This is a genomic window from Candidatus Sysuiplasma acidicola (genome assembly GCA_019721035.1).
Classification (GTDB): Archaea; Thermoplasmatota; Thermoplasmata; order Sysuiplasmatales; family Sysuiplasmataceae; genus Sysuiplasma; species Sysuiplasma acidicola.
This window is the reverse complement of sequence record JAHEAA010000001.1, coordinates 57290-114960: the sequence shown is the minus strand read 5'-3', so window position 1 is coordinate 114960 and position 57671 is coordinate 57290. Positions and strand designations below refer to the sequence as shown.

Below are 57671 nucleotides of genomic sequence, written 5' to 3'. Positions count from 1 at the left end.
CGGTGAAGAACAGGGATACCATCCCTGTGCCGGATTTCACGGTCAGGCCCGATTCCGAAAGGCGCGAAGCGGCAAGTTCAGTCAGGCGGCGTAGCTTGCCGTAATCCTTCTTCCTGAGGATTTCCAGTGTTGTCAGACCGGCTGCAACACAGGCAGGATGTGCCGAGTACGTGCCTGCCTGTGAAAAACTTCCCGAGGGCTTTATCCGACTCATCAATTCGGCGCGTCCGCCGAAAGCGGCGAGAGGCATGCCTCCTCCTATGATCTTGCCGAAGGTATAGAAGTCAGGAACAACACCCTCATCTTCACAGTACGGGCCGAATCGCGTCCTGAAACCCGTTATCACCTCATCGCATATCATCAGTGTTCCGGTCGAATCTGCATAATCCCTGACGCCGGCAAGATAGCCGGGGGAGGGCGGAATCAGGCCTGCATTGCCCATCATCGGCTCCACTATGACGGCCGCATACTCCTTTGTAATGAGCTTCTTCCTGACCTCCTCGGCGGAGTTGAAAGGTACCTCGTCAACGGTTTCGCCCGCGAAATTCATCATGTGCGTACCGTGATAACCGCCAAGTATCTTGAGTATTTTTTTCCTGCCGGTGCAGAACGTGCTCAGGCGAAGAGCGTGCATCGTAGCCTCTGTCCCGGTAGAAACGAAGCGCATCATCTCCATTCCACGGCATGCTCCCTTGATCAGAATCGCGAGTTTCAACTCATTTTCTGCGGGAGCGGCGAACATCATTCCGCCCTCCACGGCAGATGTAACTGAACGGACGACAGCAGCATCGGAGTGTCCGAGTATCAGTGGTCCGAATCCCAGCACGTAGTCAGTATACTCCCTTCCGTCGACGTCACGTATGTGTGAACCTTTACCGTCCTTCATGAATCTTGGAAAAGGAGGATAGAAACGAACTGGACTGTTCACTCCGCCCGGAAACAACCGTGCGGCCCTGAGGTAAAGTTTATTGCTTTTCAAATTGCCATCCCCGGAGACAAACTGAATTCTACATGCATGGTTTAAATCATTGCCTTAAAGACGCCCGGAACGCTTCAAAAACAGCCAATTGAGCGAATCAAGTACTGAGAAGAGAAACATCAGCTAAAAATAGCATTTGTGTTTCTTAATGACCGTTCCGTCACGTATATGCACTTAATGATGCACTGACCGCGACGATAGGCAGAAATGCCGTCAACTGAACACAAAACAAAAGGCGGAGATATGACCGACAATAATGCGCCGAGAAACACGAGGAAGGAATGCTACAACTGCTGGAGGCTCATCCCGGATGATGCCAGATTCTGTCCGTTCTGCGGTTTCAACCAGATAGAGAGACATGGATTCCAGCTCATATCCGGACAAAAGGACAACCCTTCCGCTCAGCAGAGCGCTGAGCCGTCTGCACGTTCAAGTGTCAGTTTTCAGACGACACACAGCGGCACGCCGTTCAATGCTCTTCCATACACGCAGTACAGGACGGCCAGACCACATGCAGTCAACGGAACAGCCACTGCAAGGAAGAGGACAACATGGGTAGACATTGCAAAAACACTTGGCATCGTTGGTGCAGTTATCTATTTTGTTGCAATGATCATGGAGCTGGGAGCGGCATATATCTACACTGAATACACACCCTCCATGGCCTCTTCCCCCTACGCGTTTCCCTTTTACTTCATAATACCGCCTTTTCCACCGCTGTACATCAACGGCGTCTACTCCACCGGCTATCTGATTGCCTATCCGGCAGTGGTGCTCATCGCCACTGCAAGCTTTGTCGTCATGATGCGGAGGTCGCGCAACTTCAGAAAGGAGATGATGCCCGGCTACACGAAAAAGACGACAAGCGATCTGATGCTCATTGCCGGCCTCTTCATGGCCTATCTGTTCGTGAGCATAGCCTCGGTTTTCTTTGTTGCGGATGTTCTGGGACAGCCTGTTCCGACACCTAACTTCAACGCTATTCCGATAAACATGCTCATATTCGAACTGACCTTCGCGCCAGTATGGGAAGAAACAGTCTACAGGCTCATGCTCATAGGCATACCGCTCACACTATTCTATTTGTTCACCAGAAAAGGTGACGGAAGGAAAACGTGGAAATATCTTCTCGGAGGAAACATGAAGATTACTCCCCCTGTCCTCATACTGATTATTATATCATCCATCATATTCGGCGTGGCGCACTGGTCCTCCGGCTCCGGATGGGGGACATGGAAAATAATTCCAGCAGGCATTGCCGGACTCATGCTGGCATACTTGTACGTCAAGAAGGGACTGTATGCAGACATACTGTTCCATTTCAGCGTGGACGCCACCGGCATCATAAGTTCGCCCGTGGCCTCCGGCGCGGTTTTGAACGATGCACTTGCTCTCATGTTTTATTTCTGGGCAGCAATTGGCATAATCTTCTTTGTCTACTGGGTCATGGTAATATACGGATTCTTCACAGGAAAAAACATACTGCCTGCAAAAGTGATGATGCGCTACGCCCTGGCGACAGGCAGCGAGGGCGCAGGCTCGTTGATCTCCGAAGGAACCGCAAAGGAAGCAACGGGAGAGATGATGCAGCATGATATGCCACCCCCTCCCGGACCAGTCGGACAGTATGGCGGTCCCGGAGGAGCTGCGGTCACAGGCAGAGGCAAGCAAGCATATCGTGGAAATATTCCACCGATTCCAGGCGATCTTGTTTTCGGTTATTCGTGCAGCAACTGCGGCGGTCTCGAAGCGAAGTACCAGGACGGCAAATTCGTTTGTGTTTTCTGCGGACATGAAAACAAAAAGTGACGATCTCAGTGGAGCGACTCAACAAATGCCGCGCCGGATATCGCCTCTTCGATACTTCTTGCCTCAATCACGATCGGGACTTCAGATTTCATAATCGGTGAAAGCACTTCTATGCCAGCAGCTTTGCCAGTCCCGAGCTGCAAGTGAGAATCCTTATGACCGTCGTTGTCGCTGAGATGTATCATGCCTGTCCTGCTGCTCATGGAGAAAAAGGCCGCAAGCTCTCCGTCGAGAGAGGCATGCGCCACGTCGAGGCACATGTTTACTGGCAGGCCGGTCAGCAGCGCATTCATGGCCCCGGCGGAGGGTGCGACTGAGCCGGAGACCGAAGGTGTGTTTTCCACAAGCAATTGGGTGCCCAAGGATTTTGAGAGTGCAGCGAGCGCTCTTATACCCTCCCTCGCAAGCAGGAAAGCTCTTTCGCTGTCTTGCGATGAAAGAATTGAGTGTGTGCCCGGATGAACAACGAAAGTATGTATGCCCATGTCCGCCCCGAGCCGCATGGTTTCTGCACTCTCCGATATTGAGAGGCTCCTGATACTCCTGTTCAGGCTTGCTATATTTATGTCGCTGACAGGTAGATGGGCGCTGTACTTCAGGTTGTATGAACCGGCGATGTCCTTGAATTCATCCGACAGAACATGCATTTCGTGCTTCCCCTCTGCCACGATCTGCCAGCCGTCGAAATAATCTATCAGTGTGTCAAGAAGTTTTGAGAGAGGAGGAAGCGAAAGAGAGGAACAGGAAAAGTGGCAGCGCAAAGGAATCACCCGTCTGCAGACTGCGTGAGTCTGCTTTCATCGTTTTCCCATCTTGAACTCACATATCCGAGAATATCCAGAAGCTTTTCAAAATAAAGCACAGGATTTTCCGTCTCTCCGCTTAATTCTATGCTGCCGAGCGGTTTCGGCTCATCCGCAATGTTCACTCTTCCGGCAAGAGCGGCCTGTTTATTCAGGTTTATGCGGAACCTGTTACCTTCGGTGTTCCTGTTTATCTGCTCGATAAATGCATACCTTATCTTCTGCTCAGTTATCAGTGCAACGAGCTGATCGATGTTCTCTGGCACACAGGCAAGGAACGAGCCTCCATCAGTGATCACGGACTCCGGGAAGAGGTTCATAAGCGCCTTTCTGACAGCGTTCGGATCCTCAGTCGGATAAAGTTCCACACGAGCGGAAAATCGTATCATGAAAGAGAGCAACCCGGTACTTCAATCCGTTGAAACGGTCATATAGTTTTTTGAGTGAAATGAACAGGTGCAGGAGGAAATGTAAACAGAAGCAGCCCGCAAAGTGCGCTTCGAGAATAACGCTATATAGTTTGCAGACTGATAAACCGGCGATTGGCCACGGACATATCATTCACACTTGGGATATGCTCAACAGACGAGACCTGCAATCTTGAAAAACTGATTTCAGTAACAGACAGCGAAATGATGCCGCAGGGAATCAGTATAACGGACGTTGTGATCGCGGTCAGCGGCGGTTCCTCAGACACTGCTGCAATAGCGATGAATTCTGCCATGCGTTTTCAGCGTACGGTCATAATTGAAGAGAACAGGAGCGGGAAGGCAAACGCAATAAACAGCATCATTAGCAACATGAGGGGAAACAATCTGCTCCTGATTAACGGTGACGCTCTTCCTGAAGCAGGATCCATCGCCTCACTCATGGAGGATCTAGTGATATCTGGCAGCGCGATGATGTGTGCTCAGCCCGTGCCGGCTGCAAGCGACTGCAACCCTGTCGCAGGCAGTCTTGTGAAATTTCTGTGGGCACTGCACAACTCCACGATGGAAACACTGGAAAAGTGCGGGGAGAGGATGCATCTGACAGATGAGATGATGGCAATCAGCAGGAAACACATTATGCGATTGCCAGACGGCACCGTGAATGACGGCGCCCTCATGTCCACAAGGACGCAGGTGAACGGCGGAGCCGTTTCATTTTCACGCAGATCGTTCGTCAGAGTTTCTGTGCCTGTGCGAATGCGCGATATCATAAGCCAGAGGAGGAGGATAATGTTTGGTCACCTGCAGGTGAAGGAGCTTATTGGTGTCCTTCCCGGAACAGCGGAGTTCACTGCATGGAAACGCCCGCTTGCCGGACTCAGGATATTGCTGGATTTCAGCAGGAAGCATCCTCTTGAATCGCTCATCCTTCCGGTAGCGGCAATTGTTGAAATGTTTTCGCTCCTGGGCGCGTTGCTGGACAGAAAGAAGAGATCGGATGCTCATGCAGTTTGGAAAAGGGTCAGCAGCGCTGCCTGGAGGTGAGTGCCATGTCAGGTGTCGACGATTCGGTGGATGCGGGAAGCATGCTGGACGGCATCGAGGACGAAGTGCTTGATATTGTCAGAAGCTCAAGCAGATGCGGCTTGACGTCCACTGTTGATGAGGTGCAGGAAAGACTCGCCGCGGGGAACAGGCATCTGGCGATTAGGTGCGCGGCGGCAATCGAAGCACTTGAAAGGAGCGGCAGAATAGTGATCGAGGGAGGAGAGATAGCACTCCACGGACATGGCGATGTTTCCGGCAGCGCTCTCGAACGTAGAAAAAGGGCAGGAGACTACCTGTCCTTCGGCCGCGCATTCCTTGAAAGCGTCATTCCTTCCGTTCCCGATGTGATAATGGCCGGCATATGCGGATCAGTTTCATACGGCAGCGCTGGTCCCGCCGATGATGTAGACATCATTCTGATTTGCAGGAATGGTGCACTGTGGAGTGTCATGAAAAAAGTTCTTCTCCGCGCACGTGCATTGAGAAAGAAGGAGCCGTGGAGGCCGGTCATTTGCCTGAGCTACTGCGCCGACGACGCGGCATTCAGGGAGGAAGCGGCGAACCACAGGACCGGACTCTTTGCAAGCGACTGCCTGAATATCAGGGTGGTGAAGGGGGAAGACTACTACCTGAACGTGCTTTCATCCAACCCATGGATGCGTTCCCGTTATCCCTCGACCTATGATGCAAGGGTGGGTGACGGGGAGAAGAGCGCAACATACGTCGAAGGACAAAACACTTTCAGGAACAGGCTGGATTACATGCTCGTGGGCAACTATCTGAGGGCCATGGCACGGGGAAGAAACATGATGTTCCGGTTAAGAGGCAATGAGCATGCACTCTTCACCGCAAGGATCGAAAAGGACAGGTGCGTCTATGCTTCCGAAAGGTGGAAAAGGCTCGAAGAAGGATGATTTCCTTCAGCACGAAGACAAACGACCCTTGATAACCCTCTAATTGGATGCAATTGATACTATTACATTGACTTTTATGACATAATGACAACTAAAAGTCATGCAAACATTAAATAATCATTTAAAATTGTGAAACAGCATAGTCGGAGGTTGTTAATTGTCTGGAAATAGATTTTCGGCGGAATCTGTCTTGCAGGCTGTAAGCAAGGAAGGAATAAAATGGATTGATCTGCAGTTCACCGACCTGATCGGCGGACTGCAGCATATAACAATACCCGCATCCACGTTAAATGAAAAAAGCTTTGCGCAGGGCGTTAACAAGCTTGACGGTTCATCGATTAAGGGATTCAAGGAAATACACGAATCGGACATGGTCATGATGCCCGACCCGTCAACCTTTGCAATACTGCCGTTTTTCACCGAAGAGCACAAGACTGGAAGACTTTTCGTCGACATTTATGAAGGCGGTTCACATGAAAGATTCACCAGGGATCCGAGGTACGTGGCGCAGAAAGCGGTCGATTATGCTCGGAGCAGCGGATTCGATACAACTTACTGGGGACCCGAACCAGAGTTTTTTGTCTTTGACGGCATCAAGGTGACGCCAACACCGCTGAGCGCGAGAGACGGATGGGGCGGTTCCGGTTATGAAATCGTATCAAAGGAGGCTCCGTGGTACACAGACGGGGGAAAGCAATTCCCGATAAGGTTCAAAGAAGGATATTATCCCGCACCCCCGCAGGACACACTCGTCGATTTCAGGAATGAGACGTCGAGCATACTGATGAATTCGTTCGGTCTCGAAGTGGATGCTCATCACCACGAAGTGGCAACTGCGGGACAGTGCGAACTCAATCTGCACTTCGACGAACTTGTCAGAACGGCGGACAGCGTGGTGACGATGAAGTATGTGCTGAAGAACGTCGCCAAGAGAATGAACATGATTTGCACTTGGATGCCCAAACCTGTTTTTGGAGATAATGCATCGGGCATGCATGTTCACCAGAGCCTCTGGAATTCAGGAAAGAACAGCTTCTACGACCCCGAGGACGACTATGCGGAGTTGAGCCAGACAGGAAGATATTACATCGGCGGGCTCATGGAACATGCGCGCGCACTCTGCGCCATTACCAATCCCACCACAAACTCATACCGGAGACTTGTTCCGGGGTACGAGGCGCCGGTATTCATAGCATGGAGCAAGAGAAACAGATCTGCAAACATACGGATACCGATGTATGAAAGGGGAGAGGAAAAGAGCAAGAGGCTCGAATACAGAACGCCAGACCCAAGCGCCAACATCTATCTTGCTGAGGCGGCGATGCTGGCTGCCGGAATAGACGGCATAAAGAAGAAGATCGACCCGGGCAATCCCGTAGACAAGGACATTTACAAACTTACGGAACTGGACAGGAGGGAACTTGGCATAAGAGAGCTGCCCGGAAGCCTGAAGGAGAGCCTTGAGGAACTGCAGACAGATCATGACTTCCTGCTGCCAGTCTTCTCCAAAGACCTGATTGAGAGGCACGTCGAGTTAAAAATGGACGAATTCCTGAATGTTTCACTGAGGACTACCCCTTACGAGGTATTCAGATACATGGACGTCTGAGCAGACGCGCACAGGGACATAAAAGCTCACTGTCTCGGTTCCCGGCAATCGGTCGCATAACGTTAAATACTGATGGACAGAGTTAAATGCGTGACACCGGACGACATACCGTTAGCTGTGGATTCGCTCACAATCAGATACGGTGACAGGATTGCGGTTGACAATCTATCCTTCGCCATACAGCCCGGACAGATATTCGGGCTTCTGGGACCGAACGGTGCAGGCAAGACTTCGACACTGAAGGCAATCCTCGGCCTGGTGGAAAAGAAGGGAGGAAGAACACTCGTCTACGGAAAGGATGTTGCTGAAGACCCTGCATACGTGAAATCGCACATCGGAGCCGTGCTTGAAAGCCCAGTACTGTTTGACTCTCTAACACCAAATGAATTTATCGAATTCGTCGCTTCGGTGCGCAGGATAACTAACACAGACAGGATCGCGAATCTTGTCGGCGCCTTTGCTCTCGAAGAATATATGGATACGCCGATTGCCAGCCTTTCAATGGGAAACAGGCAGAAGACAACGATCGTTGCGGCGCTGATGTCAGAACCACGTTTACTGCTGCTGGATGAACCGTTCAACAGCCTGGACATAAGATCGGTTAAGATATTCAGGGAACTCATACTGAACCATGTCAGGAGGGGAAATTCAGTGCTTTTTTCCACGCACATACTTGATGTCGTGGAGAAGATGTGCGAGCACATAGGCATCATCGACCGTGGCAGAATGGTAGAGCAGGGAACGGTTGCTGAACTCAGAGAGAGACTGAAAGGTTCGACGCTGGAAGAGATATTCCTCAGGGCAACAAACATGGAACAGGAGATAGAGAGCCTGCTCAAAGGACTGGAGTAGGTTGATGTTGCCATGGAGCGCGAGAAGCTGAACGGCAGACTGAAGAGAAAAATTGTTTCTTCAGTCTATCTCGAAATTCTGTTCCACGGATACTCGGGCACGGGTCTGACCGGTTTGCCCGTGCGCAATGTAAGGAAGACGATAGCGAGCGCGTCGGCTTACAAGTATGTGCTCACGGCATTCGTCGCGGTGGCCATGTCCCTCCTGGTCATGTACGCCGCGTTTCAGGGCACATACAACAGGGACGTGTTTCCGGTAACCGTGTTCATCTGGATGATGCTCATCTCGCTCATCACCTCGATGCAGCTTTCATACGGGGCGTCGGGAAGCGGCAACATCAGGAATCTGCTGCACATCATGCCGTTCACGGATCGTGAGATAGCAGGCATTGCTGCATCGGCAATGCTCAAAACCATCGACCTTCCGATTGCATCCTCACTCGCAATCATGATCATGTCCTATGCGGTTCTGGGCTTCTACGGTATGCTATCCGGTCTGCTTGCCCTCTTCACCGGCTTCTCGATGTTCCTGATCGCGACGTCGGTGACAACGAGGGCGTTCAGAAATTTCTCAGTGAGCAACAGGATCGGCATGATCATCCGTCTTCTCTCGACGCTGCCAATCATATTCTTTCTCGCAATACCGTCGCTGCTGTTCAGGCTGAACATAAATCTGAACCGCGTGGAAATGACGTACGTGCCAGTGCTGAATCTGTCCGGTGTCATGTCCGGTTACGGCATTTCCATCATTGCGGCATCCCTGTTCGCATCAGTGGTGTTTATCATAGGCGTCCGGCTCTTCAGGGATTCTGCTGTCTGGCTGATATCGCCGTCGGAGATGCAGGGAAGGACGAATGGACACCTGAAACTGAAAATCAGGCCGCCACTCTCCTCCCTGATACTTACGGATCTACGGCAGGTATTCAGATCACCGAGGCTCGCAAGCCTGCTGCTGCTCCCTTTCGTTCTGGTCGTCGTGGTTGTCTTCTACTTCTACTCGGCCGGAAGCAGCGCCCTGAAAATACCCTTCACGGTATTCTATTCGGAAGACATACTTCCGATTGCGTTTGTCAGCTCATACATTGCTTATCTGCTGTATATGACAGAGTTGCGCGGCCTGGCTTATTTCAGGCTGCTTTCCGTCTCAAAATATCTCAATGCGCTCGCGAAAACCATTGTTGCGTTCATTTTCTATGCTCTTTCCTCTATCGTGCTTACGGCAATACTGGTGCTTGCAGGAAGACCCGTAGAATATATTGTAGCAGTCTATACGCTCTTCTTCCCGCTACTGGCCTCCGTCATATTCACGGCTGCATATTTCCAGAATTCGGTGAGAGAATCAAGATTCGGTTTGTCCAACCCCTCCTCCTACATCGTGTACACGCTGGCCAATCTTGTCGTTTTCATAATACCCGCAGGAGCGTTTCTCCTGGGCTACCTACTGTTCAGAAGCGCACAGGTTGCGGCATTATCCATCGCTGGCGTCTCAGCTGTCGAGATAGCCTTCATGGCACTCATATTGCTTCGCTCGCCGGTTTAGCGCATAAAGTGTTTTAAGGGGCGTTCAAATTAATCACCCGTGTACAGGAAGGAGAGCCTCGAAGCAAGGAGAATAGCGAGGGAGCGCATTGAAAAGCTCTTCGCAATGGCAAAACAGCTTGCGAGGGAAGGGACGAAGGAGCGCAGCAGGCAGTATGTCGGTCTCGCAAGGCGGATAGGCATGAAGCTTGACATACCAGTGGGACACAGAAGAGAATACTGCAGGAACTGCAATTCCATCCTCATACCAGGAGTGACGAGCAGGACAAGGATCGTGAGAGGGAGGGCAGTGATAACATGTTTTAACTGTGGAAAAGCTTCCCGTTATCCCTACCGGAAGGCAAAGCAAACGGCTGACGGGGAGAGCGTCAGAGAAGAAAAAGAGATGATTGCACGATAGACAGGGAGCTGAAAAGGAAGGCACAGGAGCTGAAGGCGACCGTGCAGGTGGGAAAGAAGGGTGTGACTGAGGAGACCATAAAGGAGGCTGCGGAACAAATCGAGAAACGCGGTCTGGTGAAGGTCAGGTTCAACAACGACGGTACCGGTATAGATGCGTTGACAGGCAGATTGTCGGAAAAGGCGGAACTGATCATGAAGACGGGAAAGACACTGGTCTTCAGCAAGAGGAGATGAGCATCGTGCTGGATACAAAATTCCTTCGTGATAATCCAGAACTCGTGAAACAGGCACTGATGAGCAGAAACAGGGATCCGTCATTGCTCGACAGATTCCAGGCAATGGATTCGAAGTGGAAAACACTAGTTGAGAAGAGAAACACCCTCAACAGGCTGAGGAACGAGATATCCCTCAAAGTGTCCAAATCGAGTGGCGAAGAGAAGGAGAAAGGAGTTGAGGAAGGTAAAAGGGTCGCAACGGAGCTCAAGAGTGTTGAGAGCAGCATAACGGAAGTCGAGAAGGAGAGGGATGAACTCATCATGTACTTCCCCAACATGCCCAGCGGCAGGACGCCGCTAGGAAAGAGCGAGGAGGACAATGTCGTCATCAGCGTGCCCTCTAAACCGGCGGATCTGGGTTTCAGACCACTCCCCCACTACGAGATATGCTCACGCATGGGCATACTGGATTTGAAGAGGGGAGCGAAAATAACAGGTAGCGGCTTCTATGTACTGAAGGGAGACGGGGCGAGGCTCGAGAGAGCGCTGATAAACTGCATGCTGGACATACACAGGAAGCAGGGATACATCGAGGTCCAGGTGCCTGTAGTCGTAAAATCCCTCTGCGCAGAGGGTACAGGCACGCTTCCGGAAAAGAGGAACGACATGTACTGGATTGCAGGCGAGGATCTGCTGCTTAACCCGACGGCGGAAGTTCCTGTGACGAACTTGCTGAACGGTGAAATACTGTCGGTCGATGATCTTCCTATTTACTATACGGCTTACCTGCGATCCTTCAGAAAGGAAGCGGGGAGACACGTGGATTTGAAGGGCATCGGCAGGGTGCATGAATTCAACAAAGTGGAAATGGTAAAAATCGTTGAACCGGAGTACAGGGAGAAAGAGCTGCAAGGGCTGCTGAAGGATGCCGAGGAAGTAGTGCGGCAGCTGCACCTTCCATACCGGCTGAAACACCTCTGTACAGGGGATCTGGGTTTTTCGAACGAGGAAACATACGACATCGAGGTTTATGCGCCTGGTGTTGACAGATGGCTCGAAGTGTCTTCGTGCAGTTCATTCTCCGATTTTCAGGCCAGGAGGGCGCATATAAAGTACAGGAAGGCGCCGCATCTCAAAAGCGAGTTTGTGGCCACGCTCAACGGCTCCGGACTGGCGCTGCCAAGGACATTCATAGGCGTTGTGGAGAACTACCAGCAGGAGGACGGGACGATAAAGGTGCCCGACGTGCTGAGACCATACATGGGCGGAGATGAGGAAATTACCGCAGTGAAACATCCGGAGTGATAATTATAAGAACCCAAACACAGCATTCATGTTGCGTAAAGTCCGCTGTTGCGTTCAGGATGTGATCATAAATGGAGGATGTAATTGAGGTAGTTGCCTGTCCCGTTTGCGGGAAGGAGGTCTCCATGGCCGACCCTTCGTGCCCCCACTGCGGCGCAGAATTTGAGCCGGGGACCGCCGAGGAGCCTGTAGTACAGGGTCATGGCGGCAGGACGGCGGCTCACGAATCGGCATTGACATCACATAACGGAATGTTCGATTTCAACTCCACGATGGTGCAGATGTCCCTGCTGGGCATAACATACATATTCGGCTACGGATCGATCCTCGCGGGAAATTACATATCAAACGGCGGCCTGCTGAACGCGAGTTCTGAAATGATACTTGTGGTTGCCGGCATTATCACGATTGCAGTGTCCATATTTACTGCGCTGCTGCTCGGGCGCACGGGCGGAGCGAAGACCGAAAGGCTAAGCTTCTCCATGATCGCTCTCTTCCTCCTGCTCATTCCGCCTCTGTTTCTGGCTTTCCACTGGTAAGTGTGTCACTCTTCCTGCGTATATGATGTGCCGCCTGCCTGATTCGTTCCGTAATCAGGAACGGCAGTGAGCCTCTTCTTCTTCCTGGCGATCCTGACAAACTGGAAGACCATGCCGAGCAGGATAACGGCGAGTGACACAATTGTTGCCACGCTTCCGATATGCAGCACAGCGAGGCCGTAATCGACCAGGAATCCTCCTCCGACCGCCGTGAAGATGGCTATGAGATCTTTGAAGTAGATGATGCACACAATGAAGACTATCACCGCGACGATAAGCGCCACGATGAATGGCAAGGCTGAGGCGCGTGTTCCCTGACTCAATAAGCCTCCATTGACGCCGAACAGTGTCAGCACGCCGAGAAGCGAGAAGTATGCCACCATCAGGGATATTCCTGCCTCGGCAATGTAATAGAACAGCAGGCCGCCGATAATCGCGCCTATCAGACCGACGAGGAGGGCGCCGATGAAACCCGCTATGGCTACACCGAAGGCAAGACCTATCACTGCTCCGATTATACTCCCTATAATCGTCGTCGCTATCCTCCATATCGCCTCGCCAAAAAAGGCGAGCAATAGTCCTATTGCCACTGCAACAATGCCCACATATGGATAAACCGTCTGGGGAATCGCTGGAACGAACCCGTAGAGGTGCGTTGCGACCATAACCGATTAAGCTGATGCTGTGGTATAATTACTTTATTAATCATTTATCGAAAGTTATCTCTACGGTATTTAAAAAAATGAAAAAAGGAAATAATGATTTGATGGATCATTGGACCCATCTTATGCTGTAAAAAACTGGAACAGTTTACTTTCCGATCCTGAAAACCTTCGTACCGCAGCTCGGACACGAGCCCTTGGTCGCAGGCTTGCCGTTCTTCAGCTTTGTCTTGACCGGATTCTTTACTTCTACAGATTTCTTGCATTTCACACAATATGCTTTGACTTTGTCAGGCGTGTAATCCACCCTGCCCTTCAATTCACATCCCATTATATAAAAAATACTTAGATTTAGCCTCAATTGAAGGGCGATCAGGGCAATGTTCGGTCCTGACAGGTGCAAAAACAGGTCTGATCGGCGGTTCAGAGCGGCCTGAAGAGCAACTTTTCAGGACGATTTCAGTCGGGAGGTGTCGTTCACTGAGCGCTCGAGCTGGCGATTTGGAGCAGCATTTCCTCGATTCTCTTTGCAACCACACCTATATCAAAAGGTTCGGCAGACCTCCTGCACCTCTCGGAAAGTTCGGCATACCGGTCGTCTGCATACATGCCGTAGAGTTCTGCAGTTTTCTGCGCCATTTCTGTAGCACTGGAGGCCAAAAAACCATTGACTCCCGGCACAAGATATTCACCTGTGCCCATAATATTAGACGAAACGACGGGAGTTCCGGAGGAGAGTGCTTCGAGCGCTGTAATCGGGAACATCTCATATCTCGAAGGCATCAGAAGAAGATGTGAGCGGGAAAGCAGCTCTCTCTTTCTCTTTTCATCAACGAAACCTGGCATGCTGACCCTGTCGTCATGGAGTTGCTTTCTCAGCACATTTTGATATTCGCCTGATCCAGCAATGACGAAGTCGAAATCATCGACAGCGGTGCTTATTTCGCGGTAAAAGTCAGGGAGGATATCTGCACCCTTCTGTTCTACAAGGCGCCCTAGAAACAGGATGGTAAATTTATCGAACTTTTTGGATGGAGAAAAAGAGGAGCTGTCGACACCGTTTGGTATCCTGCGGACGTTCCTGTATCCGCGGAACAGCAGGTCTTTCTCTGTCTCTCTGTTGAGGACGTGGTGAGCTGGCATGCGCCTGGCAATCCTGTCGCCTCTGAATCCGAATATCCTGTAATATGATTCCCTTGAGCTGGGCATGCTTCCGCCGAAAAAACGGCGGTTCATTATGAGATGATGGCCCGCGACCATAGGAAACGAGATGATCTTCTGCAGCGCAAACATGGCAATTTCAAGGCCGCCCGTCGCATAATTAAAATAGACCACATCGGAAGAGGAGAGCACACCTGCCATGCGGTGCAATGAGCGTGGTGACGGAAACGATGTTCCGTCCACATAACCGATCTCGTTGATTTCAATGCCGAGTGATCGCAGCTCATCGCCGATTGCCGTACGCCCTGTTTCCGAAGGGGGTGCTATGATGCTGATTGAGTGTCGGGAAGAGAGGCGGGACGTTACATCACGTAACCATGTTTCTCCTCCGCCGCCATGGTCCACCGAGTTGTAACCAACGAATGTCATTTTCAATTGTCTTCACCGAACACCTGGTATGTGCGGGCGGCGCATCCTGCACTCTGAACTGCTACGGCATGACAGTACGCCGGAAGCGCAATCAGAAGGTGAGTTTATGTTAATTGTCACAAGTTGTCGACGCGTGATCGCGATTGAAGGCAAAGGTGACGGGAGACACGCATAAGCACTTCGCGTGCTGCACACTTCTGCCGCATATTGCATTTTAATACAGCAGGCGCATTTCAGCACAGATTCAACCGAACGGGGAAACAAAGGTCAGGATGACTCCATACATCACCGTCATTGTTACGGCATACAACAGGCAGGAATTTCTAAAAGCCGCTCTCGAGTCGCTCATTGCGCAGGATGCACCTGCGGGAGCTTTTGAAGTAATAGTTGTCAAGAACTTCGAAAACGCTGAAGTGGACAGAACAATTGAGAACATGGGAGCACTGTCAATCTTCGACAACAGCAAAGCACTGCGCTCTTTTTCTGAGGAAGCAGTGAAAAAGGCAAAGGGGGAGATACTGTGCTTCCTCGACGACGACGATCTCTTCCTGCCGAACAAAATTTCCACAGTAACAGAAGTTTTCAGGAGCAATCACGAGATCGACTATTATCACAATGCAATTGACTACATCGATGTCGAGGGCAATGTGATTGCACCACCATTTTCGTTCCGTTTCTCAATCCTGGAGAGAGATAAAGGGACGGTCGTGATGAATCATGAAGAGATCAGAATGAAAGTGAATGAGCTCATTGCAGGACAGTGTGATTACAACAACAGCAGCATATCCGTCAGAAAGAGGATACTTCAGGAAAATCTTGAAGTTGCGAGAAAGACAGTGTCCGCTCATGACAGCCTGATCTTCTATCTTGCTGCAATGCGGGGACGATCTGTTATGATAGACGGCAGGATACTAACACACTACAGGCTGAACAGAAAAAGTGTGACTGTGTCGTCGAGATACGAATTCTCGGTGAGACAGGTGAAAACCTTCGATGCACTGTGTGAATTCGCAGAGAGCATCGGAGAAAAGGAAATTGCGCGTGTTCTGAGAAGACAGAAGTTCCTGTTCGCGCTGGTAAGAGACATAAGCAGCCCGGAAGTTAACAGAGGCAGGGTATCGGAAGCGTGCCTGTCATTCATAAGAAATTCGAGCGGTTACAGAACGGTTGCCAACCTTTTCCCGGAATCGCTCGCAGTCATCTATATGTTCTCTCCGGATTTGAGCAGGAAGATATACATGAAATTGCTGATGGCGAGGCTGTAGTCAGCATGAGAATCACGGAGTCGCGTACAATGCAACCATGCCTGCTGACAGCGCCGGAAGCACAGCATGCCGAAGAACCGGAGTGCATATCGAATCCGGAACATGATTGAACGGTGGTGGATGGAATTGAACGATACGGCAGACGAACGTAAAGAGCTGCTGAAATGGCTCTACGGACTGGAGAATTTCGGCATAAAACTGGGCCTGGACAACGAAAGATTGCTTCTGAACCAGCTGGGTAATCCGCAGGAGAAATTCAAGACAGTGCATGTTGCTGGCACTAACGGAAAAGGCTCGGTCAGCGCCATGATAGCATCTGTGCTCTCATCCGAGGGGTATGCCACGGGTCTCTACACCTCGCCGCATCTGGTCGAGTTCGAGGAGAGGATAAAGATAGGACGCGAGTGCATTCCCACTCCAGACCTGCTTGAATGCGCTTCAGAGGTAAGGGAGGCGCTGGACAGCCTGTTCGGCAGAGATGCCAGGGAGATGACATTCTTTGAGATCACAACTGCGATTGCATTTCTTTATTTTGCGAAGAAGAAAGTGGAGTTTGCCGTAGTCGAAGTGGGCCTCGGAGGAAGGCTTGACGCAACGAACGTCATAGTTCCGGAAGTATCTGCGATAACGCACATAGCGCTTGAACACACGGCCTACCTGGGCAACACGCTAGGACAGATAGCCGCCGAAAAAGGAGGCATCATCAAAAATTCCGTTCCAGTGATAACTGCAGAAACGAAAAGGGAACCTCTCGAAGTGTTTGAGAGAATAGCGAATGAGCGGGGAGCAGTACTTGAGAAATCATACGAGATGATTGAGCTCGACATCCTGGAAAGGGGATTTGGGGAAATGAAATTCAATGTTACAGGTATCTCACACATTGAAGTAGTAAGCTGTGCTCTCTGTGGGGATTACCAGGTACCAAACATTACTCTTGCCATAGCAGTGCTGGAAAAACTGCAACAGCGCGGTGTTTTCATAAGCACGAACTCCATCAGGACGGGGTTGAAGGAAGTGTTCTGGCCGGGAAGACTGCAGCTGGCTGGCAGAGACAGGAAATTCATATTCGACACGGCACACAATCCGGACGCCGCACAGGCACTATCCTCGTCTCTGAGGGCGCTGACTGACAGAAAATTCATTTGCGTCGCAGGCGTGCTGTCCGACAAGGACCTCGGAGGCGTTATGAGAACCCTCTCGACGATAACATGTAAATTCATTTGCGCAGGGCCCAAGACTCCCAGGGCAAGGACGGCAGGCGAAGTGATGGAGGCCGCGGCATCCACCGGTGTGATGGCTGTGGTGACAGAGAGCGTTGGCGCAGCAATGGAAGCGGCGTTGAAAGAGCCGGGGGAGGGAATGGTGCTCGTAACAGGGTCTCTGAGAACCGTCGGTGAAGCGATGGAATGGTGGTATGAGAAATACAACGAAAAGCTCTGGAAATGAAGACGGGCCGGACGAGATTTTCAAAAGGCTCAGGCAACATTATTCGGGACTCGGCCTGACGACCGCACTCGGTGCCATTGCCATTCATGACGATCCGTTCAGGGTGCTCATATCAACTGTTCTCTCCCAGAGAACAAGGGATGCGGTCACAGAAGATGCGTCAAAGAGACTTTTCCGGAGGTACCCAGATGCGAAAGCACTGTGCAGTGCTCCGCTCAAGGACATCAAGCAGGCTATAAGAGCGGTATGCTTCTACAGGAACAAGGCCATTGCGATAAAGCAGATAGCTAAAACCATAGACAGGGATTACGGAGGACGCGTGCCGGACAAAGTGGAAGAACTGATGCTCCTCCCGTCGGTGGGAAGAAAGACGGCAAACTGCACGCTTGTGTATGGATTCGGAAAGAACGCGATACCCGTCGACACGCATGTTCATCGTATCTCGAACAGGCTCGGTTTGGTGAAAACAGACGAGCCGGAAGAAACGGAAAAGGATCTCATGCGCCTACTGCCCAGGAAGCTCTGGATAGACACGAACGAGCTGATGGTTATTCACGGGCAGCACATATGCAAACCCCTCCGGCCTGATTGCGAAGTGTGCCCCGTCATGGACATGTGTGCCTACGCCATGAGACAGGAGGCAAAAACCTTGCGTGGAGGGGGCAAGTCCCGCACGCAACGTACTTTAATAAGATCGGCAATCATAACGCGTTTCCCCGAGCGAGGTTAGTCTAGTCTGGTTAGGACACTAGCTTGCCAAGCTAGTAAGGCGGGTTCGAATCCCGCACCCCGCATTTTCCCGGCAACAAAACATCGCGCTGAAATACATGCAGCAGAGGCTGCGGGACTTTGCGAATATTCAAAAAGGAACGTTGTGTATGCCTCTTTTCACCTGCCAGCGGCTTTCTGGACGACCATTACCTGCTGTGCCGAAGCGTCGGTGCTTCCGGTCATTCCATACACATACTGGAATCGAGGCACACGTGATATGAGTTTCGACACCTCGGCAAAATATATGGAACCAAGCGGATCACGTGCACCCGTTAATGCAGTTACGCCCATTTCCTGCTTTGCCCGACTCTTCTGCACACTCATGCGAGCAGTCAGAGCCACCGATGCAAGATTCTCTTCTGAAAGGGATGTCGGAGCATTTGCGCCCGCCAGAGATGTCCCTGCCACGGTCTGCAGTCTGTAACCCATTCTGCCGAGTCTTTCATGAAAAGCAGTCATGTCTTCAGGCGTCATGTCGTTCAACCACTCTCGGGAAGGAGAGCAACTGTAGACAAGGGGCTTTCCCGGATATTCGCTAAGGACTGCAGCTGAAAACTTTCTTGCCTCCTCAATGTCAGGAGCCGTTGTTTCATAGGATAGCATATCTGCGAAAGGCGCCAGTGACACTGCCCTTTCAATGGCCGTCTCCAAGCTTCCGCGTATCCAGTAGTGACCAAGATCTGTTCTCTCGCCTGATGCATATCTGTAGTCACGCTCATCAATGTCGTTTGTGAGCAGAGTAGCGCTTCTTGCAGCGGTCTTTGCTATCAGGACCGTTGGTACGCCCATTACGTCGGACGCGAGCCTTGCCGCAACAAGATTGCTGATGAACTGGCAAGTGGGAATCAGCGCCCTCCAGTCAACATGTGGATGGGACCTTCCCACAGCGATCATGTCCCTGAAGTAAAGGCCGGCAGCTCCTGCTTCGATTAACAACTTTGCGGACTCGTACGCATGCATTGGGTAGTCCGTCCCCGTCTTCCCTTCCGCAACGATTGCTGCGAGCCAGTCAATATTGCCGTTCCCGGCAGTCTTGTGGAGCTGGTCGGACAGAAGCAGTGCACCATTGATGCGCGCAACCGTCTCCGGGTCCACCGCAGACTGAACATTGCCCTGCTCATGCGGAAGCGGGGTAGATGGCACATCATCGAAACTCATCGATTGACCGCCGAGATGTATCACCTTAAGTCCTGCACGTACCATCTGCACAGCATCATCGGCAGTCGACGCTCCGGGTGCCAGCACGTGCTGCTCATTTTGAATCAAATTCCAGAGCTTCTCTGAAGACAGCCTGGCAAGTGTGTGATCAATGTGAATGGAGCCACGAAGCTTGCAAACCTCTTCCGCAGTGTACGGCCTCACAATGCCGTTCCATCTGTCTGATCTCCATGCTGACTCGATTTCGGATACCTCAGTCGCGAGATGCTTGTTCATATCATTCTCTCCCAGAAAGCAGGATCGATGCTGCCTGTGTGCAGAAACCGCACCATGATCCATCCAGCAGGCAGGTCGTTCGAGTTTTCGGTGCAGGCTCGGCCGTTCCATGAACAACCGACAGTGAGGCGGGCACTGTTCAGTTTTGCCAAGCTTGCACCAGTGGTGGATACCGTATACCTCTATTTAACTCTAAGTAAATTATGGAAATTAATAATGACTTGTATAGAAGCTAAGATAAATACATATATTACATATGCAATGCAAAGTTTGCACTCAACTGATGAGGAGGAGCTGTCATAATCATGGAAGTTCGGAAGCTGCAGACAACCGCCGGAGGCACTTTTGTAATAACGATTCCAAAAGACTGGATAGAGAGAATGAAGATGAGGAAGGGCGACCACGTCTCTATCGAGCTTGAGGAAGACGAGATCATTGTCAGCCCCACACATTCGAGAATGGAAGTCACGCCCCATTCACTTCAGATAGACGAATTCAGGGAACAGAAACTTCTCGAGTTGTCCATCACGGCTTCTTACATTCTTGGGCACGATATTACAGAGGTTGTGGCGCAACGTAAGATGCTCCCGGAGCATAAAAAGTGGATAAAAGATATCATTGAAAAACTGATAGGCGTAGAGATTTCAGAGGAATTTGCAAATCAGATGATACTGCAGAACCTGGTTGATCCGGCCAAATTTGATCTTAACAAACTGCTTGAGCGATTTTCTGCAACTTCGACGGCCATATTACTTGATGCTGTCAAGGCTCTTATTGAGAATGACAAAGCGCTTGCAACGGATGCTTACGACAGGGGGGTGGAGAGCACGAGAGTTTACCGACTGATGATGAGACTTGCATTCCAGGCAGCCAACGACAAGAAACTGAGGAATCAGATGAATTTTCCGAATGTGTCCAGCGTCATGGTGCAGACAATGGCCATCAGGGAACTGGGGAGAGTGGCATACTACGCGATGCGCATAGCGCAGCATGTCGGAGAGATCGGAAAGAGCCCGGAAGCTTCACTGGCTGCGGCCATCAATGAAATGGCTGCTGCAGCGGCAGAAATGCTGGATATGACGACGAGAGCACTTATGAACAAAAACGTCAACCTTGCATCAGCAATAACCGACAAAATGGGCAAAGTGAGGAAACTGCACGAGACGACTTACCTGAAGCTCATGAAGGGAATGGATGAAAAAAACCTTCTGTCAATTTCACTGATCACAAGAGACATCAGGGCCATTGCTTCATATGCAATGGCAATTGCTGACGAAGCAGTTCTCAGCTCGTTTGCATAAACATCCACCCAATACGATCTGCTCGTATCAAAGTTGATTCACATGAGCCATGCTTTCGATGCACTTCGAGCATTGCGCATGCAGCTGAAAAAGGAAGCAAGAAATCTCAGAGGCCGGGCAGCAATTGATGGATTCGCCGCGAAGAAGGAACTGGCGGAGAAAGCAAACCACGAATCTTAAATTACTACAATTCTGCAACATATGGAAATATCGTTCCTGTCCTGAACAAGGGCACTGCACTCAGGAGATCCGGAGACCCGGCTCAACATCCCGATCCGGATGCAGCAGCACAACTTTTCCGTCTCCAACTGGCACACCGAGGACCAGCACTTCCGAGATGAAATTAGCTATCTGCCTTGGTTTCAGATTGACGACTGCAATCACATTCCTTCCCACGAGATCTTCCGGCCTGTAGAGTGAAGTAATCTGAGCGCTGCTCTTCTTCACGCCGAGGGAGCCGAAATCAATCAGCAGCCTGTATGATGGTTTACGCGCTTCGGGAAAGTTCGTCGCTTCCAGCACTCTTCCGGTTCGGATGTCGACCGACGCGAATCTCTCTGATTCTATCTCCTCAGTCATGTAAAAACATGAAAAACCTGATTGTTCTTCAACTATTCTGTAAGCATGGCACACATAGCACGCTCCCGAACCTGAACGCCAAATGTCAGCACTGGTAGCATGCAGAACCGCATGCACAGTGATACAGCGCCTTTATCACCTTGCTGCGAAGGTCTGCATGTTCATTCATCTTCCTTCCGCAATATCTGCATATCATAGATGGAAGCCTTCCCCGGAGGATGATGCTTGAGTATAGTGCACAGTCACGATATAAGTCTGCTGGAAATCAATGGCATCGCAGTCGGACCGTTGGAACCGATGAAAATAGAATGAAGTGATTTATATGGGTTACGCGTCGAAGCAAGGCTCACGAGCCGCAACCGCATCCGCATCCGCCGCCGCCACAGCTGCAGCCGGCGCCGTTATTCACTTTGAGGTTGGGGTTGTTTATGGTAAACCCTCCGCCTTCTATCGACTCGACATAGTCGATTTCCGTGCCTTCGAGATGGTCTGCGCTCTCCTTGTCGACGACAATCTTTACTCCGTTCTGTTCCAGCTGAATGTCCTGTGAAGGATCAGCATTTTCGTCAAAGGCCATGCCATACCTGAATCCGTGGTCTGCTGCCGTAAGATAAACTCTGAGGAGAAGGTCCTTTTTCTCCTGCTCTGCGATCAACGACCTGACTTTGTCACTGGCCTTTTCAGTCAATACGAGACTGACCATTTTACTGCACCTGTCCCGTTTGATTGAGCCTGAACTATTTAAACGTTAAGTGACACGATGAGCGAATGTATTCCCAGGATTGTGTGCCATACGAAGTTCCCAACCCCCACCCCCAGCGGTGGTCGTACCTTCGGTGACATTATTATGCAGGTAGAATATGCCGACGGGACGTAAGCGCGATTGGACGAGGATAATAATTGATTCAGAAAAGGAAAAATGGGGCAGGTAGGGCGTCGGGAACATGCCATTTCCGGACAGAACAGAAGGCTGCGGTTTCAGTAAAACTTGGACTGGCCGGGGAGAGCACAATGTGCATGTCGTTCGGTCATTATGGTTCAGCCACTGCGCCGGGGGGTCGAAAAGTGCACTTCCTGACCGGAAACTTCGCGGTCGATGCTTCAACTGAGCCTCCGGAGCTCAATATTTCATTCAAGGGCACAAAACTGCTGCACATGCTGCCCAATCCGCCGTCGGGTAAAAGAGGGCATCCCACAAAGCTTTCCCTTTCAGACAAACGTCTGAGCATTCCATTTGAAATACACGAAGATGAGGGAATATACGGCCTTGGAGAATTCTTCGGCGACATCAACAGAAACGGGCAGGAGCTGACGGTGAACGTGAAGGACTCCCTCTCACTGCCGAATGACGAGACATATGTCACATATCCATTTTTCTGGAGCACGAGAGGTTACGGATTGTTTGTAGACACCACTTCGGCTGTCAGATTTGATTTCGGCCGAAACTTCAAAGGCGCAGGAGAGATCGTGATTGAAGAAGATAGTGCAGACATTTACCTTTTCGCCGGAAAGCCGTGGGAGATAGTAGATGCATATTGGCAACTAACCGGAAAGCCGCAGGTTCCGCCACTCTGGTCATACGGTCTGTGGATGAGCCGCTGTTCCTACATGAGCGAAAGGGAGTTGCTGGATGTTGCGAGGAAGATCAGGAAGAAGAGGCTGCCTTGCGACGTTCTGCACCTGGACCCCCAATGGCTCAGAAGGCCAGTCCCGCATTCGTTGATCGAGATGCTGAAGGAGAAGGGGATCGACCCCCGGTCATACTGCACCAACTACGGCGTTCCGGGGGAGTTGCTGGAACGGCTCAACGCAGACTATCCGGAGGAGATGAACAGCATGGGCTATCCGGGTGAAGGATGCACGTTCGAATGGAACAAACAGCTCTTTCCGGACCCGGAGGGGATGATAAGGAAACTCCACGAAATGTCATTTCGACTTTCGCTCTGGATCAATCCGTACGTCCCCAGGGGCTCAAACGCGTTTGAGCACCTTCTTGAAAACGGACTGTTTGTCACGGACGGCAACGGCGTGCCCATTGCAGAGTTTGACAGCATAACGCATGATTTCGGAACAGTGGACTTTACAAATCCTGCTGCCAGGGAGTGGTATGCAGATCAGGTGCGGAAATTGTGCGATCAGGGAGTGGACGTGCTGAAAACCGATTACGGAGAAGGGGCGCCGTCGACAGGCAGATATTTTGGTCTTGACTCCCGAGAGGCGCATAACGCCCTTCCCACACTGTATAATGAAACAGTATTCAACACAGTCAGGGAGAAAAAAGGTGAAGGAATCGTCTGGGGCAGATCGGGCGGAACGGGCATACACAGATTTCCGGTTCAGTGGGGCGGTGATCCCAGTTGCACGGAGAGAGATATGCTTGCCGCTCTCAGGGGCGCACTTTCCTACTCTCTTTCGGGCGGCGCATTCATGAGTTTCGACATAGGCGGCTTCGCAGGAAAACCGAGTCCGGAACTTTATGCCAGATGGTCGCAGATGGGGTTGCTGTTTTCGCATTCAAGGGCGCACGGAACGACGCCAAGGGAGCCATGGAATTTTGGCAGAAGAGCTGAGGCCATTTTCACCGGGTATGACATACTGAGGTATTCACTCATACCGTACCTCTACTGGCAGTCAGTCAAGTCTTTGGCCGAGGGAAAACCGCTCATCAGAGCCCTGGTATTCGAGTTCCCGGATGATGTGTTCGCCAGGAACATACAGGATGAATACATGCTCGGCGAAACTCTTCTCGTAGCGCCGCTTGCGCGCGGAGTTGAGAGAACCGTCTACCTTCCCGAAGGGAAGTGGTGGGATTTCTGGACAGGCAGAAAGTTGCAGGGCCCGTCTCTGATAGAATACACCGCCCCTCTGGAAGTGATCCCCGTATTCGTGAGAGGCAACTGCATCACTGTACGGTCAGACAGCAAATCAGAGAGTGCGGATGAGAAATTGTTTAGCAAGATGACCGTGAGCATCTACGGCATCAGCAGGTTGCACGAGCTGAACTTCGGCAGATACGGTTCCATCCTATTAAGTTATAAGAGAGGGAAGCTCGGAGCCTCCGGAAAAGGACTTCTTTCAGAGTCGAAGATATCAGTGAAAATCTTCAGATAGAGAATAAACCGAATAGATACTCTGCAGCATTCCGTTCAGCACATTCACTGTCAGGGGTTTTACGCCCCGGCTAAATCTTGCAGCCGATTAGAGCCGAAGCAGGTCGCACGATTCTGTCAAGACTAATTACGAAGAACTGCGTAAGGGGAGGCGGCATGACAAAAAAACAGGAAAATGTAACAGCCCGTACGGACTGTAAGGGGTGGCGTAAAATTGTTTCCACATACAGGCTGCAGTTCACTCCTCAATTTACGTTCAGGGATGCAATGGCGGTTATAGATAGCCTGAAAGAACTTGGAGCAACAACAATCTACTCCTCACCGATCTTCGAAGCGAGACAGGGAAGCGGACATGGCTACGACGTTACAGATGCTTCGAAAATCAGACATGAGTTTGGCACGCTGGAAGAGTTCACGGCACTGTCAGAAGCGGTGCATCTGGCAGGCATGAGCTGGCTGCAGGGGATTGTGCCTAATCACATGGCGTTTGACCGCAGCAACAGACTTCTGAGAGATGTTCTCGAGAATGGCCGGGCCTCCGCCCACAGCGTCTGCTTTGACATCGACTGGGATCATTATTCTCCGGGACTGAAGGGAAAGGTTGTTGCACCTTTCCTCGGAACTGGCTATTATGAAGCGCTTGCAAAACACGAACTGAAGCTTGTTGTGGATGATGGAGTCATGGTTGACTACCGCGGCTTCAGGCTTCCTCTTTCTTCAAGGACTCACAAGAATTTGATCGACGACATAATTGCGTCCGGGCTTTCCGGAGATGCCGATGCGCTCTCTGAATTCGCCGCGTCCGTAAATGACGACTCTGCCAGCGCTGTCGAAATATTCAGGAAACTGATTTCGAACAGGAGATTCGAGCGAAGTGCCAGGCAGGTTATTGCCGAAATCAACAGAAATTTGGAGAAGATAGATGCGATATTGTCGGAGCAGCATTTCCTGCTTCGATGGCAGGGCAGCGCGTCACGTGAAATAAACTACAGACGGTTCTTCGCTGTCAATGACCTCATTGCTGTGCGGGTGGAGGATCCTCCGGTGTTCGCTGAATTGCACAGCTTCGCAGGTGAGCTTGTCAGAAAAGGGCTGGTCGACGGTGTCAGGGTTGACCACATTGACGGCCTCTCTGATCCAGTGGAATATCTTCGCAGATTGAGAGAACTGATAGGTAATTGCTTTGTTGCCGTAGAGAAGATCACGTGCGGTAACGAACGCCTGAGCATGAAATGGCCTGTGGATGGTTCGACTGGATATGATTTCATGAGCTGGACAAACTCACTGTTTGTCATGCCTGAAAGCAGAGGACCAATTACAGACACATACAGGAAATTTACTGGATATTCCGGAAGCATTGATGAAAATGTGATCGAGACGAAGAGAAAGGTTGTGCGAACTCTGCTGGATGGGGATGTCGCAAATGTTTCACTCATTCTTCTTGGTTCCATGAAAGACAGGAAGTACGGGAGAGATGTCACGCTGAAGGGGTTGCAGGAAGCCGTAATTGAGTTCCTGGCACATATGACTGTTTACAGAACCTATTTCAGCAAGGGCTCTTACGATAAGGACGATGTCGAAAGATTCAGTGAAGCGGTGAAGAGTGCTTCGGTCACCAAGCCGGAACTGCAGACTGAACTGAGCGCGCTGCTCTCACTGATGAATGATGCTGCAACAGACATATCTCTCCGAATCCCGCTAATGAGGTTGCAGCAACTTATGCCTGCGGCCATGGCAAAATCTGTTGAGGACACATTCTTCTTCAATTACAATGCACTTGTATCGCTGAACGAAGTTGGTTCAGATCCCAGGGAGTTCGGTCTGACGTCCATGGAGTTCCATAAGAAAATCGTTGAACGCTTCGGGCGCCATCCGTATTCGATGAACAGTACGTCAACACATGACACAAAAATGGGCGAGGACCTCAGATGCAGAATCAGTGTACTGTCTGAAATACCGGAGGAGTGGGATAGGAACATACTGAGGTGGAGAGCTGCCAATAACAGATACAGAAAAAAATGGAAATCAGGATTGTGCCCGACACCCGGCGATGAATATTACATTTATCAGATCCTACTTGGCTCAAGGCCTCCGGAAGGGAGCAGAAGGGAATGGAGGAGGAGGCTGAAGGCACACATGGTGAAATACATGAGAGAAGGCGGCACTTGTACTTCATGGGAAAAACCTGATACAGCCTATGAATCATGCTGCCTGCAGTTCATTGAAAAGATACTTTCGACCGGAAATGACAGTTTCATGAAATCGTTTGATCGCTTGCAGCGCAAAGTGGCGTTTCATGGCTTCCTGAATTCAATGTCTATGGTAACACTCAAAATAATGTGTCCCGGGGTGCCTGATACATACCAGGGTTCAGAGGGCTGGAATTTCAGCTTTGTGGATCCGGACAACAGGAGACCTGCGGACTTTAATTCACTGAAGGAGCGCCTGCAGAGTTTAAGCGGGAGAGGGAACAGTCATACAGCAGCCGAACTAGCAGGCAGATTCCGGGACGGTGCTGTGAAGACATATCTCACACGGTTGCTTCTGAGATTGAGGAGGCAGGAGAGCGACCTGTTCCTGGACGGTGATTACGTTCCGCTGAAGACGGCAGGAGCGGGAAAAAATAACGTCGTGTCGTTTGCCAGGAAGCTTGGAGAGAAATGCGCTGTCGTATCAGTTCCCCGTTACACAACCAGGCTGACCGGAGAAGGGCGAAAGAGTCTCTGGCAGGGAAGCTGGAACGACACAAGCATACTCCTGCCCGCAGGCTTCCCTGCCGTGTTAAGTGACGTGTTTACAGGCAGGAAGCCAGGCACAGGCAGGAAGAATTCAGCCCGCAGACTCATGGTCAAGGATGTTCTGGTCGACTTTCCGGTCTCGGTGCTTCTTTCAGGAATAGAGTACAGCATAGGCTGAAGATGGTGATTACATATGGATTCTGAAGATATGACATTCGGTGCAGAACTGGTTGACGGCGGTAATGCCTGCTTCAGGATATGGGCACCGGGAAAGAAGGAAGTTGTGCTCAGACTTGGTGACGGCCGAAAGGTGCCTATGGAAAGAGAGGAAAGAGGCTTCTGGAAATGTTCAGCGGCACTGAAAGACACGATGAGATATGGTTATGAAATCGACGGGGAGGGTGTATTTCCGGATCCCGCCTCCAGATGCCAGCCAGACGGTGTGCACGGACTATCGAAAATTGTTGACACCGCCGGATGGATGGGAAGCGATGACGGATGGAAGGGCATTGAGTTGAGCGATTACGTGATTATGGAAATACACGTGGGCACATTCACACGGAATGGCACATTCTCTGCGGTGGAGGAGAAACTCGACTATCTTGCAGACCTCGGCATCACAGCGCTTGAACTCATGCCCGTGGCACAGTTCTACGGCAGCAGGAACTGGGGCTATGACGGAGTGTACATCTACGCGCCGCAAAACAGTTACGGTAGCCCGTACGAACTGAGGCATCTCGTGGATGCGGCACATTCTAGAAAAATGGCTGTCGTTCTGGACGTCGTCTACAACCACATCGGACCAGTCGGAAACTGCCTATCGAAATACGGACCGTTTTTCAGCGACAGATACAGAACACCATGGGGAACAGGGCTGAATTATGATGGGCCCTATTGCGATCCTGTGAGAGAGTTTGTGCTTTCAAATGCAATATACTGGTTGGAGCAGTACAGGTTTGACGCGCTCAGGCTCGACGCGATACATGGAATACTGGACAGTTCGCCAAAGCATCTGCTCAGGGAGATGGCTGAAAGGGTCGATGCATTATCGTCGAAGACAGGCAGGAGGCTGCACCTGATTGCAGAGAGCGATCTCAATGATCCGAAAGTTGTCAGGGGACGTGACAGCTGCGGTTACGGGATTTCCGCACAGTGGAATGATGACTTCCACCATTCCATCCATACAGTGCTCACCGGCGAACTCGGCGGTTATTACGAGGATTACGGCAGTGCCGATTACATACTGAAGGCGATGAAAGACGGTTTTGTTTACGATGGTGCATACTCGAAACATCTTGCGAGGAGGAGAGGCGCACCCTTTGCCGGCATGCCGCGGGAGAAACTCATCGTTTTTTCTCAGAATCATGATCAGATAGGCAACAGGGCCCAGGGCGACAGGCTGAGTGTGCTCGTACCGCCGGAAAAGATGCGGTTTGCGGCCGGCGCGGTTCTGCTCTCTCCATTCACACCGATGCTCTTCATGGGGGAGGAATACGCCGAAAAGGCACCGTTTCTCTTTTTCATAGATACGGATGACAGGAACTTCGCAAACACCGTCTACGAAGGAAGGAAGAAGGAGTTTGAACTGTTCCACTGGCAGGACACACCCGAGCCGAACAGCCTCGAAACATTCGAGCGGACGAAACTCAGATGGAACACGGCAGATGAGGAATCCGGCCGGATGCTTCGGCTTTACCGCGATCTCCTGGCACTCAGGAAGAGATATATACCGACGCTCAGAAATGACTTCAAATGCAGCAAGCACGACGGTATCATGCTTCTTGAATATGGCGGAAAGATGAGAGCGCGATTCAATCTTTCAGGGACAAACGCACGTCTTGAACATGAAGCGCACTGGAATATTGAGCTGAATTCTGAATGGAAAGAATACGGTGGGAGCTGCGGCAGAACCGACTCAGAACTCAGACCATTTTCATTCACTGTTGCCGTTCACTGATTTCTCCTTCCCCTGAGTATTGCAGCTCCCCCTGCGGCAACGGTGACTTTCTTCCAGTCCATCGGTATCGGATACCGATTCTGATTGCCCTCCTCCGAGTCTATCAGTACCTCCTGGGACGACCAGTCCTCAGGTATGGTGAATTCCACAGGCGTCTTTTCCGGATTGAATAGAAGCATCAGATCGTCTTCCAGGACCTCATCCCCCTCGTACCCGATGTCCTCTATCCCCTTCCCGTACAGCAGTGCTGCTATCGCCATTGTGCCGGAATTCCACTCTTCCTGCCCGATTTCGCCGCCGTCCGGCTTCATCCAGATTATGTCCTTCACCTGCGTTCCTGGCAGCGGGGCGCCCATGAAGAATTTCCTCCTGCGAAGCACATGGTAATTCAGCCTTATGTGTATCATAAGACGCGTAAAATCCAGCAGCCTTCTCCGTCTCTCGTCAATGTCCCAGTTGTACCAGCTGACACTGTTGTCCTGGCAGTAGGCGTTGTTGTTTCCCAGCTGAGTCCGGCCAATTTCATCGCCTCCGAGCAGCATAGGAATACCCTGGGATGTCAGCAGTGTGATGAGAAAACTCCTGATCCGCCTGGAGCGCATGTCGTTGATGCATGCGTCGTCCGTCGGACCCTCGACACCGAAATTTTCGCTTATGTTGTCGTCAGTGCCGTCCTTGCCGTCTTCCATATTTGCCTCGTTGTGTTTCCGGCTGTAGCTGACGAGGTCCAGAAGCGTGAAGCCGTCGTGCGATGTGACATAATTGATGCTTGCGTTCGGTCTCCTTCCGTCGTTGCCGTACAGATCCTGTGAGCCGGCGATGCGCGTGGCAAACTCCCCCAGGTTATGGATGTCGTTTTTCCAGTAATGTCTCACAGCATCCCTGTATTTTCCGTTCCATTCAGCCCAGAGTATCGGGAAACGGCCGACCTGATATCCGCCGGGACCTACGTCCCACGGCTCGGCAATGAGCTTGACACGGGAAATCACGGGATCCTGATGTATCACATCGAAGAAGGAGGAGAGCCGTTCGACGGCATACAGTTCACGGGCCAGTGTCGATGCAAGATCAAACCTGAATCCGTCGACGTGCATCTCGAGTATCCAGTAGCGAAGGCTGTCCATAATCAGCTGCAACGTTTGAGGATGGCGGACATTCAGGCTGTTCCCTGTTCCGGTGAAGTCGACGTAGTATCTCGGATTCTCGGGATTCAGCCTGTAATAGACAGAATTATCTATTCCCCTGAAAGAGAGCGTCGGGCCCAGATGGTTTCCCTCCGCAGTATGGTTGTAAACAACATCAAGAATGACTTCAATGTTGTTTGCGTGAAGAGCCCTTACCATTTCCTTGAATTCAACGATCTGGTGCCCTGAAGTGTCCTCGCTCGAATACCTTATGTCGGGAGCAAGAAAACCTATTGTATTGTATCCCCAGTAGTTGGAGAGACCCCTGTCCACGAGGTGTTTGGAATCGACTCTGTGATGGACAGGCATCAGTTCCACCGCCGAGATGCCCAGATCCTTGAAATAGTCAATCATCTGGGGCGAAGCAAGAGCTCTGTATGTGCCCCTCAATCGCACATCTACATCTTCCCGCAGCGCCGTAATGCCTTTCACATGCGTTTCGTAGATTACCGTTCTGTTCCACGGAAGCCGGGGATTCTTTGTGCCCTTCCAGTCAAATCCGTTGTCCGAAACAACCGATTTGGGCACGGAGGCTGCGTCGTCGTTTTTGTTGAATGAGAGGTCCCCGTTGACGTCTCCGATGTCATAGCCGAAAATATCATTATTCCAGTCTATGACGCCGCTTATTGCACGGGCATACGGATCAATGAGAAGTTTATTTCTGTTGAACCTCTGCCCGGTACCAGGATTGTAGGGGCCGTCCACCCTGAAGCCGTAAAGGTCGCCTGGCTTGATGCCGGAAACATGAATGTGCCATACGAAACCGTCCCTCTCACGGAGTTCTATCTGCTCGGTCGGCGTGCCGCTGTCGTGCCTGTTGTACAACTCGAGCGTAACGCCTGTCGCATTCTCAGAGTACAGTGCAAAATTGGCGCCGCCGTTTTCAAGCGTAACGCCCTGAGGATACGGTCTTCCAAGCTTTGTTTTCAATTACAGATACACCTGCCTTGATGTTTGCGGAGCCTCAATAGGGGCCCCCGGATGCGGCCGAAAGACGCACGAGTGCATCCAGCGGGATATGAACCCAGTCCGGCCTGTTGTTCAGTTCGTAATCAAGCTCATAAACAGCCTTCTCCACGAGGAAGAAATGCAGCACGTCTGCCATGTCTGCAAAGCGCGACGGAAGATACGGCATCGACGGCGAATAACCTTCCATGTATTTTACTGTGAAGAGTTCGGCAGCTCCGTTTCGCCAGGACTCCACCGTTTCATCCCCGGCCGGGATGCCCGCTGAACGAGCCGCCGCGCCGATTACGTAGTCAAGTGAGCGCAGCATGCCTCCGACATCCTTCAGAGGAGAATTCATGCGCCTCCGCTCCTCCGGTGGTCTCATCGGCTCGCCTTCGAAGTCTATGACAAAGAAAGATGTTCCTGCCTTCAGAATCTGACCGAGGTGGTAATCGCCGTGTATCCTCGTCGCACATACGCGCTCGTCAGAGAGCACACGGAGCGCGGAACCCGCCCGCGACAGCTTGTATTCCGCGTCCAGAATTGATAATGCAAGCTTTCTGTCCTCATCCGTCAGACCGCCCGACGATCTGCGCAGCGTCGCGCATGTTGAGTGAAGCAGCGATTCATAATTGCTCATCCACCCGTTTATGTCCTCGGCATTTACAGGAGAGGGGGTGAAAGCAGGCAGTGCGGCGCCCGACAGAGCGTTGTGCATTGACGATGTGATGCCTGCCAGGGCGGCCACGTGCTCAAAGCAGGTTTTCACGCCGTCGCCCCGTTTGAGGGCTTCTGTCAGTCTGCTTAGGAAATATGTCCAGCAGTCGCCCTCATTTTCCACATATTCGCTGAGCACACCGACAGCATGTTCTCCCCCGTTCAGGTATTCCAGCCTCCCGAGAGGCCTGGGCAACGCCCTGAAAGTGGTGTGCGCGTACAGAAACTCCGGCATCTCGTAATCGGGATTGATACCCCTGTCGATCCTCCTGTAGCTCTTGTATATTGAGTGGTTGCCTATCATTACTGAAGTGTTGCTCTGCTCCGAGGAGACAACTTTCGTTTGCACTTCAGCCGTTATCTGCATACTTGCCGTATACATCATGGAGCGCCCTGTGAGGCGTCCCTTTGCGAATACTATCGTCGCCCCTCTTTCCATCAGGAAGAGCAGCGACCGGACAAATGTGCTGTCATGGAGCGCATCGCTGAAGTGCACCTCGCTGCCGCCTGCGTGAACATGAAAGCTGAAGCCCGCACCCGCACCATGCTCATGTTCGGAGCACAGGAGGGGGACAAAGTATGTTTCGCTGCTTCCGTCGCTGTAGGCAAAACGGATGAGGGGCAGCACAAACGAGTTGCCCCCGGCCTCAAAGAATGAAAAATCCTCGAGGTCTGCGGCATCCACCGACTTCGACTTGCTCCTGAACCACCGCTGCCTGCGAATGATCTGCGAAAGCTGTTCAAGGGCGGTGTCTTCAAACTGTTTTGCGTTCAGGCGCATCGACTATTCCTCTTCATTCTCCGCCGGCTTGGTCAGACTGAACCAGAAGAACGAATGCGGCTGAAGCGTAAAGAAATATGGGAGCTCGCCGATCCTGGGAAAGGGCGCGTCCGTTATCGTTTCGACTGGTCTGAGTCCCGCGAATTCAGGGAGCTTCAACTCGAGGTATGTGGGCTTTCTGGATAGATTGAAAATGCACATCATGTTCTGTTCTCCGTACGTGCGCACGTATGAGAGGACCTTCCTGTTCCTGTGCTCCAGAAAACGTATATCGCCTCTTCCGAGCACCTGGCTGTACCGGCGCCTGATCTTCAGCATACGTCTCATCCACTGCAGAAGGGATGTGGGCAGCCTGTTTTCCGATTCGACATTCACGCTCTCGTAATGGTAATTGGGACTAATGACCGGAGGCGTGTACAGCTGCTCTGCATCGCATCTGGAAAAACCCGCATTCCTGTCATAGGACCACTGCATCGGCGTCCTGACGCCGTTCCTGTCGCCGAGATATATGTTGTCTCCCATGCCTATTTCATCGCCGTAATAAAGTACTGGCGATCCGGGCAGCGACAGAATGAGGGCGTGCATGAGCTCTATGGCTTGCCTGTCGTTGTCAAGAAGTGGCGCAAGTCTTCTCCTGATGCCAAGGTTCAGGCGCATCTTCGGATGTTTCGCATATTCGCTGTACATTATGTCACGCTCCTCGTCGGTAACCATTTCAAGCGTAAGTTCATCGTGATTCCTGAGAAATATTCCCCAGTCGCACTTATCGGGTATGGGCAAAATCTGTTTGATTATGTTGATTATAGGGAAAGAGTCCTCCTTTGCAAGCGATATGAACATCCTCGGCATGAGGGGGAAATTGAATGCCATGTGAAACTCATCCTGATCTCCGAAATACGTCTTTGTTTCGGTGATCCACTGGTTTGCCTCGGCTAGCAGAATGCATCCAGGAAATTCGCTGTCAAGCATCTTCCTGACTTCTTTGAAGTATGCGTGCGTTTCGGGGAGGTTTTCGCAGCTTGTTCCCTCGCGTTCAAAGAGATATGGCACGGCGTCACACCTGAAGCCGTCAAGCCCGAATCGAAGCCAGTAACGCATGACGTTCTTCATCTCCTCCCGGACCTCGGGATTGTCGTAATTCAGATCGGGCTGGTTGCTGTAGAATCTGTGCCAGTAGTACTGCTTCGATCTCGGCTCCCACGCCCAGTTCGAAATTTCCGTATCGACGAATATGATGCGCGCCTTGCTGTACTCTGTGCCTGTTTCGCTCCAGACGAACCAGTTCCTTTTCGGTGAATCCCTGCTTGAGACTGCCTCCCTGAACCACGAACATTGATCGGAGCAATGATTCAGAACGAGATCAGCTATGACGCGTATACCTTTGGAGTGCGCCTCGCTGACCAGATTCCTGAAATCATCCGTCGTGCCGTATTCAGGCTGCACCGAATAGAAGTCGGATATGTCGTAGCCGTCATCCTTCATCGGCGATTTGTAGAACGGAAGGAGCCAGATGCAGTCGACGCCGAGGTCGCGCAGATAATCCAGTTTCATCCGCACGCCGTTTATATCTCCGATGCCGTCGCCGTCGGAATCGTAGAACGACTTTACAGGCAGCTCATAGAATATTGCGTCCCTGAACCACAGATTGTCCGTCATAGTTATTGCACGACCTTAAACACGTGTGCCGATGCCTCTCCGGGCACCAGCCTGACGAGATTGTTTTCGCCATGCCATGTATAAACATCACCCGAAAGCAAATCTTCCACCCTGTAGTTTTCGGGCGAGGCTACACCAAGCTCAGAAAGAGGCACACGCAGGAGTGTTTCCTGCGCCTCAAAGGGATTCACATTCGCAACGACCATAAGCACATTATCGCCACGGACCGATGTTCTTGTGTAACAGACGAGATTCGGATTGCCGGCGGGATGGAAACGGATGTTGCCGAACTCCTGGAGCGCTGCGTTCTCTCGCCTTATTTCATTCAACTTCGCAATATACGCCTTTATGTTGCCGGGGCTGTTCCAGTCCCTCGTCCTGATCTCATATTTTTCGGAATTCCTGTATTCCTCTTTTCCCGGCAGCGCATCGTTTTCACAGAGCTCGTAGCCGCTGTAAATTCCCCACAGCGGGGATAGCGTTGCGGCAAGAAGGGCCCTGATGATGAAGGCATTCCTTCCCCCGGTCTGGAGGACGAAGGGAAGGATGTCCGGCGTGTTTGTGAAAAGCATCGGCCGGAAGAAATTTGAAATTCCGGGCGCTGAAATCTCGCTGAAATACTGCTCCAGTTCGAAATTGAAATTTTTCCATGTGAAGTATGTGTAAGACTGCGAAAAACCAATCTTCGAAAGTTCATACATCACGTTCGGTTTAGTGAATGCTTCAGAGAGGAATATCACGTCCTGGTGTTTCTTCCTCAACTCCGCTATGACCCACTTCCAGAATGAGAACGGTTTGGTGTGAGGGTTGTCAACCCTGAAGGTTTTTATTCCTGCATCAATCCAGAATTCGAAGATGCTCCTGAGTTCTTCCCACAGCGCCTTCCTGTTTTCATTCTCAAAATCCAGTGGATAAATGTCGTAATATTTCTTTGGCGGGTTTTCCGCATACCTTATCGAGCCGTCGGGCCTGTGATAAAACCACTCCGGATGCTCTTTCACGTAAGGATGATCGGGAGAGCATTGAAAGGCAATATCCAGCGCAATTTCAATGTTCATGGATTTCGCCTTTATGATCAGATGCCTGAAGTCCTCAATGGTTCCGAGTTCGCTGTGTATCGACTTGTGCCCGCCCTGCTCGTTTCCGATCGCCCACGGACTTCCCGGTTCGTCCGGTCCAGGGGAAGGTCCGCCGTCCTTTCCGCGCCTGCCCGTTCTTCCGATAGGGTGAATGGGAGGAAGGTAGATGACATCGAAGCCCATCGCGGCAATGTCCGGAAGCCGTCTTTCACAATCCGCAAACGTGCCTGACCTGCCGGGCACCGTTCCCTGCGATCTCGGGAAGAGCTCATACCAGCTGGCAAAGCCGGCTATTGTTCTGTCCACATATATCTCCAGTTCCTGCTCGAGACGCGTGGTGCTCCTCTTCTGGAAGGACGCGGCAAGCAGGAGGACGGATTTGCTTCCTGCAAAGACAACGGCATCGTCGCCTGTCAGTTTTTCCAGCCTGTCGGCTGCCTCTGACAGTGATTGGCCGCTGCTCCCCGCATTCACGGACATGGCGCGCAGCATCCTGGCACCTATCCTGATGTCTTGGGATATGTCATCATGTGCCGCGTGCCATCTATTCAGCCTGTCCAGCCATGTTGAATAGTGATCACGCCATGCTTCAATGGTGAACTGGAACAGGCCGCAGGCATCCAACGTGAAATGTCCGCTCCACCTGTCATTGCCGAGATGCACCATCGATGCCCTCTTCCAGGAATTCTGTCCCTTTCTCCTGTAGAGCACATCGGCAGCAAGCAAGTCTGTTCCGTGGGAAAATATATCCGCACTGACGACGACAGTGTCGCCCACCTTGCGCTTCGCCGGATGACTGCCGCAATCAATCTCCGGATCCACGTTTTCAATAACAATAGTTTCGGCCTCAGACATCACATCACCAGCTCACACATATTCCAGCACCAGAGCGCCCAGCGGGGGCAGCGTCAGTGAAAGCGACTGCTGCCGTCCATGTGACGGAAATTCGCCGGAGACGACACCGCCGAGATTCCCTACTCCGCTGCCTCCGTAATGAGACGAATCGGAATTGAGTACTTCCATGTACTTTCCCTTCCACGGAGCGCCGATCAGGTAATTGTAACGCGGGACAGGCGTCATGTTGTAGACAAAAATGAGGCTGTTCCTTCTGTCCTCTGCATGCCGTATGAAACACAACACGCTGTTATCTGTATCGCTGAAATCTATCCACTCGAAACCGCGTGGATCGTTGTCGAGCGAGTGCAGCTGCCCGTATGTCGTGTAAAGCGTGTTCAGGTCGCGGACAAAAAGAAGGAGTTTCCTGTGCATATCATGAGTTAGCAGGGTCCAGTCAAGACCGGATGTTTCGCTCCATTCGCTCCACTGGCCGAACTCATCTCCCATGAAGAGCAGTTTCTTTCCTGGACTGCCGAACATGTAGGCATAGCAAAGCCGTAGGTTGGCAAACTTCTGCCAGACGTCACCGGGCATCTTGCCTATCATGGGCGATTTTCCGTGAACCACTTCATCATGCGAAAATGGTAGTATGAATTTTTCGCTGAATGCATACCATATTGAAAATGAGAGATTGTGCTGATGGTATTTTCTGTGAACAGGTTCCTTGCTGAAATACTCAAGCGTGTCGTGCATCCATCCCATGTTCCACTTGAAATCAAACCCGAGGCCCCCGGATGCCTGGGACTCGGTAACTCCGGGCCACGCGGTCGACTCCTCGGCTACAGTGAAGACGCCGGGGAATTTATCGTGTATGACACTGTTGAGTCCTCTGAGAAAATCTATAGCCTCTATATTCTCCCTTCCGCCGTACTTGTTGGGTAACCACTCCCCCTTCTTTCTTGAGTAGTCGAGATAGAGCATGGACGATACGGCATCTATTCTGATGCCGTCTGCATGGTATCTTTCGAGCCAGAAGAGCGCGCTGGATGTGAGGAAATTCCTGACTTCATTGCGCCCGTAGTTGAATATGCTTGTTCCCCAGTCCGGGTGCCTTCCCCTTCTCGGATCTTCATGGTCGAAGAGATGAGTGCCGTCGAACATGGACAGGCCGTGTTCGTCGTCCGGAAAGTGTGCCGGGACCCAGTCCAGTATGACGCCAATGCCGTTTCTGTGACATTCGTTGATGAACCACATGAGGTCTTCCGGACTCCCGTTTCTAGCGGTAGGTGAATAGTGACTGACAACCTGATAACCCCACGAGGCATCAAGGGGGTGCTCCATTACAGGCATGAGCTCAATGTGCGTAAAACCAAGGTGCTTCACATGCTCGATGAGCTCTTTCCCTGTCTCCCTGTAGTTGAAAAATGAACCGTCCGGCTTTCTCTTCCACGACGAGAAATGGGCCTCATAGATCGAGAGCGGTGCAGAGAGAATGCCGGCAGAGCTTCTTGAGGATATCCATTCCTGATCGCTCCACTCGTAAGCCAGTTCCGTAACAACAGACCCTGTCCGCGGCCTCAATTCCGTTTTGAAGGCATATGGATCTGATTTTATCCTTACCTTTCCGTCGACGGCTGATTTTACGGCGAACTTGTATACCTCACCTGCCACTATCCCTGGGACAAAAAGCTCCCATAAACCGGAAAGACGTACGTTGGACATTGGATGCATGCCGACACTCCAGTGGTTGAAATTACCTATGACCGAGACTGCGACAGCATTTGGAGCCCAGACGGCGAAACGGACACCGCGCACGCCGTTCCGTTCGCGTATATGTGCGCCAAGCATTTCATGGCTGAAGAGAAGCTCCCCTTTCTCGAAAAGATAAATGTCGAAGTCTGTAAGCTCGGGCTGGAAGGAGTAGGGATCGTGCCTTCTGTGCGTATAACCTGATGCGTCGACAAAGCACACTACAAACCCGGGTGCAGGAGCGGTTTCCTTCACTTCCGCCGTAAAGAAGCCTGAGACGCTGTCCCTGTCAAGATCGACTATCTTCGCGCCGTCGCTGTCTTCAAGCCATGCGCTGACTGCGAGCGGCAGGAAGCATATCACCTGGTGCGTACCTTTCCCTGAATCATGCACGCCGAGAATGCTGAGGGGGCCGCATTCCTCAAAGCCTGCTATTCTCTGAAAGTCAGATCTTGCCAAATCCTATCACTTAACCGTTCTGTATTTCTGAATTGCCGGCAGTTTCGGACTGACGCTGCCCGGCTTCAGACGGAGCATGATGCCTGATACGCTCCTTTGAACGCGTATGAACTGAAAACTAACCTTAAACCTGACGGAATGATTCGACGATAGAGACATCGAGCCGAAGCTGAAGGAGCCCGACTCCCGATTGACAGAAGTATGCGCCGGCCTGCAATTCAAAATCAATGAGCCGTGAATCGTGCACAAAAAGGCTCCAAAGGTTAAAATAAGGATTACGTATCGACGGACTGTAAGAGTTGAATATGCGAGGGTCGACCAGAATAAATGATCGGTTTTGTTCAGTTGGTAGTGCTCGTCTCAGTGCTATCCGCAGGACTGTTGCTTGCCCGGCTGCTGGCGCCATACATAGCCCATGTCTATTCTTACGACACGCCGGGCCGACTTGACCGATTTTTCCTTCCTGTCGAGAACGCCATCTACAGGCTCTGCGGCATAAAACATGACCGTGCCATGGGATGGAAGGAATATTTCACCGCAATGTTCGTGCTCAATGGGATGATGGCACTCATCTCATTTCTCGTACTGATATTCCAGAACAGCCTTCCGCTGGATCCACAAGGTTTTCCCGGCGTGAGATGGGATCTCGCGCTCAACACTGCGATGTCGATTTCGTCAAACACGAATCTTCAGCATTACGACGGAGGGAGTACGCTTTCCTATCTGAGCCAGATGGTTGCGATCCAGTTCCTCCAGTTCACTTCCGCCGCAACAGGACTTGCTGTGGCAGTTGCTGTAATACGCGGCTTCGCCGGTAAGGCCCGAACAAAGAACGGGCTTGGAAACTTCTATGTGGATTTCACCAGATCGCTCACAAGAATACTGTTGCCGTTGTCGTTTATTGCAGCACTTGTGTTAGTCTATCTGGGCGTTCCTCAGTCGTTGAACGGATACACCGCAGTCACAACGATACAGGGTGCCCAGCAGCTTATCAAGATCGGTCCCGTCGCTTCTCTCGTATCGATTATGCAGATAGGAACCAACGGAGGAGGATATTATGGTGCAAATTCGGCATATCCACTCCAGAATCCCAGTCAGGTCTCAGACCTGTTGGAGATGATTCTTATGCTGCTCATTCCGACAGCCATGCCGTTCGTCTATGGCGAGATGCTCGGAAAGAAGAGCAGGAGGGAGGGAACGAGCATACTCGTGGCAGCATACGCACTGTTCATGCTCGATCTGGCAATTGCGCTCTATCCCCCGGAAGCGATCGGGCCCGGGATGGAAGTGAGATTCGGCGGTTTCGCGCCAGTGTTCTGGACTGTGATCACCACGGCTGTAACGACAGGATCAGTCAATGCGTCCCTATCGGCGTTCAATCCGCTTGTAATTGTTTCGGCATTCATGGGCATGTTGATACAGGCGACGCCGGGTGGTATCGGCGTGGGGCTGATGTACATGCTCATGTATGTGATCATAACCGTTTTCATAGTCGGTCTGATGTCAGGAAGGACTCCGGAATACCTGGGAATGAAGATAAAGGCGGGGGACATCAAACTCGCAGTCATAGGTTTTCTTGTGCATCCGGCCATCATACTCGTGCCGACTGTCCTTGCATATGCGACGAGGGCAACAAATGCAATAGGTCTAGGAACGGGTTCGATTTCGTTCACCGAAGTGCTATACGAGTTCACGTCGGCGGCGGCTAACAACGGTTCAGATTTTCTGGGCACCGCTGCCAATACTGTCTTCTTCAATGTGTCCACGGCACTGGTGATGTGGACTGGCAGATTCGCGCCGATTGCGGTCATGCTGGCAATTGCAGGTTCCATGTATTCCAGGGAAAGGGGACCAGCGGATGGCGTGGGCATAAAGACGGACAGCCTGACATTCGCATTCGTCCTATTTGCCACAATACTGATTGTAGTGGTGCTCACGTTTTTCCCGTTCCTTGCACTTGGACCGCTACTCGAATTCCTCAGGGGGCATGTGAATGGATTCTGATATCCAGCCGATCGCAAGCGCAAACTCCGATTCTGAGGAGGATAAGAGAGCGGAGGACGAAACACCTGTGGAAGAGAGGTGGAAGCTGTCGACAGTTCTCAAGGACTCTGTCCTGCGTTTGAGCCCCACCAGACTCAAATCGAATCCCGTCATGTTCGTCGTTGAGCTGACGTTTTTTGTTGTAGCGGCCATGGCCGTATTTCCGGGAGCGTTTTATCCTGTAGCACACACGAGCGAGCAGACGTTCTATGTCGAAGTGGCATTCCTGCTTCTGCTCACCGTATGGTTCAGCACGCTGTCCGATGCACTTGCAGAAGCGCAGGCCGAAAACACGGCGAAGAGCCTTAGGAGACTGGAAAGCACGGTGATGGCAAAGAAGATTGTCGTGAGTAAACCGCCGGAAACTGGCAGTTCTACGACAGAGACAGTGAAGCCGACGCCCTCCACAGAGTTGTGCAAAGGAGACATCGTGATCATCGAGAAGGGAGACATAGTGCCGACGGATGCGGAAGTCATCGAAGGCATTGCCATGGTTGACGAATCTCTCATGACTGGCGAATCGACGGCGGTGAGAAAGGCTACCGGCGATACACTGATTGGCGGATCGACTGTCGTGAGCGACATTCTGAAAGCGCGCATAACGGTGAATCCCGAAGAGAGCTTCATCAACCAGATGATAAAACTGGTCGAATCATCAAAGAGGCCTAAAACGCCCAATGAGCAGGCGCTAACAATCTTGCTCATAGGACTCACAGCCATATTCACTATCATAGTGCTGGCGCTGCTTGGAATCTCTATAGAGCTTGGATTGGGTGTCGATCTTTCTGTCCTGATAGCGCTGTACGTCTGTCTTCTGCCGACGACGATAGGAGCGCTACTGCCCGCGATAGGAATTTCTGGCATTTCAAGACTCTATGCCAGGAAGATCATAGCCAAATCAGGCAGGGCGATAGAAACGGCCGGCGACGTGGACACGATTATGCTCGACAAGACAGGCACCATAACCATCGGCAACAGAAGAGCCGTGCAGTTCATACCCTTCGGGGGGCACACCGAAAAGGAGCTGGGAGAGGCGTCGTTCCTCGCATCATGGGGAGACGACACTCCCGAGGGCAGGAGCATCATAGACCTCGCCTACCAGAAGGGATTCATACCGCAGGAAGTCGGTTCGCTCTCCGGCTCCAGCTACTATGAGTTTTCAGCAGTATCAAGAACAAGCGGCACACACATGAGCGAAGGTTCTCAGTCCTTCCATCTAAAGAGCGGGAAGGTGCTCAAACAGCGCGGAAGGCCCAAACGAAAGTTTCTGGATGCAGAGAATCCGGAACTGAAGATAGACGACATGGACATTATCAAGGGAGCTCCAGATGCAATGAAGGCCGGGATGAACATCGTACCGGAGGAATACGATGCTCTGACGAATTCAGTCTCATCCGCGGGTGATACGGCAATAGCGGTTACAAGAAACAGGGAAGCCCTGGGCGTCATAAGACTGAAGGATGTTCTGAAGCCCGGTATGAAGGGCAGGATAAATGCGCTCAAGTCAATGGGAATTAAACCTGTGATGATTACCGGCGACCATCCTGTCACAGCAAAGAGCATTGCGGCGGAAGTGGGTATCGATGACTATGTGCCTCAGGCCAAACCAGAGGACAAATATCAGAAGGTAATAGAGGAGCGCAACCAGCACAGAATAGTGGCCATGATTGGGGACGGTTCAAACGATGCGCCCGCACTGGCCATAGCAGATGTGGGTCTTGCCATGAACTCTGGAACCGCGGCAGCGAAGGAGGCTGCAAACATGGTGGATCTCGAATCTGATCCGTCCAAGATCATCGAAGCGGTGATGGTGGGAAAGCAGCTGCTCATGACGCGCGGTGCGGTGACTACGTTCAGCATAGCCAATGACGTTGCAAAGTATTTTGCAATTGTGCCCGTCATGTTCGCGACGATTCCCACCCTGCATGCGCTGAACATACTCAACCTTGGCATTCACACTGCAGTGCTCTCCGCACTCATATTCAATGCAGTCATCATACCCTTGCTGATACCGCTGGCAATGCGCGGGGTTTCGTTCAAACCGGCCAGCGCAATGTCGCTCTTTCTGAAGAACGCAATCACATACGGCATAGGCGGTGTTTTGATTCCGTTTGCCGGCATCAAACTGATAGACATCGCGCTTGGCCTGATCATGCGAAGGTGATATGATTGACAAGGAGATTGAATAAGTGACAGTTAAGGAGTTGGCGATGACTTGCGCCAGACTGGCAGTAATTTTTGCCGTAGTATGCGGTCTCATCTTTCCGCTCGTAATTACTGGCATAGCACAGATTGCCATGCCTTATCAGGCAAACGGGGAAATAGTGAACATCAACGGAAAACCTGTGGGTTCTGAGCTTATAACCCAGTCGTTCACATCACCGCTCTTCTTCCATCCGAGAAACAATTCCGCTTCAGGGGTAGATCCGGACATCACGCTGAGCAGTGCGTATGCGCAGGTGCCGAGAATAAACAACTCAACACATATACCGATAGCGTCGCTGAAAGCGATAATCAAAGATAACATCAGGTGGACATACTGGATTGCCGGAACGCCTTACGTCAACGTGCTCAGACTCAACATATTGCTGATGGAGAATTATCCGCAGGTCTATAGCGCATTCCTCGCATGATTCAGTGTGACACGGACGGTCTGGACCTTGGATACATACATATACTTAAGAATCTCATCGAACGGGAGAATGCGGTGATTTGATTGACCAAGCGATTACTTGCAATGGTTAACATCTTCGTGGAATCGCCCCTGCTAGACAATGTTGTTGCTGAGCTTGCAAGCCTTCCCAGCGTCGAGGAACTCTATGAAGTTACCGGAGAGTTTGACATAGTTTCAGTCATTGCGTGTTCGGACATAGAGGAATTCAGGGAAATACTCAAGAACAAGATTATGAAGATAAACGGAGTGAAGAGCACTGTCACATCCATGGTTCTTCACACGCACAAGGGTCCGAGACACGAGAATGGGGAAACAAAGCAGTGATACCATCCCTGCATGAATACGGTGCTTTCTCGGTTCCGGGGCGGTCCGTTCCCTGACGGTACAGCAAGAGAAATATCAGTGGTCCGATGGTTTCGAATTCTTGAAAACCAAAGGCTATAAGGCGAACGCAGATTACACGGGGTTGCAGCCTGGCCGGGTATCAAAAAGAGTTCAATGAATCACCCTGTCCTTTCAATAATTAGCCAGACAGTAACAATTGTCGCGCCGTTCTTCATCCTTGACCGGACGAGGCGTTTGAACAAAATCAGACAGGCCTTAAAACCGGAATTCCGCTCCAGCATATGAAAAACTTCAATGGGTAAAGTGAAAAAATGTTTGGGGGCATCTGCGGCCGTCACAGCAGATGCTCTGCAGACAACATCTGATGAGAAATCACGTTTCCGTCACTTCTCATCCTTCTTTCCGGGTTTGCCCATCATGCCGCTCTTCTTTGCAATCATGGCTATGACGGCAACAGCGATTATTGCTATTACCACTATAACCACAATGAAGTAGAACAGGTTGGTCGATGTTATCGGGGGGTAGACCTGCGTGAACTTGAGTGCAAGTGTCGATGAGCTGGAGACGGTCACAGACTGGGTGATCTTCTGTGATACAGGTGTTAGATCGTATGTCGTTGAAAACGACGCTGTGACGGAGTATGTGCCGCCCGCAAGCTCAAATGTTGCATAGCCGCTGCTGTCCGTGACTGCGGAAAGGAATGTTCCCGTCGAATTGCTGAATACATTGACGACTACATTGCCTAACGGTGATCCGTCAGCCGAGAGCGCCCTGACGGTCATGGTGTAGATGCTGCTGTTGAGCACCATTGCCGGCGCAGTGGGGTTGTTAAGCACAACATTGCTGTTGTCATAAACGAGTATTCCCTTCCAGTAGACGGAAACTGCGTATGTGCCGTAGGGTATGACCGACGATGCTGCGCCCGAAGCGTCGGTTGTGTTGAAACCCAGATCTATGCCCGTTGTGGAATTGACTATGAGTATGTTCGCAGTGGCCACGGGTGTCCCCGACGCACTGACAACCTTGAATGACTGGGTGTATGCATGGACATTGACGGGCACGTTTCCGTTACTGTTGATGTCAATGCTTCCATTGAATATCACACTGCTGTGCCATACGACGACGGTGGGGTAGTTGCCTCCGGCCATTTCGGAGAGAGGGTATGCGCCGCTGCTTCCTGTGACCAGCAAAGGCAGCTGAGTTCCATTCGGCGAGGTCATGTAAACGAACGCGTTGGAGAGAGGCAATCCAGACTGACTCTCGAATATGTACGAGGGGGAATAGACATTCGATTTAAGCGTGAACGAGCTGCTTGTATTGTTCACCGTTACTGCAAACGATCCGACATTGATAGACTGCCAGAATACTTGCACAGTGTAGTTTCCGCCAAACAGAGATATGCCTGCCACACCGCTGCCGTTTGTGCGGTTCGATGCAATGAATGAGACAGAGTAGTATGCACGAACTGTTGCACCGCTGAGCGCGTGTCCCTGAGAGTCCTGGACTGTAAACAGCGCGCGAACCGGGGGCAGACCGATAAAGAGCTGCATGCTGCCGTAGGCATTTCTACCATATACGACTCCCAGTGAGTTGATGTAATTGTGCATGGTATTGTCTGTGCCGTTAACAGTTATAGTGTAGTCACCGGGAGAGAAACTGCTGTAGTTAAATGTAAATTTGTAAGTCATCAAGTAGCTGTCGACGGCGAAAACAGTTGCGTTTGTCATAACACCGCTCAAGAGCGTTCCACTTGAGTTTCCTATGGAGTACTGCACTGGCCAAGACGAGAAATCATAAGCACCTAGAGGGTCTGTCAGGTTAGCATATACACTAACACTCTTGTTGGTTGCGTTAGGTGACAGCGAATAGACTCTTGCTCCAGAACTGTTCAAAGCGTACATACTTCCAACTTCGAGATAGGAAGAAACAGAGAGAACAGCTTGAGAATCGTAATATGTCCCACTAACGTGCCCCCAGAGGACGTTGTAAATCTGACTCGTTCCTCCGCTAACCACAATCGAGACAGAGAGACTATAGTTGGCTGCCAAAGTCAGGTCCAGTGTTGGACCGGTAACGCGAATCAGTGTTGGACCGGAGCCTGGATAAGTCTTTGTTGTGGAAGTCGCGGGGCCGGTTGCAATAAGCGTTGATGTACCTCCCGGAGCATCAAGATACAGTGACATGGTGATATGACCGGATGTCGGAGCAGAGCCGTTCTGTTCCATATAGAGAAATGTGTACATGGTGCCGTTCAACTGCAGTGGACCTGCCAGTTGAGGATACATGGTGAAGTTGATCGACAGATAATGCGTCGATGAAATATTGTCTCCCGTATTGGCATACTGAGCTACGGAGTCATTCCACGTATTCGCTATGTGCAGGTGCGGAACGCCGCCGACGGTGACAGGGGACGACAGATTGTGGAAGTACATGGTCAGGTTTGTAGGCGTGGGCGGGGAACCTGAATATGGCACCGCCAGTGCGGGCACGGAAGCGCCCTGAAGCACCATTACGGCGGAAAGTATCAACAAAGCAGTCAATAATACACTCTTAATCGTCGAACCGAAACTCGTCATAATTCTCAGCATAATTTTGCTGCGATTAGTATATAAAACACAGTTCACGACTTCCTTTATTCGATACTTGTTAAAGCCAGACTGCAACAACTGTGCCGCGGTTAAGTGTCTAACGGAGAAGCCTGAAAAAACTTGTAACGCCTGCTGGCTAATGCTGCACTTTCCCTTTTCTGAAGAGGAGCGAAATATTGTGGGTTATCAGTCTCTTCCCGGACGGCGTTTTCCTGCACCTGAAGTCCTCCTCCCAGTCAACTGCTGAGAAAGGAGCGAAGAATTCAATGAGTTCAGGTCTTGAAAAATATGAACTTCGATGGCCCTCTGTATCCTCTTTACCAAAAGCGGCACTGCGCGCCCGGGTGTCGAATGGTCCCCTTGCGTCGATAATGAGTATGCCACCTTCCCTGAGCACGCTCAAGCAAGAGGCGGAGAAAAGTGATATTTCCCGGGCAGAATATCCATCCAGGACCTGCCTGGATGTGACGATGTCGAAACATCCGGGAATGAACGGCATGTTGAGCATATCGCCGCAGATCCTGATGATGCTGTCATTGTGAGACAGAAGTGCATCCATACAGAAGTCCAGACCCATCACCTCGATCGCGTTCTCACGCAGTTCCGGCATGGCGAGCAGGTGCCTCATGGATCGCCCTGTTCCGCAGCCCGCATCCAGCAGCCTCGAACCCTGTTTGCAGTAGCGAACTATCATGCGCGAAGAGAAGTCAGAAAGGGGACAGCCGCCTATGTTCATTCCGGCTGAATAGAGGGCTTTCCATCGCGATGCCACATGTGCCCTGTTTTCAGTAGTTCTGTTCCAGTCCACAATATCACCGGGCCCGAAGCAGTGCACTTCGTTCATTTCCTTACGAGGAGGAGTATATCCCCGACCTGCAGAGCATCCGCCTCGGTTCCGTCGACAATGTACGATGTGGTGAGCTGAAAGGCCTCCTTCTCCAGTGATGTGCCGCCCAGCGTAATGCTGCCGTCCTCGTTGAGCGACAGTGCTGCAGGATCGAGTGCCTTCAGGGCATCGGTTATTGCCTTCGCCTTCTCCCTGTATCTGGGACCTATGTACTGATAATTGGGCTTGATGGCCGTGACGGCTCTCCTGTAGCTTCCAGCCGTTCCGAAACTGACTTTGGCGGCTCTGCACGCACTCGCTATGTCGACTGCGGCTGTTTTAAGCTCATCCGGGAAGTGCAGCACTGTGATCTGTGATATCGGACCGTTGAAACTGTTCTTTGCACGCCAGTCTCTAAGGGCATGGACGATCCTGACTGCCGTCCTGCCTGTGTCAGTAGCTTCGATCTCGGGTGGAAGCGGTTCGGGCCAGCTGCACAGATGTATGCTCTTTTCCTCCGTTTTGAAAAATTCCTGATACACTGCTTCGCTTACGTGAGGCAGGAGCGGCGCAAGCATCTTCACTATGCCCTGGGAGATGGTCCGGAGGACCCATATTGCCGCACGATCCCCGTCCTTTGCACGCTGTTTCGCCATCTCCACATAATCATCGGCGAAATCGTGCCATGCAAACCCCTCTATGGCCCTCATGGCCCTGTCGAACTCATACGTTTCCATGAACGCTGTTGCGTCCCTCACCGCGTCACTGTACAGCGAAATTATCCACGAGTCTACAGGACCCGCGGAGCGGGGCATGGCCTTGTCCTTTATCTCAAAGGATGAACAGAATCTGGCAATGTTCCATATCTTGTTGCACAGCCTCTGTCCATGGACCACGTCCTTTTCCCTGAATGCCTGATCGGTTCCGAGACTGCATGTCGCAGCAAAATACCTGAGAGCGTCCGCGCCGTATTTTTTCATAATAGGCACAGGGTCAATCATGTTGCCGAGATGCGTGTGCATCGGCGTCTTGTCCGGCGCCATGATAAAGCCCGTGATCATTATGTCATTCCAGGGGATTTCGTCGAGCAGCAGATGAGATCGAAGTATCGTGTAGTATGCCCATGTCCTTATGATCTCGTGCGCCTGACCCCTCAGGCTCATCGGGAAGAGATGCGAAAAGAGCTTCTCATCTCTTTCCCAGAAGGTGTTGTACAGCACGCTCACGCTCGAATCCATCCACGTGTCAAACACGTCTGTGCTGCCCTTCAGTTCTGACCCGCACCGAGGACAGGGGCCCGGGGGAGGCATTTCAAGAGGGTCGATATAACACTGGTTCTCAGTTGCAGGCACAACGTGCCCGCACCCTGCGCATTCCCAGATAGGCAGGGGAGTCGCGAACAGCCGCTGTCTGGATATGACCCAGTCCCAGGTGAGTGAATCTGCCCAGTCCCTGAGCCGCTGCTTCATGAACTCCGGAAACCACCGTATCTCCCTGGCCTTCTCCATGATCTCCTCTTTGAAAGACACCGACTTCAGGAACCACTGCCTCGTTTCAATAATCTCGACAGGAGTTGCGCAACGCCAGCACACTCCCACGCTCTGATCGAATGTTTCTGTTTTAAGCAGAAGACCCTTCTCAGTCAGTGCGGCGACCATGGTCTTCCTTGCATCGATTGTGTTACTGCCGGAAAGGAAGCCAGCAACGTCATTCATGTTTCCCATGTCGTCTATGATGACGCTGACCGGCAGCTTGTGTTTGAGTATCCACTCGGCATCCTCTTTGTCGCCGTAAGAGCAGACCATTACTGCGCCGGTGCCGAACGCCATATCCACCTTGCCGTCTTCAAGCAGAGGCACCTCCCTGTCATAGATCGGCAGAACTGCGGTTCTGCCGGCGAGTGCTGAATGCCTGCTGTCATCTCCGTTGAACAGAACAGCCTGGCATGCGCCTATGAGCTCCGGCCTGCTGGTGGCGATTGTAACATGTCCGCCATCCTTGAGCGGGAATTTTATATGATGCAGTATGGCCTTTCGTTCCTCTCTCTCCACCTCGGCATCCGCCAGTGACGTATTGCAGTGAACGCACCAGTTCACGGGAAAGGTGCCGCGATAGGCAAGACCCTTGTCAAGCATGCGCAGAAATGTAATCTGTGTGATGCGCCTGTACGCCGGCGCATCGGTCTGGTAATAGATGCTCGGGTCAAGGCTCATGCCGAGCATCTCAAATTGCATGGTCATCGTGTCTATGAACTGATGCGCATATTCTGAACACAGGCGAAGGTAGGTCTTTCGGTCCACGCTGAACTTTGTAATTCCGTGTTTCTTCTCTGTCGCAGTCTCAACGGGCATTCCGTTTGTGTCGAAACAGAGAGGGAAAAAGACATTGTAGCCGCGCATCCTGCGGTATCTTGCGGCAAAATCCAGCATCGGATATCCTGTTGCATGGCCAAGATGAAGCGCACCCGAGGTATAGCGCGGAGGGGTGTCAATGCTGTAAACCTCTCTTTTCGATGAAGGGTCGAAGCGGTAAATGTTCCACTCCTTCCACTTCTGTTGCCATTCGGGTTCTGAGACCGTATGGTCATACGCAGACATCTGACAGTCTGAAGCAGGATAGCATAAAAATACATTGCTGACGGAGGCATTGAGCATGGGCGAGAAACAAACGGAAGATTCATTACACTTTTTCAGTCGCCAACGCCAGCGGTTACCGCCACTATTACGGCGTTATATTCAAATAATACGCGTATCTAGCGCCGTACGGTGAACATTCCTGGCATCTGCTGAAATAGCGGCCTTAGTGGCAGCATTCGTCATCAGTTTCAGGGAAGCACTCGAGGCGTCACTCGTCGTCATCGTTCTTTCCGGATATCTGGCGGCAGTCGACCCTAAGCGCATCCCGTACGTATACGCAGGTGTGGCCGCAGGCATTGCAGTTTCGGTACTGCTGGCAGCAGCATTTGGTTATCTCTACGCTGCGTTCGGTGACTATTTTGAAGCGCTGATGGGCATATTTGCCGTCGCAGTGCTAACATACATGATACTTTTCATGAAAAAGCACTCTAGGTCGATGCGTGTATCAATTGAGCGGAAACTGGAGAAAAACATACAAAGTCATGGCTTTCCGGCCATTTTTTTCATCAGTTTCACCACTGTGCTCAGAGAGGGTGTAGAGGCAGTAATATTCATTGCACCGTTCATCTTCATATCCGAGACAGGAAGTGCAATAGGTGCCGCAGGGGGAATCGCAGCCGTTTCCATTCTATTCGTCGCGCTCAACAGCATGACGCGCAAGATGGACATAGGAACGGTCTTCAGATGGACGTCCCTGGCGCTGATTATTTTTGCATCCGCCATACTTTCGATTGTTATACACAACCTTGAGCAGGTGGGACTGATCCCGGCAGCAAGCATCCTGCTTAGATACAGAGACACCGGATATGCGTCATCGATACTGCATTCCATGCTGACGCTGCTGATCGGATTCGACGGAACCGCCTACACACTTGCACAGCTCGTAGCCTATCTCATACTTCTCGTGACGCTGCTCGTCTATTTCTTCAAGTCGGGCGAGGCGGAACATGTTCCAGCGGCGCAGAAAATCACCCATATCGACGACAGGTGATATCACTCGTAGACAGGATGGCCCAGATGCCCTGTGTTCCTCAATTCAAGCAGATCATCAAATAACTCCTTCGCCACCTTTATCACTTCATCAAATGCAAGCTGTGCCATCTTCCTGATTTCCCACTGTGCGCTCACATCAAGGCGCATTATGAAGAAGTGTCTAAGCGATCTGGCGTTTGTTGTCCAGTAGAGTCTGGTCTCGGCAGCGTTAGTCAGCACAAAACGTGCATCCTCCTTCTTAACGCCGAGTTTGAGAAGAGACGCGTAAACATCGTAACTCTTCCGGATGAAATCCTCCATTACTGACAGTGCCTCGCCTCTCTTTTCCAGTGCAACATTCTCCAGCGAGGGGAGAACATAATTGCTTTCCTTTTCCGAGACATATCGCTGGCTCCTCTGACTGAAGGAGCTGTGTCTGTGCCGTACGAGCTGATGGGAGCAGGCCCTGCTTATTCCTTCTATCCGGAAGGTGAAGTTGGCATGCTCAATGACGTCCATATGGCCGTAACTTATGATGCGCTTGATGAAGGAACCGTAGTCCTCTTTCGCCTCTCTGTCATAACAAATGCCCGCAGCCTTTCCGCATGCCTCCACAGGGCTGGCGGTGTAATTTACCAGTTCAACCTTCAACCCAATCACTCCTGTGGGAAATGCCCCAGCCTGCCATAAAACTTGGCAGGCGGGGAGCTGCAGATGACGGAGCGTTTTGAATATATTTTCCGAAAATCGTGTACTACAATTTAATATTATAATGACGTTCATTCGCAAGGTCAATCGGGTTGGGCTCTAATTTGACTACAGAAACAGTTCACCCTAAGGTGGGGTACTTCAGGGTACTAGGCAACAGGAGTTTCTTCTATCTCTGGGCAGCAACACTGGTGTCAAGGACAGGAGACAATCTGCTCTCCATAGCCATGCTGTGGTTCGTATATGGAGTGCTGACGCACAATGTGATGTACGCTGGTCTCATTGCTGCGGCATATTATGCTCCTACGTTCCTGTTTGCACCTGTATTCGGCAAGATAGCCGACGGCTACAACAGAAAGAAAGTCATGATTGCCGCAACGCTTTCGGAGATGACATTTGCAATACTTCTCTACCTTTCGATAACGTTCGACGTGTTTGTACTGCAAACATCATTCATTGCGGTCTTCTCAATAGCCAGTTTTGGATTCCTTGTTTCGATTTCCAGGAGCAGCAGCATACCGCTTACAGTTCCTAAGGATGAACTCACTGCGGCAAATTCGCTGCAGCAGGCGACGACACAGCTCACCAGGATTTTCGGATTCCTTGCGGGAGGCGCACTGTTGCTCCTGTTAGGTATACGCGGAATAGCGCTCATCGAGGTTGCAGTGTTCTTGACCAGCGCTCTGATGTTCGGCGGAATGAACCTTTCGGGGCAGAAAAGGAGTACAAAGAAGAGGAGCGGTTTCGACGGTTTGCGTTATATCCGGAGCGACAGGCTCATACTGGAAATTGCTATCTTCCTTTCTGTTGTAAATTTCACGGGTGCAGGCATGATAGTGCTCCCTGCCATCATGGCCAAAGTAGTTTTCAGATCCGGTCCTGGCATCTTTGCTTCAATACTGGTCTTTCTTGCTGCCGGAACGGTCGCCGGCAATTACATAGTGACAAAATTCAATCCCGGGAGCAGAGTGGGGAAGATACTGATAATATCAAACACCGTCGATGCCTTTCTCTACATACTTTTTGCCTATTCGGGCAACGCATTGCTGGCAGTTGCCGTCTCAGTGGTGATAGGCTTCGTGGAGGGCATATCGATTGTCCCGTTTGTTACGCTCATCCAGGCCAGAACGCCGAATGAACGTCTCGGCAGCGTGCTTGCCGCCCTGAGCCTTCTGCTGCTCGGCAGCGCTTCGCTCTCCATGATGGCTAGCGGCTTACTTGTGGATGTTATGGGAGTGCAAGGCGTCTATCTGTTCTTCGCCTTGCTGATGCTGGTCACCTGCGCAGCAGCAACAAATATGAAAGAGCTGCGCAATGCATCATATTGACGAGGGGGAGGAGCGGCCACGAAGAAGAAGAGGAAGTTTCCTGTCGGGATAGGCGACGTCCTGCTGAGCGAGGAAAGACTCAGTCTGCTGCAGCCTGCTGCAGTGATGAGTTTGTTTGGCATCAGGAAGGGAAATGTTCTGATGGACGTCGGATGCGGCCCAGGTGCTTTCCTGGCGGCCGCTTCTGAAAGTGTCGGTGAGACGGGAAAGGTTATTGCCGTTGACATACAGGAGCAGTTCATCGGCATGGCTAAAAATATCGCCGGGAAAAATGGCCTCCGGAATGTAAAATTCATACTGTCGGAGGAGCAGAAAATTCCGGCAGGGAGCGGTACGGTTGATGTGGCACTGATGATCACGACTTTGCATGAACTGGAAGGGGATGCCACACTGAAGGAAGTCCATAGAATACTCAGGAAAAATGGTGTGCTGGGAGCAATTGAATGGGAGAAACAGAAGACGCCGATTGGTCCTCCGCTGTCCGAACGACTCTCGCAGGAGGAGGCCGAGACGCTCATCGCAGGAGCAGGCTTTGCAATCGAGAAAATTTTCTGCGCTGCCGAGTTCCATTACGGAGTATTCGCGAGAAAGACGTGAAAAATTGAAAGCGGCCTGTGAAGCAGGAGAAGACTTAAATCACGAGTGACGTTGTTTGGCAGGCATGGATGATGGCAGACAGATTCAGGCATCGGCGGCATTTGCGGCGCTGAGCGCGTTTGACAATATTGCCATTGCAATTGTCATACTGCTCATATTGCTCATCCTGATTATCTGGCGCAGAAGAAACAGGAGAAAGAACAGGGGAAACTCTGTCTATCTCTTCCATTGATACTCCACCGGTGCTTTTCACGGTCCGAAGACAGGAGAACAGGTCCCGTTCCGTTTAATCCTATTCCGGTCTTCCAATAAAATATTCCGTTCTGTAGAGCAATTGCACCCGTCCGTTGATCTCGAATCGTTTGAAAAGAGCAAGCGCATCGGACAGCATCGAGTCGTAGCCCACAGAACCTCTAGACGGCAGATAGGACGAAGAGGCCAACCTTCCGATCAGACCCGCCAAATCAAGCGTCTGCGAATTTGTCAGTTCACCGCTTTTGAAGCGGCTTTGCCCGAAAAGTATCTCTATGCCGGCTCTCTCGGAGCTGAGGACAGGCGCTCCCCGGCTGGCATGTTTTTCCAACAGTTTACCATACTCAATCATGAACGGGTTCGCTTTGTTGTCTCTCGTGTTCCAGACGATAAATACGCATCCGTCGGGATGGAGCACTCTCAGAAATTCCGTCCGGGCAGCTTCCACATCGAACCAGTGAAATGACTGTCCTGCCGAAACGATGTCCACGGAGCCTGAGACTAGGCCGGTTCGTTCTGCCGTGGCCCGTATGAAGTGACAGTTCTTCCTTGCACCTAGCTCACTGATACAAGCATGCAGCATTTCAGGGTTCGGCTCTATGCAGTACACTGCAGCACCTCTGTCAGCAAAAAGGGCGGACAATTTTCCGGTGCCTGCCCCGACGTCGGCCACCACACATCCCGGTGCAAAAGACGCTTCCGATGCAAGCACGTCAATGAGGCCTGCGGGATAAGAAGGCCGGTAGAGGGCATAGTCGCAAGCTCTGTCGGAAAATCTGAGCTTGCTGTCCATATCACAACACCAACGGTGATGCACGGAGTTTACTCATAAAACAATTCTTCCCGGACGAAACGTGATCTGTCGTCTGTCAGCCGCCATGACCGCATGCCTGAAGGGTGTCCGGAAATTACGCTTACAATGAGATAGGAGTAGCCCGGCCACGCATTCTGCCTGTCGAATTCGGAGGGGATGGAAGGATGATCAGGATGGGAGTGGTAGTAACCCAGCACCCTGAGTCCACGGGAGGCAGATTCCCTTTCGCATTTCATTATTTCCAGAGGATCTATGACATATCTGCTTCCTTTAGATTCTGTAGCAGAATTTCTTGCTCTCTGTGCTTCCATCGTCATCCGATCGCCTCCATCCTCACCGATCAGGAAACCGCAGCATTCCTCCGGAAATGTCTCGGATGCGTGTCTGATAACGGAACGGGAAACGTCGTTTCGCAGGTATAGCGCCATTGCATCACCCATTCATCGCGCTCCGCCGGAGCAATGAACAAAACGAGTATTTCAGGCAAACACCTTTCTGACAACATCGAGTGCGTTCACGAGGGCATCTATGTCGCTCCGCCCGTTGTATATCTGGAATGACGCCCTTGATGTTGACGGTATTTGGAGTCTGTCCATCAACGGCTGTGCACAGTGATGCCCGGACCTTATCGCCACACCCTCCCTTCCCAGTATTTCGGCCGTATCGTGGCCATGCACGCCTCTGATGTTGAAAGATATGACGCCGCTCCTCTCCTCAATATCCGTCGGACCGTATATTTCTATGTCTTTGTTCTCAAGAAGACGGCTCATTGCATAGGTAAGTATCTCCTTGTCATATCTTTCCACATTCTCCATTCCAATCGAGGTGAGATAGTCTATCGCGGCCCCGAGGCCAATCGCTCCGCTGATGTTTGGAGTGCCCGCCTCGAACCTGTACGGCGGATCGGCCCACTTTGAGCCGCGCTGATGCACTTCGCTGATCATCTCACCGCCGCCGAATGCCGGTTCCATCTCCTGCAGCAGTTCGCTGCGACCATACAGCACGCCGATGCCGGTGGGTGCAAGCATCTTGTGGCCCGACAGCGCAAAAAAGTCGCATTCCAAATCCTTCATGTTGAGCGGAATATGGGGAGCGGACTGAGCCCCGTCCACTATGAATGTCGACGAATGTTCGTGTGCAATTCTTCCCATCTCCCTGATAGGATTCACTGTACCAAGCACGTTTGACGCATGGGCGATGGTGACTATTTTCGTCCTGTCGCTGATCTTGCTTTCGAAATCGGCCATATCTATGTGCCCCCTCTCGTCGATATCGACAAATTTCACGACGACACCCTTCCAGGAGAGCATCTGCCAGGGCACGATATTGGAATGATGTTCCATTACGGTCGTGAGCACCTCGTCGCCTCGCCTGAGTTTCCATGTTCCGAAACTCAGCGCCAGCACATTCAGCGCCTCGGTCGTTCCCCGCAGGAAGACTATTTCTGAAGGCGAACGCGCACCAATGAAACGGGCAGCCTTGGTCCTCGCGTCTTCGTATCGTTCGGTGGCTTCTTCGCTGAGAGGGTATATGCCGCGGTGCACATTTGCGTTGCAGCTCCTCTCGAATTCATCCACTGCATCTATGACGACGGCGGGTTTCTGGCTGGTTGCCGCACTGTCCAGATAGACTAGCGACTCCCTGCTCTTCTCCGAGAATATCGGAAAATCACGCTTCAGAGGCGAAATTTGTTCCAGTCTGTCAAGCGCATGCATGGAAGCTCCACTCACAGTTCGACAAGTATATCGTCTCCTTCCACTTTAAGTTCATACTTCTGCAGATGCTCTGTCGCCGGCGGATTCTCCACTTCACCGGTGTCGACGCTGAATCGCGACAGGTGAAGGGGGCACACTATCGTCCGTCCCATGAGAATGCCTCTGGACAAATCTGCGTCCTCGTGCGTGCACGTGGCATCCAGTGCGTGGTATTCTTCACCCAGCCTTATTATCATGATGCTGCGGCCGTCCACATCGACCTTCTTTATGCTTCGCCCCATAAAATCCGTCCTGGACGCCACCTTTGTGAAGGGCAAAGACACTCACCTGTACTTGTAGTGCCCTTCGAAAATGCTTTCTCCCGGTCCCTTGATCTGGTCCTTGACATACTTCTCAAATTCAATTTCATCGAGATGCCTGGATGCTTTTAGCGATACTACATTGTTCCATTTATCCTCTATCTGGAATCGCAGCTTGTCGCGTATTGTATCCAGCGGCACTCTTGAAATCACCGGATCAAAGAAACCGAGAACGAGCATCTTTTCGGCCTCATCCCTGTCAAGACCCCTCGACTGAATGTAATACAGCTGCTGATCGTCCAGCTGGGAAACTGACGCGGAGTGTGTGGCCTTGACGCCGTTCGTCAGTATCTCCAGTCCGGGTATGGCGTCGCACTTTGCGTCCTTGCTCATGAGCATGCCGTGTTCCGCAAGATAGGAGTTTGTATTCGCCGCATTCTCGCCAATCCTGATCATGCCGCGAAGAAGAGCCCTTGACTGTCCCTTCAGCACGCTTCTGACGGTAATCCGGCCGTTTGTGGACTCGACATCGTGGTGTAAATCGGTCACCACGTCAAATCGCTGTTTGCCGTTGCCGAACAATATCTCGTAATCGTCAGTAGATGCGCCACGGCCCACGAATCTGGTATCAGCGCGCGATCTGGTCACATCCGACCCCATCATGCTGGAAACCCAGTGCATCCTGCTGTCGCTCGAGGCGAGACACCTCTTGCTGGAAAGGTATACTGCTCCGGAGGAAAGGTTCTCAAGAGATGCATGATGCAGCTCTGCGTTCCGGCCGAGCATCACATCTGTCACGCTGGAAAACAACGACTTCCGGGAGAAATCTTCAGGGGATAGTATCTCCTCGATGACAGTTGCACCGCCATTATCACCAATCTGCACGATGTTCTGGTTGAATCTTGCGGTGCCCGGAACATCTTCGATATTGAGTATGTGTATCGGGCTCTCAAGCACGACGCCGTCCGGCACATGCAGGAAATATCCGGAGGAGAACATGGCACTGTTGAGTGCGACGTAGACGTCGTCCTCTGGACTCAGACCCTTCCTGCCGAATGCTTCCTTTAGCATATTGCCGTGTTTCGTGATCGCATCGTGCATCTCCTCGAAAATAACGCCCGGTGGCAGGTCGCCTGCAATATGGAACGCTCCTCCGGACTGCAGCATG

General features: G+C 51.5%; 48 protein-coding genes and 1 tRNA gene (2 of these 49 running past the window's edge). 26 read left to right on the top strand and 23 right to left on the bottom strand.

What is annotated here, in order from left to right; all coding sequences use genetic code 11:
• A protein-coding gene (locus KIS30_00540; protein ID MBX8645237.1) for an aminotransferase class III-fold pyridoxal phosphate-dependent enzyme crosses the window boundary here: on the bottom strand, positions 1-979 show its 5' portion. Its footprint begins 221 nt before the window's first position; the window shows 979 of its 1200 coding nt (coding positions 1-979); the start codon lies at positions 977-979; its stop codon lies beyond the left edge, outside the window.
• Positions 980-1222: 243 nt separating this feature from the next.
• Here KIS30_00540 and KIS30_00535 point away from each other — a divergent pair, with 243 nt between their 5' ends.
• Positions 1223-2788 (top strand): CPBP family intramembrane metalloprotease, encoded by a 1566-nt coding sequence (locus tag KIS30_00535; GenBank protein ID MBX8645236.1) that lies wholly within the window; start codon positions 1223-1225, stop codon positions 2786-2788.
• 5 nt (positions 2789-2793) lie between these two features.
• On the opposite strand, the gene KIS30_00530 is transcribed toward KIS30_00535, so the two are convergent.
• Positions 2794-3558, bottom strand: coding sequence for a sugar phosphate isomerase/epimerase (locus KIS30_00530; GenBank protein ID MBX8645235.1), 765 nt, complete (start codon positions 3556-3558; stop codon positions 2794-2796).
• The gene (locus KIS30_00525; protein ID MBX8645234.1) at positions 3555-3992 is read right to left on the bottom strand and encodes a hypothetical protein; all 438 of its coding nucleotides are present in this window, start codon (positions 3990-3992) and stop codon (positions 3555-3557) included. Before KIS30_00525 ends, KIS30_00530 begins: the two co-directional genes overlap by 4 nt.
• A 141-nt stretch (positions 3993-4133) precedes the next feature.
• On the opposite strand from KIS30_00525, the gene KIS30_00520 reads away from it, so the two are divergent.
• From KIS30_00520 to KIS30_00480, 9 genes are all read left to right on the top strand, one after another.
• Positions 4134-5066, top strand: a complete 933-nt coding sequence (locus KIS30_00520) for a glycosyltransferase family 2 protein (GenBank protein MBX8645233.1) — start codon at positions 4134-4136, stop codon at positions 5064-5066.
• 5 nt (positions 5067-5071) lie between these two features.
• Positions 5072-5983 (top strand): hypothetical protein, encoded by a 912-nt coding sequence (locus KIS30_00515; GenBank protein ID MBX8645232.1) that lies wholly within the window; start codon positions 5072-5074, stop codon positions 5981-5983.
• Between the two features lie 157 nt (positions 5984-6140).
• The gene (glnA, locus tag KIS30_00510) at positions 6141-7592 is read left to right on the top strand and encodes a type I glutamate--ammonia ligase (GenBank protein MBX8645231.1); all 1452 of its coding nucleotides are present in this window, start codon (positions 6141-6143) and stop codon (positions 7590-7592) included.
• 105 nt (positions 7593-7697) lie between these two features.
• Entirely contained in the window at positions 7698-8444 is a 747-nt protein-coding gene (locus KIS30_00505; protein MBX8645230.1) for an ABC transporter ATP-binding protein, read from the top strand.
• A gap of 12 nt (positions 8445-8456) precedes the next feature.
• Positions 8457-9983, top strand: coding sequence for a hypothetical protein (locus KIS30_00500; protein ID MBX8645229.1), 1527 nt, complete (start codon positions 8457-8459; stop codon positions 9981-9983).
• Between the two features lie 105 nt (positions 9984-10088).
• The gene (locus KIS30_00495) at positions 10089-10382 is read left to right on the top strand and encodes a ribonuclease P (GenBank protein ID MBX8645228.1); all 294 of its coding nucleotides are present in this window, start codon (positions 10089-10091) and stop codon (positions 10380-10382) included.
• A gap of 41 nt (positions 10383-10423) precedes the next feature.
• On the top strand, positions 10424-10618 hold the full coding sequence (locus tag KIS30_00490) for a YhbY family RNA-binding protein (GenBank protein ID MBX8645227.1): 195 nt from the start codon (positions 10424-10426) through the stop codon (positions 10616-10618).
• Complete coding sequence (serS, locus tag KIS30_00485; protein ID MBX8645226.1) at positions 10615-11904, top strand: serine--tRNA ligase; 1290 nt, start codon at positions 10615-10617, stop codon at positions 11902-11904. Before KIS30_00490 ends, serS begins: the two co-directional genes overlap by 4 nt.
• 71 nt (positions 11905-11975) lie before the next feature.
• Positions 11976-12443, top strand: coding sequence for a hypothetical protein (locus tag KIS30_00480; protein ID MBX8645225.1), 468 nt, complete (start codon positions 11976-11978; stop codon positions 12441-12443).
• 5 nt (positions 12444-12448) lie between these two features.
• Here KIS30_00480 and KIS30_00475 read toward each other — a convergent pair whose 3' ends face one another.
• The 3 genes from KIS30_00475 to KIS30_00465 form a co-directional block, all read right to left on the bottom strand.
• Complete coding sequence (locus tag KIS30_00475) at positions 12449-13108, bottom strand: hypothetical protein (protein ID MBX8645224.1); 660 nt, start codon at positions 13106-13108, stop codon at positions 12449-12451.
• A gap of 145 nt (positions 13109-13253) precedes the next feature.
• Complete coding sequence (locus KIS30_00470) at positions 13254-13436, bottom strand: hypothetical protein (GenBank protein MBX8645223.1); 183 nt, start codon at positions 13434-13436, stop codon at positions 13254-13256.
• A gap of 146 nt (positions 13437-13582) precedes the next feature.
• Positions 13583-14701 carry a glycosyltransferase family 4 protein gene (locus tag KIS30_00465; GenBank protein MBX8645222.1) on the bottom strand — a complete coding sequence of 373 codons (1119 nt, stop codon included), beginning with the start codon at positions 14699-14701 and terminating at the stop codon, positions 13583-13585.
• 266 nt (positions 14702-14967) lie between these two features.
• On the opposite strand from KIS30_00465, the gene KIS30_00460 reads away from it, so the two are divergent.
• The 4 genes from KIS30_00460 to KIS30_00445 all read left to right on the top strand — a co-directional run bounded on the left by KIS30_00460 (position 14968) and on the right by KIS30_00445 (position 18200).
• Complete coding sequence (locus KIS30_00460; protein MBX8645221.1) at positions 14968-15960, top strand: glycosyltransferase family 2 protein; 993 nt, start codon at positions 14968-14970, stop codon at positions 15958-15960.
• A 126-nt stretch (positions 15961-16086) separates the two neighbouring features.
• Entirely contained in the window at positions 16087-17406 is a 1320-nt protein-coding gene (locus tag KIS30_00455) for a bifunctional folylpolyglutamate synthase/dihydrofolate synthase (GenBank protein ID MBX8645220.1), read from the top strand.
• Entirely contained in the window at positions 17375-18136 is a 762-nt protein-coding gene (locus KIS30_00450; GenBank protein ID MBX8645219.1) for an endonuclease III, read from the top strand. Before KIS30_00455 ends, KIS30_00450 begins: the two co-directional genes overlap by 32 nt.
• A tRNA-Gly gene (locus KIS30_00445) sits at positions 18127-18200 on the top strand. The genes KIS30_00450 and KIS30_00445 overlap by 10 nt, the downstream gene beginning before the upstream one ends.
• A 94-nt stretch (positions 18201-18294) precedes the next feature.
• Here the strand turns inward: KIS30_00445 and KIS30_00440 are convergent.
• Complete coding sequence (locus KIS30_00440) at positions 18295-19611, bottom strand: isocitrate lyase (GenBank protein MBX8645218.1); 1317 nt, start codon at positions 19609-19611, stop codon at positions 18295-18297.
• 305 nt (positions 19612-19916) lie between these two features.
• On the opposite strand from KIS30_00440, the gene KIS30_00435 reads away from it, so the two are divergent.
• Positions 19917-20912, top strand: a complete 996-nt coding sequence (locus KIS30_00435; GenBank protein ID MBX8645217.1) for a phosphate uptake regulator PhoU — start codon at positions 19917-19919, stop codon at positions 20910-20912.
• A gap of 240 nt (positions 20913-21152) precedes the next feature.
• On the opposite strand, the gene KIS30_00430 is transcribed toward KIS30_00435, so the two are convergent.
• Both KIS30_00430 and KIS30_00425 read right to left on the bottom strand, forming a co-directional pair.
• Positions 21153-21491: a tRNA-binding protein gene (locus tag KIS30_00430; protein ID MBX8645216.1), complete on the bottom strand. Its 339-nt coding sequence runs from the start codon at positions 21489-21491 to the stop codon at positions 21153-21155.
• Positions 21492-21837: 346 nt separating this feature from the next.
• Positions 21838-22194: an iron-sulfur cluster assembly accessory protein gene (locus tag KIS30_00425; protein MBX8645215.1), complete on the bottom strand. Its 357-nt coding sequence runs from the start codon at positions 22192-22194 to the stop codon at positions 21838-21840.
• Positions 22195-22391: 197 nt separating this feature from the next.
• On the opposite strand from KIS30_00425, the gene KIS30_00420 reads away from it, so the two are divergent.
• The 3 genes from KIS30_00420 to treZ all read left to right on the top strand — a co-directional run bounded on the left by KIS30_00420 (position 22392) and on the right by treZ (position 29296).
• Positions 22392-24602 (top strand): hypothetical protein, encoded by a 2211-nt coding sequence (locus tag KIS30_00420; GenBank protein ID MBX8645214.1) that lies wholly within the window; start codon positions 22392-22394, stop codon positions 24600-24602.
• Positions 24603-24757: 155 nt separating this feature from the next.
• The gene (treY, locus tag KIS30_00415) at positions 24758-27517 is read left to right on the top strand and encodes a malto-oligosyltrehalose synthase (protein ID MBX8645213.1); all 2760 of its coding nucleotides are present in this window, start codon (positions 24758-24760) and stop codon (positions 27515-27517) included.
• 15 nt (positions 27518-27532) lie between these two features.
• On the top strand, positions 27533-29296 hold the full coding sequence (gene treZ / locus KIS30_00410; protein ID MBX8645212.1) for a malto-oligosyltrehalose trehalohydrolase: 1764 nt from the start codon (positions 27533-27535) through the stop codon (positions 29294-29296).
• Here the strand turns inward: treZ and glgX are convergent.
• The 5 genes from glgX to glgB are packed head-to-tail and all read right to left on the bottom strand — an operon-like array spanning position 29290 to position 38706.
• Positions 29290-31410 carry a glycogen debranching protein GlgX gene (gene glgX, locus KIS30_00405; GenBank protein MBX8645211.1) on the bottom strand — a complete coding sequence of 707 codons (2121 nt, stop codon included), beginning with the start codon at positions 31408-31410 and terminating at the stop codon, positions 29290-29292. The two genes, treZ and glgX, sit on opposite strands and share 7 nt — an antisense overlap.
• Positions 31411-31444: 34 nt before the next feature.
• The gene (locus tag KIS30_00400; GenBank protein ID MBX8645210.1) at positions 31445-32926 is read right to left on the bottom strand and encodes a hypothetical protein; all 1482 of its coding nucleotides are present in this window, start codon (positions 32924-32926) and stop codon (positions 31445-31447) included.
• A 3-nt stretch (positions 32927-32929) separates the two neighbouring features.
• The gene (gene treS, locus KIS30_00395) at positions 32930-34582 is read right to left on the bottom strand and encodes a maltose alpha-D-glucosyltransferase (protein ID MBX8645209.1); all 1653 of its coding nucleotides are present in this window, start codon (positions 34580-34582) and stop codon (positions 32930-32932) included.
• A 2-nt stretch (positions 34583-34584) separates the two neighbouring features.
• The gene (locus tag KIS30_00390) at positions 34585-36516 is read right to left on the bottom strand and encodes a DUF3416 domain-containing protein (GenBank protein ID MBX8645208.1); all 1932 of its coding nucleotides are present in this window, start codon (positions 36514-36516) and stop codon (positions 34585-34587) included.
• Positions 36517-36528: 12 nt separating this feature from the next.
• Positions 36529-38706 (bottom strand): 1,4-alpha-glucan branching protein GlgB, encoded by a 2178-nt coding sequence (gene glgB, locus KIS30_00385; protein ID MBX8645207.1) that lies wholly within the window; start codon positions 38704-38706, stop codon positions 36529-36531.
• A gap of 327 nt (positions 38707-39033) precedes the next feature.
• Here glgB and kdpA point away from each other — a divergent pair, with 327 nt between their 5' ends.
• The 4 genes from kdpA to KIS30_00365 all read left to right on the top strand — a co-directional run bounded on the left by kdpA (position 39034) and on the right by KIS30_00365 (position 43747).
• Complete coding sequence (kdpA, locus tag KIS30_00380; protein MBX8645206.1) at positions 39034-40710, top strand: potassium-transporting ATPase subunit A; 1677 nt, start codon at positions 39034-39036, stop codon at positions 40708-40710.
• Positions 40700-42913, top strand: coding sequence for an HAD-IC family P-type ATPase (locus KIS30_00375; GenBank protein ID MBX8645205.1), 2214 nt, complete (start codon positions 40700-40702; stop codon positions 42911-42913). The genes kdpA and KIS30_00375 overlap by 11 nt, the downstream gene beginning before the upstream one ends.
• 46 nt (positions 42914-42959) lie before the next feature.
• Positions 42960-43382: a potassium-transporting ATPase subunit C gene (locus KIS30_00370; GenBank protein ID MBX8645204.1), complete on the top strand. Its 423-nt coding sequence runs from the start codon at positions 42960-42962 to the stop codon at positions 43380-43382.
• Between the two features lie 104 nt (positions 43383-43486).
• Entirely contained in the window at positions 43487-43747 is a 261-nt protein-coding gene (locus tag KIS30_00365) for an Lrp/AsnC family transcriptional regulator (GenBank protein ID MBX8645203.1), read from the top strand.
• A 404-nt stretch (positions 43748-44151) separates the two neighbouring features.
• On the opposite strand, the gene KIS30_00360 is transcribed toward KIS30_00365, so the two are convergent.
• From KIS30_00360 to KIS30_00350, 3 genes are all read right to left on the bottom strand, one after another.
• A complete protein-coding gene (locus KIS30_00360; GenBank protein ID MBX8645202.1) occupies positions 44152-46308 on the bottom strand; it encodes a hypothetical protein in 2157 nt (718 codons plus the stop codon).
• A gap of 184 nt (positions 46309-46492) precedes the next feature.
• The gene (locus KIS30_00355; protein ID MBX8645201.1) at positions 46493-47164 is read right to left on the bottom strand and encodes a methyltransferase domain-containing protein; all 672 of its coding nucleotides are present in this window, start codon (positions 47162-47164) and stop codon (positions 46493-46495) included.
• Positions 47165-47196: 32 nt separating this feature from the next.
• On the bottom strand, positions 47197-49779 hold the full coding sequence (locus KIS30_00350; protein ID MBX8645200.1) for a valine--tRNA ligase: 2583 nt from the start codon (positions 49777-49779) through the stop codon (positions 47197-47199).
• A 205-nt stretch (positions 49780-49984) separates the two neighbouring features.
• Between KIS30_00350 and KIS30_00345 the strand changes: the two genes are divergently transcribed.
• Positions 49985-50809: an FTR1 family protein gene (locus tag KIS30_00345; protein ID MBX8645199.1), complete on the top strand. Its 825-nt coding sequence runs from the start codon at positions 49985-49987 to the stop codon at positions 50807-50809.
• Between the two features lie 2 nt (positions 50810-50811).
• Here the strand turns inward: KIS30_00345 and thyX are convergent, their stop codons facing one another.
• A complete protein-coding gene (thyX, locus tag KIS30_00340) occupies positions 50812-51441 on the bottom strand; it encodes an FAD-dependent thymidylate synthase (protein ID MBX8645198.1) in 630 nt (209 codons plus the stop codon).
• 161 nt (positions 51442-51602) lie between these two features.
• Between thyX and KIS30_00335 the strand changes: the two genes are divergently transcribed.
• The 3 genes from KIS30_00335 (at position 51603) to KIS30_00325 (ending at position 53655) form a co-directional block, all read left to right on the top strand.
• The gene (locus tag KIS30_00335; protein ID MBX8645197.1) at positions 51603-52826 is read left to right on the top strand and encodes an MFS transporter; all 1224 of its coding nucleotides are present in this window, start codon (positions 51603-51605) and stop codon (positions 52824-52826) included.
• A 111-nt stretch (positions 52827-52937) separates the two neighbouring features.
• Complete coding sequence (locus KIS30_00330; protein MBX8645196.1) at positions 52938-53423, top strand: methyltransferase domain-containing protein; 486 nt, start codon at positions 52938-52940, stop codon at positions 53421-53423.
• A 64-nt stretch (positions 53424-53487) separates the two neighbouring features.
• Positions 53488-53655 (top strand): hypothetical protein, encoded by a 168-nt coding sequence (locus KIS30_00325; protein ID MBX8645195.1) that lies wholly within the window; start codon positions 53488-53490, stop codon positions 53653-53655.
• Between the two features lie 60 nt (positions 53656-53715).
• Here KIS30_00325 and KIS30_00320 read toward each other — a convergent pair whose 3' ends face one another.
• The 5 genes in view from KIS30_00320 to sufD are tightly spaced (at most 39 nt apart) and all read right to left on the bottom strand, a layout consistent with a single transcriptional unit that may run on beyond the window.
• Positions 53716-54468 (bottom strand): methyltransferase domain-containing protein, encoded by a 753-nt coding sequence (locus tag KIS30_00320; protein MBX8645194.1) that lies wholly within the window; start codon positions 54466-54468, stop codon positions 53716-53718.
• A gap of 29 nt (positions 54469-54497) precedes the next feature.
• Positions 54498-54929 (bottom strand): M67 family metallopeptidase, encoded by a 432-nt coding sequence (locus KIS30_00315; GenBank protein MBX8645193.1) that lies wholly within the window; start codon positions 54927-54929, stop codon positions 54498-54500.
• 39 nt (positions 54930-54968) lie between these two features.
• Positions 54969-56204, bottom strand: coding sequence for a cysteine desulfurase (locus KIS30_00310; GenBank protein ID MBX8645192.1), 1236 nt, complete (start codon positions 56202-56204; stop codon positions 54969-54971).
• An 11-nt stretch (positions 56205-56215) separates the two neighbouring features.
• A complete protein-coding gene (locus KIS30_00305) occupies positions 56216-56521 on the bottom strand; it encodes a non-heme iron oxygenase ferredoxin subunit (protein ID MBX8645191.1) in 306 nt (101 codons plus the stop codon).
• A 6-nt stretch (positions 56522-56527) separates the two neighbouring features.
• Positions 56528-57671: the 3' portion of a Fe-S cluster assembly protein SufD gene (gene sufD, locus KIS30_00300; protein ID MBX8645190.1), read on the bottom strand. The gene runs 260 nt beyond the window's last position; the window shows 1144 of its 1404 coding nt (coding positions 261-1404); its start codon lies off the right edge, out of view; it ends in the stop codon at positions 56528-56530.

Excerpts from the sequence above, each read along its gene's own strand:
- KIS30_00400 (MBX8645210.1), bottom strand. The coding sequence starts at position 32,926 with ATGCGCCTGAACGCAAAACAGTTTGAAGACACCGCCCTTGAACAGCTT.
- treZ (MBX8645212.1), top strand. The coding sequence starts at position 27,533 with ATGGATTCTGAAGATATGACATTCGGTGCAGAACTGGTTGACGGCGGT.
- KIS30_00320 (MBX8645194.1), bottom strand. The coding sequence starts at position 54,468 with ATGGACAGCAAGCTCAGATTTTCCGACAGAGCTTGCGACTATGCCCTC.
- KIS30_00370 (MBX8645204.1), top strand. The coding sequence starts at position 42,960 with ATGACTTGCGCCAGACTGGCAGTAATTTTTGCCGTAGTATGCGGTCTC.
- KIS30_00350 (MBX8645200.1), bottom strand. The coding sequence starts at position 49,779 with ATGTCTGCGTATGACCATACGGTCTCAGAACCCGAATGGCAACAGAAG.
- KIS30_00325 (MBX8645195.1), top strand. The coding sequence starts at position 53,488 with ATGGATGATGGCAGACAGATTCAGGCATCGGCGGCATTTGCGGCGCTG.
- KIS30_00390 (MBX8645208.1), bottom strand. The coding sequence starts at position 36,516 with ATGTCTGAGGCCGAAACTATTGTTATTGAAAACGTGGATCCGGAGATT.
- KIS30_00460 (MBX8645221.1), top strand. The coding sequence starts at position 14,968 with ATGACTCCATACATCACCGTCATTGTTACGGCATACAACAGGCAGGAA.
- KIS30_00440 (MBX8645218.1), bottom strand. The coding sequence starts at position 19,611 with ATGAACAAGCATCTCGCGACTGAGGTATCCGAAATCGAGTCAGCATGG.
- treY (MBX8645213.1), top strand. The coding sequence starts at position 24,758 with ATGACAAAAAAACAGGAAAATGTAACAGCCCGTACGGACTGTAAGGGG.
- KIS30_00480 (MBX8645225.1), top strand. The coding sequence starts at position 11,976 with ATGGAGGATGTAATTGAGGTAGTTGCCTGTCCCGTTTGCGGGAAGGAG.
- KIS30_00365 (MBX8645203.1), top strand. The coding sequence starts at position 43,487 with ATGGTTAACATCTTCGTGGAATCGCCCCTGCTAGACAATGTTGTTGCT.
- KIS30_00495 (MBX8645228.1), top strand. The coding sequence starts at position 10,089 with ATGGCAAAACAGCTTGCGAGGGAAGGGACGAAGGAGCGCAGCAGGCAG.
- treS (MBX8645209.1), bottom strand. The coding sequence starts at position 34,582 with ATGACGGACAATCTGTGGTTCAGGGACGCAATATTCTATGAGCTGCCT.
- KIS30_00430 (MBX8645216.1), bottom strand. The coding sequence starts at position 21,491 with ATGACTGAGGAGATAGAATCAGAGAGATTCGCGTCGGTCGACATCCGA.
- serS (MBX8645226.1), top strand. The coding sequence starts at position 10,615 with ATGAGCATCGTGCTGGATACAAAATTCCTTCGTGATAATCCAGAACTC.
- KIS30_00375 (MBX8645205.1), top strand. The coding sequence starts at position 40,700 with ATGGATTCTGATATCCAGCCGATCGCAAGCGCAAACTCCGATTCTGAG.
- KIS30_00450 (MBX8645219.1), top strand. The coding sequence starts at position 17,375 with ATGAGAAATACAACGAAAAGCTCTGGAAATGAAGACGGGCCGGACGAG.
- KIS30_00310 (MBX8645192.1), bottom strand. The coding sequence starts at position 56,204 with ATGCATGCGCTTGACAGACTGGAACAAATTTCGCCTCTGAAGCGTGAT.
- KIS30_00500 (MBX8645229.1), top strand. The coding sequence starts at position 8,457 with ATGGAGCGCGAGAAGCTGAACGGCAGACTGAAGAGAAAAATTGTTTCT.
- KIS30_00475 (MBX8645224.1), bottom strand. The coding sequence starts at position 13,108 with ATGGTCGCAACGCACCTCTACGGGTTCGTTCCAGCGATTCCCCAGACG.
- KIS30_00315 (MBX8645193.1), bottom strand. The coding sequence starts at position 54,929 with ATGGGTGATGCAATGGCGCTATACCTGCGAAACGACGTTTCCCGTTCC.
- KIS30_00425 (MBX8645215.1), bottom strand. The coding sequence starts at position 22,194 with ATGGTCAGTCTCGTATTGACTGAAAAGGCCAGTGACAAAGTCAGGTCG.
- KIS30_00515 (MBX8645232.1), top strand. The coding sequence starts at position 5,072 with ATGTCAGGTGTCGACGATTCGGTGGATGCGGGAAGCATGCTGGACGGC.
- kdpA (MBX8645206.1), top strand. The coding sequence starts at position 39,034 with ATGATCGGTTTTGTTCAGTTGGTAGTGCTCGTCTCAGTGCTATCCGCA.
- KIS30_00470 (MBX8645223.1), bottom strand. The coding sequence starts at position 13,436 with ATGGGATGTGAATTGAAGGGCAGGGTGGATTACACGCCTGACAAAGTC.
- KIS30_00535 (MBX8645236.1), top strand. The coding sequence starts at position 1,223 with ATGACCGACAATAATGCGCCGAGAAACACGAGGAAGGAATGCTACAAC.
- KIS30_00435 (MBX8645217.1), top strand. The coding sequence starts at position 19,917 with ATGGAAGTTCGGAAGCTGCAGACAACCGCCGGAGGCACTTTTGTAATA.